This is a genomic window from Collimonas sp. NPDC087041, from assembly GCF_044745265.1.
Classification (GTDB): Bacteria; Pseudomonadota; Gammaproteobacteria; order Burkholderiales; family Burkholderiaceae_D; genus Collimonas.
On record NZ_JBIUZX010000001.1, the window covers coordinates 1 to 57,671 of the forward strand.

The window sequence follows — 57,671 nt, forward strand, 5'->3', positions numbered from 1 at the left end:
CGGTTAGGGGCGTTATTGATTTCTTGCTTCAACTGACGTACGCGGATCGCCACCCGCAAATAACCACCCGCATAACCTTGCTTCTGGATAGCTTCAAACATGACCTTTGCCGTGCGCCGGTCTCGTTTGGCCCGATGGCTGTCGACTTGTACCCATTGCCGCAACTGCTCGGTGTACGAATCGACAATGCTTCGGCTTATCCGCTCCGGATATTTCGGTTCAATCTTCTCCGAGTCCCGAAGCCATTGCCGTACTGTATTGCGGGACAAATTGCATCGTCTGGCGATCTCTCGTATCGAGAGCTTCTCGCGGATATACATCCGCCTGATCTTGGCTAACATTCCCACTGTGATCACTCCTGGCCTCCCTGCTCAATGTTTGAGCAGGTCATTCAAGCACGTGGGTCAAATTTCAACGATATTTAATGCCTCAAGTGGGTCAATTCTGGACGATCGTCAACAGTCAGACGCTTAATCTGACGGATCTGGAGCAGGGCGTCGACCAAATCAATCGCCTGCGTCGCAACAAGGCGGAAATGCAGATCCAGCCGGGGACTACACCGGGGAGTTCGATCGTCGCACTGAACAATCCGCCGGGCGATCGCTTCTGGTACAACGTCGGCGTCGATAACTATGGCAGCAATCAAACGGGCTTAGTGCGCACCAACCTGAGCGCCGAAGCGGACAATCTGCTCGGCTTGCAGGAACTGTTCTCGATCAGCTATAGCGGCAGCCTGGATACGAATGCCTTGGTCGGCTCTTTCACGCTGCCGATCGGTTACAGCACCTTCAGCTATACCGGGGCGATTTCCGAATATCAGAACCTGGTGGGCAATACGGCGCTCCTGTATGGCAACACCACCAGCCACACCTTCGGCTGGAACTATGTGCTCTCTCGTAGCCAGGCGGTTAAAAATGCTCTGGATGTCACCTTGTCGCGACGCAAGGTCGAGCGCAATGTCAATGACCTGGATCTCGATCCGCAGCGCCTGACGGTCTTACGCGTTGCTGCTAACACCTTGCACCGCTTTGCCTTTAATGAACAGCAGGCCAGTTGGACGCTGGATGTCGGTCTGTCGCAGGGCTTGCACGCCTTGGATGCCAGCTCGGATGCGCCGGGGATTGGCAGTGGCGATGCACATAGCCAGTTCACCAAACTCGACACCACGGCCACCCTGTCGCTACCCATAGGAAAAATCGGTGCCACCGCATGGAACTGGCGGGCGCAATTGAATGCGCAGTGGAGCAAGCAGGCGCTGTTCGGTTCAGAACAGATTTTTGCAGGTGGTATGTCGTCGGTACGCGGCTTTCAGGATAACAGTGGCAGCAGTGGCGACCGCGGCTTAACGTTGCGTAATGACGTGGCCTGGGTCAATGCACCTGAGTTCGCCGGTGTTCATGTTGAACCCTATGTCTTTCTGGATATGGGGCGTACCGAACTGATCGCGCAAGGGGCTTGGCAGCAGTTGGTCGGCACCGGCTTTGGGGCGCGGCTACAAGCCATGATCGGCAAACAACGTTTTACGGGCGAAGTGCTGTTGGCGCGCGCCTTGATGCAGCCGGATAGTTCGCCCCCCAAAAGCACGTTATTGCTGGCGAGTTTGAACTGGTCATATTGATTTTTGTAATTCACCGCACAGAGGAACAATCATGTCTTATGCATCTACTTATCGTCAAATTCAACCCTTGCTAGTAGCGTGCAGTCTAGCGGCCGCCGTCATTGCACCAGGGGCGTATGCGCAAACGCCCGCTGCGCCGGTGAGTGCCCCAGCACCAGCAAGTAATTTTGGACCTGGCGTGATCGCCAAAGTCAACAATGTCGCCATCACCGAGGCGCAGCTGCAGCGCGCCATCCAGCAATCCGGTTTGCCGGACAGTCCGAACCTACGCGTCGCATTAAAAAATCAACTCATATCGCGCGAGCTGTTTCGCCAGGACGCAGAGAAGACGCACGCCTACGACAACCGTCCCGAAGTGAAGCAAGCGATGCAAGAAGCCAAGGACGCGGCCATCACCCAACTGTATCTTCGCGATGTCATCAAGCCTGCGCCGGTCACCGAGGAGCAGGTCAAGGCGCAGTTCGACACGATCGTGGCCAGCCTGGGCGACAAGGAATACAAATCGCGTCTGATTCAAGTGGGCGACGCAGCTTCTGCGGCCGATGTACTGGCCAAGCTGAAGGCAGGGGCCGATTTCGCGCAGTTGGCACAGCAAGTTAGCCTGGCGCAGAACAAGGCGCGAGGTGGTGAGCTGGACTGGATCAGTTTCAAGACACCGGCACAAGAGGGGCATACCCAAAATCTGCCGTTACCAATCGCGCAGGCGCTTGTCGCTTTGCCGGCAGGCGGCGTGACGTCGACGCCGGTGAACTGGAACAACGCCTACTTCATTCTCAAGTTGGACCAGGTTCGCCCAACGCAAGTGCCGAAGTATGAGGCTGTGAAGGCTGTGTTACGCCAGCAGCAGGAATCGGCCGCCCTGGAAAAAGCGACGCTTGCTGTCGTCGGTAATTTGGTCAAGCAGGCCAAGATCGAACAGTGATGGGGGAGTTGGTTGCATGACTGTGATGAAGAAAGACGATCCAACTGGCCTACGTGGAGTGAATGGTTTTTCTGATGACGCCTATCGGCGGGCCGCTAAGGAGGAGCTGGCCGGCGACTCAGAGCGGCGTTCGCGTGGAACCATTCGCATCGTTGCCGTGGCGATCGTGCTGTCGACGCTGTTGACTTACGGGTTTTTGTATTTCATTTTGCCGCCAGTTGCGTCGCACCAAGTAAAGGCGAAGTAATTCGCGCTGTGCCATTTCTTAACAAGTAGTGACAATCAATTGTAGTGGTCGCCGCGCAACGAATTGCAAACGATTGAAAAATTGGTGATTAATGGTCGCATCGCGCTCGTGTTGCCAGGTGGTGCTTTGTAGAATGACTTTTCGCCAAAAATGATATTGCGCAATACCGGCTGCAAGAGAGCTCATTTTGAAAATCTATTTCACCCTGCTGGCCTTGTCGTGCATCCCGCTGCTGCGCTTGTTGGCGCTTGAAATGTATCAGTGGTGCTGCGCGTCGCTGAAAGACTTGGTTCACAAGCAGAAAATTCAACACTAACGGTTTCTCATGATGGAGATACCGGAGCTGCACAGATGGTGTTGATGGGCAGTTGTCTTTGCCGCACAAGCACGGGCTCAATAAGATTGCCCCAATAAAAATAAGTCAGGAACTAGTATGAATCGCTCGCTTCGTCAATTGTTGTCTCGTCTGGATCAGTCGCGCATGTCCAATGCATTGCGCCTTGAGTTGCCAGTCGATCGAACGGAAACGACGGGGGAGAACTTCCTTGGCTTATCGCAGAACGGCGCACCACAAATACGGTTATGGCAGCGTGCAGTTGCGGCGACATTAGCGACGACCTTATGGCTGGCGCCGCTGCAGGTGAGCTGGCATAACGCCACGCAATCAGCGGCACAATTGGCCGTCAGCGAAGAGACGCAGCGGGCCAGAAATTCGGCAGTCGATTGGCAATTCTTTGCCGGCCAGTTAAAACAAGGCGTGCTGCAAGCCCAGCAAAGCGGCAATTGGGTACCGTTGCAAGCGCAACTGGAAGAACGTATTCCTGGGATTACCCGCGTGCTATTGGCCAACGTAAAGGCTGCTTTGCCGTCGGTGCAATTGGGCCTACGTAGCGCTGTGGCAGGGCCGATTACCGATCCCAACGCACCGATTCGTTTCCAGCCGCAGATCACCAGCACTACGGGCCCCAATGGCGCTGTGCCGGTAGTTAACATCACGCAACCTAACGGTGCGGGTCAGTCGTTGAATCAGTACAGTTCGTTCAACGTCGATGCCGTTGGCTTGATTTTAAATAACAGCCTGACGTCGGGCGGAAGTTTAACGGGCGGTAATGTCTCGGCTAATCCTCTACTGAACGGCCGCACCGCAACCCAGATTATTAACCAGGTCACGAGCCAAGGGAGCCCGAGTAATATTTTTGGCACGATTGAGGTGTTTGGTGCACCTGCCTCGGTGATCGTCATTAATCCAAATGGTGTGAACTGTACCGGATGCGGTGTGACGAACGCGCCTCATTTTACGCTGACCACCGGCACCCCGCAGTTTCTCACCGGCCCTGGCGGTACCGTCACCTCGTTCGACAATGCTAGCGCATTGGCCTACAACGTGCAAGGCGGCCATATCCAGATCGAAGGTCTGCCTGGCGCCAATGGCACACCGGGCGCCGGCATCGAAGGAACCGTCGGGGTGATTGATTTGATCGGCGGCAGCATTGGTGTCAACGCACCGCTGTACGCAGGTCAGCAAGTCAATCTGATCAGCGGTCAGCAAGTGGTAGCGCAAGCGCAACCAGGGCAGGGCAGAGCCGGTAGTGACTATCAGGTCAGCAGCAACGGCCCCAACACGGCGGCCAGCAACACGTCCGCACAAAACAGTTACCAGATTGACGCGACGGCTTTCGGTGCCATTTCGGCAGGTCAAATTAAAATTATCGGCACTAGCCAGGGACTCGGGGTGCGCAACGACGGGACCCTGACATCGAGCGTTGGGGCAACCTCCATCGATGCCAATGGGGACGTGCGTGTCGGCGCGACTTATGGCCAGACGACGGTCGGTATTACTTCCACCGGCAACGTCACAGCCAATGGCGACAGCGTCGGAGAGCAGGGGCTCTCTATTGCCGCGAACGGCAATTTGCAAGTCAACGGCAATATGCAGTCCCAACAAAGCGTTAATCTGCAAGCCGGTGGCGGTATTTCCGGCACGGGCGGCGCAGTGGCCAACGCGATCACCGCGACTGCTGGCAATTCGCTGAGTCTGGGCGGCGCCATCCAGGCAACCACTTCTTTGAACCTGACCGCGCAGGGCCATGACGGCACTGGCGACATTACCTTAGGCGGTAGTGTCACTGCCCCGAGCGTGACGGCAATCAATGCGGCGCGGGACATTACCATCGATGGCAGTATGACCAGCACCGGGGCACTGACGCTGGCGGCAACGCGCAATCTGACCGTCAACGGCACGGCTGGATCGGTGGGTGACTTGAGCCTGCAGGCAAAGCAGGGCGGCGTCACCACGACCGGTAACGTGATTAGCACAACGGGTAATGTCGGTATTGTTGCCAACACGGATGCCAATCTGGGCGGCCTGGTGTATGCCGCGCAGAATGCGCAATTGCAAAGCCAGCAGGGTAGCGTCACCGTCGATGGCACGGTCGGTGCACAAGGGACTTTGCAAGTGAGCGCCGCGCAGAATGTGACTCTGGGCGGAACGACTCAGGCCGGTGGCAACACAACGATTACGGCGACGTCGGGTGACGTCAATATAGCGGGAGACCTCACCGGTCATGGCGCGGGCACGGTGACGGCAGGCGGCAATATTGCCGGTGCGGGCAATACCCAGTTCACGAATAACGCATCTCTGACTGCGGGTAGCAATATCGGTTTGGCCGGCACCGTGGGTGTTGGCGGCAATTTGAACGCCATCGCCAAGAACAATCTGGCATTGGGCGCCACGACAGTGATTGGCAATGCGACATTGGCGGCCACGCAGGGGAATCTGAATCTGAATGGCGCGACGACCACGGGCGGCAATATCTTGGCCAATGCAGGAACGGACCTGGTTGCTGCCGGCGCTGTCAACGGCCTGCAAAATATCACCCTCAATGCCGGGCGCAATCTGACGACGGAAGGCACTGTCGGCGCCAGCAACAATCTGACTGCGACAGCGGGTCAAGCGCTGGCATTAAATGGCGTCACCACCAGCCTAGGTAATGCGACCTTAACCGGTTCGAGTATTGCCACAGGCGGCGACTTGAATGTGGCCGGCACGTTACAGGCCACCGCACAAAACAGTCTGAATCTGACAGGCGGTTTGCTAACGGTCGGCAAGGATGCGAATCTGACTGGTGCGGATATCACTGTAGGTGGAACCGCCAGCGCCACCAGCATCACTGCTGCCAATCCGAACCCGGTGAACGCCATCGGCGGCAATCTGACAGCAACAGCGACCAATAGTGTGACGACGAATAACGTCGGTGTCGTCAAGGGTAATGCAACCTTGAACGGCGCTAATAGTGTGACAAACAACGGCAACTGGTTAGCAGCAGGCGACCTCAATATCACCACCCAGCAGGCCACCAACAGCGCCGGCGCAGCCCTGCAATCGTTGGGTACGACCACCATCAATGCTGCGAATCTGACGAACGCAGGCTCGGTGTATGGCGTCAATACAAATGTCAATGCCAGCAACAGTGTCGTCAATACCAACGGCGCCCTGCTGGCTAGAGACAATCTGAATGTCGTCACCAATACCTTTGCGGCCAATCAAGGCGGCTTATTGTTTGCAGGCGACACCAGCACGCCGTCGACGGCGCCAGCTGGTTCGGGCAACGTCAGTCTGACCGTCAACGGCCCAGCTGGCAGTTTCGACAATACGAATGGGCAGATCCTAGCGGCCAATAATGTCACCTTGAACCTGCCGAATCAAACCATTGATCCGAGTGCGGCGAGCTTTGGTAATGTCGATCTGAACGGTACGCTGACCTTGATTGCGAATGCGATCAATGTGAACGGCAATTGGAATTTGCCTGGATCGGGTCTGAATCTCCAGGCCAGCAACGGCTTTACGAATACCGGCACGATCCAAAAATCGGGCAACATCTCCATTAGTGGTGCGTCATTTACGAATAGCGGAAATGTCATCGCCGGTGGCGATGTCTCCTTGAACGGGGTGGTGACGAACCAGGCCGGTGGAGTGATTCACGCGGATCAGGATGTCAATCTGGCTGGCACGGTGGCCAATGCCGGCACGATTGAGGCGGTGCGGGATGTCAATGTGTCGGGCGCCAGCTATGACAATACAGGAGGCACCACGACAGCGAACCGCGATTTCAATGCGACGCTGTCAGGGACATTGACGAATGTCGGCAGCACCATTACGGCTGGCAATAACGTCAATATTACTGCAGCCTCAGTCAATAATAATCGCGCTGCGCCGATCTACCTGCAAAACACCACGACCACGGTGATCGATCCTGCCTTGCTGGGGCAGGCGGTGGTAGGTATCCAGGAAATACAGAGCGGTGGTGGCTGCACAGGGCAGAGCACGTGCCCGCCGGTGACTTATACGCCACAGAATGTGACCTTGGATCAGTTGAATCCGGATTATGCAGCGGGCACACTCACGGCGGTCAAAGCCACGGAATTCTATGGGCAGTCGGACACGAATGGCAGCTTACCTTCCGGTACGGTGTGGCATTTCGCGGGCGATAATCCGATTACGCAGAGTACACCAACAACCGTAGTATTAAATTTGCCGACGGTGCAAACAACAACCCAAAGCCAGGCCAACGGTCAGCAGGGATTGATCACTGCCGGCAATCAAACCAGCATCACTGCCAACAGCCTGTCCAATCAGGGCAGCACCATTAGTGGCAACAATGTGGTGCTCAATGTACAGAGCCTCGATAACGGTCGTTCTGCGTCTGTTGTGACGTCTTTGAGCACCTCGACGGTGGATCAGACGGCCTTAAACAATTTAATTGCGCAGATCACGGCCCTGGGTGTTACCGCACTGGGGCAACCAATTCTCAATCAGTGCGAAAATCCAAGCGATGGCAGTTGCTCGGGTACGCTCGAACCGACTCTTCTGACACCTTCAGCGCCAGGCACCAGTGTCGCGCCGACGACGGGTGGTACGACCACCGCGCTTGGAGTACGTGGTCAGATCGTGGCCAATCAGGATGTGAGTATCAGCGGCGGCAATCTGGTCAATGCCGGCAATATCGTGGCAGGTCGCGATGTGACGTTCAATGTGGCCAGTTTGACGAATCAGGGCGAGACCAGCTACAACGTCAACACCCAGGGCAGTCTTGTGGTGGCCAATAGCAATGGCTTGACGACCAGCGACAATTTTAATCCGCTATCCCAGACGATCGCCATCACCCAGGACCCGGCGACGATCGTCGCCGGCCGCAATCTTGCCATTACCGCAGGCAGTGTCACCAACAACAATGCGAATCTGGCGGCGGTGGGCAATGTCACCATTACCAGCCCAGGAGCGGTCAACAATCAGTCTGGGACGATCCAGGCGACCAACGGTGATGTCAGCATCAATGCTGGGCAATTGAATAATGTTCGTAGTGGCGGCACAGTGGGCTTGCAATCGCGGCAAACCACGTTTGCCGGTCAGACCGTGCAGGACTTGAATCAAGACTTCTTTGGGGTGACGCAACAAGCGGAAACCTCGCTGGCATCGGTCATTACCAGCGGCGGCAACGTCAATATCAATGCTGCGACCTTGAATAACAACGGCAGCCTCATTAACGCCGGCCAGAATGCCAATATCACGGTCACCAGCAGTTTGAACAATGCACCTGACGTGCTGGCCGTGACGAGCTATCACAGTCATGTCGAAAACGTTTGTGGTGTCTTGGGATGCGACCATGTGCGCGAGAACGATCCGGTCAACAACAATACACCGAATGAATCGAACAGTATTATTCAGGCGGTGGGTAGTCTGAATGTCAACGGCCAGAATGGGCAGTATGCCGCACTACAAAACTCTGGCACGCTCAGCGCCTATCAGGTCAATCTGACCGGTAGTAGCATCACCAATGGTTTTACCAATCCGCAGATCGTCACCCCTGCCGGCACTTCCCCACAAAACGTGGTGCCGTTGGGACCGATTGGCACACCAACGGCGGCGACGGCTGCACAAAATGGTGCGAACCAGGCCGCTGGGCAGAGTGGTGCTGCGATTGTTGGGAATGGAAGCGGCCCGCAGGCGCCGACCGGTGGCGCCATCGGTAGTCAAGGTTATACGACTGCGTCAACAGAGACAGTGGCTAACGGGGCTTTCCACTTTACGGCGGGAACACCCGCGGGACAAAGCGGCTTGCCGATGCAGAGTAGTAGCAATGCACCGCAATACGTCGTCACCAGTCCTGCCAGCAGTGTCTTGGGTGGCTTGACGCCGCAAGTGCTATTGAACAGTTTGCCGGCGGCATTGCAGCCCAATGGCAATGTGCCGTTCTACTACGATCCCTATACGGAAGACCAGCAGTTGCAGCAAGCGGCGTTGGCGCAGACGGGTAACGCCAGCTTTATTAGTGGCTTGACGCCGGATGCGCAGACCCAAATGAGCATCACTGATCAAGAGAAGGCTGTGCTGTACAGCAATGCAATCAGCTATGCGACACAGAACAATATTCAGGTGGGACAAGCTTTATCGCAGCAGCAGATCAATGCCTTGACGGCGCCGATGCTGTGGTACGTCGAAGAAACCGTGCCGGATCCGAGTTGCAAGGCCACTGGCACCTTCCAATGCGGGACCATCAATGCGTTGATGCCGCAGGTATATCTGCCACAGGCCACGCCTAGCGCGTTGACGGGCGGCGTCATTCAGGGCAATCAGGTGACGTTGACGGCCACCGGTACGGGGACCGCCCAAGATCCGAACGGGACTGTCACCAACACGGGTTATATCAGCGCCCAGCAGTTGATCATCAATGCGGGTGAGCTCGACAACGAAGCGCGATCGGCCAATATTGGTGTGCAAACCATTAGCGCCGGTGCGCAAGGCTACACAAAATTGACCGGCACCGAGGTTCAGCCGGGTGGTTTCTTGTCGGCGGCAAACTATCAATTGAATGTTGATCGCGTCAACAGCATCAGCGGCCAGTTCCAGCAGCTCAATGCGGATGGCACGGTGAATCAGGCTGGCAGCCAGGCGTTGCTCGATAACCTGCAACAGCAGCTTGGCGGTGATTTTACGCAAAGCACAGCGCAGAACGATATTACCCAGACTTGGGTGCAGACCAAGAAATCCGATCCGGCCACGGAAATCGTGATGGCTGTCGCTGCAGTGGCGTTAAGCATTGTGACTGCTGGCGCCGCGGCCGCAGCGATAGGAGCGATGGAAGAAGCTGCTGCGACCACCATGCTGGAAGCAGTTGCCGATGGCGCGACTTTCGCGGAAGCATCAGCTGCTGGCGGCATCATGGCAAGTTCAAGTTTTGCGGTCGGCGGCTTTGCAAATGCGGCGATTGCCGGGGCGGTCGGAGCGATGTCTAGCAGTGCATTCACGCAACTGGCGACGACCGGCAACCTCAGCATCGGACAAATCTTCAAGGCTGGTGCGGTTGGCGGCCTGACAGCTGGGTTGACTACTGGGGTTACCTACGACAATGGCAGTGTGGGGATTGCCAGCGAGGCCAACGACCCCAATAGCCTTGCCAACCTGGCGGGCGCGCAAAGCGTCGGGAATGGTTTGACAGGCAACACAGTCACCCAAGCCGGCGACTCGACAGCGGCGACATTGGGAACGCGTGTCGGAGCAGTCCTGGCCGATAGTACGATTAGTGCTGGGGTGCAGACCCTTATTGATGGCGGCAGCTTTGGTAATGCCCTGAAAAATAGTTTGGTGCAGGCAGGTGCTGCAGCGGGTGCTTACGCGATCGGGAATGAAGCGGCTGAAGATGGCTCCTTGATTGCACCGGGTACACCTGGCTATGTACTTGCACACGGCCTTTTAGGATGTGCGGCATCGGCAGCTGGAGGGACTGGATGTGCCAGTGGCGCGATTGGCGGGGCCACCAGCGCAGCGGTTACACCGTTTTTATTAGCGGCCATGGACCCGAATGCCACGGCGCTTAGCCCCGAACAGACGGCTGCACTGACGGCTTTGTCTATGTTGGCTGGTGGTGGCGTTGCAGCACTTGCCGGGCAAAACGCGACAACGGCAGCGCAGTTCGCCGAGAATGAAACGCTGAACAATGACCTGGCTTCGCTTTTGCATATCCAGTCTGCGGTAACAGGTGCAAAAAATGCTGCATCGTGGATGGGGACAGCGACTTCAGCTTTTTTGTCGTCGCTATACGGCTCCGTCAAAGAAACAGCGCTCATGGTCTATGACGGCGCGTATCAGCTAGGCGGCCCGGGTAGTCTTGGACCCCAAAGCGGTGTGAACCAGTCGTTGGCACAGAATGGTGCAGTAGCTACAGGACAGGCTATTGTTTCAAACCTCAAGAACACGGCGATTGGTGTGAGCCAGGGGGATCCAACGGCGATCGGTTCGACTGCCGCTACTGTCGTTACAATAGTAGCAGGCGGCTTGGCAGGCGGTGAGGCTGATGTAGTTGAGGTTGGGGCAAATAGCGGGAATTTAGTAAAAATTGGCGCGACCACTGACGGTGAGATAAGCGCAGCGACCAATACCGGTACAAATGGAGCTTATGCGCAGAAAAGTACGACCGGAAGTGGCACTGGCACTTATACAGATGCAAGTGGTAATGCCGTAGCCACAAATAGCACTTTGCCATCCAATACCAGTGTGTCCGGCGGCAGCGCCTCTACAAGCGGTAGTGGGGCGACTGTCGGGGCAAATAGTGCAGGAACTGCTGGGGATGTTGCTGCAAGTGGGACAGGTTCTACGGGCCCATTGTTTAGAGGCACAAGTCCTGGATATCCTGGTAATCCGGTTTTGCAAGAGCTTGGTATAACGCCGACATCAACAGACCCAGGTGTTGCAACTGTTTTTGCGACAGGTAGTGCGACTACATACGGAAACGGTGTCGTTCATATTGCAACCAGCAGTGATTTGGCAGGCGTAAATATATTGCCAGCTGCAAACACAAGTTCGTCATTTGTTGGAATAGAGGCGGAGGTTGCAGTTGGAGTTCCTCCGACGCAGTTTGCCGATACCGCGTCTGTCACAATTACCGCCGCGCAAGCACGAGGAATTTTGGCTGACATGGGAATTAACGTTCCTGCTTATGTGCCTATTGGTGACGTGACGAATACGCTTCAGAGCATTCCCAAATTGACGCCAGCCCAGACTCAGCAGTTTATTAACGCAGCAAAAAATCTCGCAGGTGGAAAATGATAGAGCTAATTGTTGAATTTGATCCGATTCTTGAGCGTGAAGACTATTGGCGTATTGAGGTTCGGTGTGCAACCGATATCAAAAAAGGTGATCGCTTCATTACAGTTGTTCCCTACACCACGAAGCTCATAGAAAATAATACTAAATGCTTGCAAAATGAAGGCACTCCTTTTGGAGTTGATCTTGTTGTAGATCGAATCCGCTCATATGAAAAAGAGTGGGATATTTTGTATGCAGGCATGACTGCGATGATATTTTTTAACGGTGATGCGTCAAAAATAAAAGCTAGAGCTTATTTACGAGATATTCTGCAGTAGATAGAAAAATTCTAAAAATATTGGCTTTACGCGGAGCACAGCGCAAAACGATATTACCCAGACTTGGGTGCAGACCAAGAAATCAGATCCGGCCACGGAAATCGTGATGGCTGTCGCTGCAGTGGCGTTAAGCATTGTGACCGCTGGCGCCGCGGCCGCAGCGATAGGAGCGATGGAAGAAGCTGCTGCGACCACCATGCTGGAAGCAGTTGCCGATGGCGCGACTTTCGCGGAAGCATCAGCTGCTGGCGGCATCATGGCAAGTTCAAGTTTTGCGGTCGGCGGCTTTGCAAATGCGGCGATTGCCGGGGCGGTCGGAGCGATGTCTAGCAGTGCATTCACGCAACTGGCGACGACCGGCAACCTCAGCATCGGACAAATCTTCAAGGCTGGTGCGGTTGGCGGCCTGACAGCTGGATTGACTAACGGGGTTACCTACGACAATGGCAGTCTGGGGATTGCCAGCGAGGCCAACGACCCCAATAGCCTTGCCAACCTGGCGGGCGCGCAAAGCGTCGGGAATGGCTTAACAGGTAGTACCGTCACCCAAGCCGGCGACTCGACGGCGGCGACATTGGGAACCCGGATTGGGGCAGCTGTGGCCGATAGTACGATTAGTGCTGGGGTGCAGACCCTTATTGATGGCGGCAGCTTTGGGAATGCGCTCAAGAATAGTTTGGTTGGCTCGGCAGCAGCGGCAGGTGCGTATGCGATTGGTAACGAAGCGGCTCTAGATGGTTCTCCGATGTCAGTAGGTAGCCCTGGCTACATACTTGCGCACGGTCTTCTGGGTTGTGCTGCTTCGGCAGCACAAGGTACCGGATGCGCTAGTGGTGCGATTGGTGGTGCAAGTGGTGCGCTGATTAATCCAATGATCGACAGTACCGGCACTATTCCAGCTGCTGCGCTAATTGCGTTGACTTCGCTGGCTGGTGGCAGCATAGCCAGCGCACTTGGTTACTCCCCGCAAGGAGCAATGACAGCGGCTCAAAATGAAACTCAGAATAATTGGCTCAATCATATTGTCTGGGTACCAGGAGGGAATTCAGAGGCGGTCCAGCTGACGGAAGATCAAAAGAATTGTTCTCCATCGAACGCCGGGGCTTGTTCTGATGTACAAGCTACGCAAAATGCATCGGCAGCACGAGATGTTGCTTTGGCGAGCGCATGCGCAGCACCTTCCTCCGCAAGTTGCCTGCTTCAGACGGCGCTTGCATCTATGACCGGCAATACGGTTAAATACATAAACGGAACTGCTGTTGCGACGCCTACGCCTCCGCAAATCGATACGCCGCTAAGTCCCGGCGCGGCGGCTCTGGACAATATGCTGGGTAGTCCGTTTGCAGGTATTCTTGGAGGCTTGTCGTATGGGTTAGGGGGCTCAAATACCGATGCCTATTATTCCTCCCAATTAGGCGTTTCCTTGGAAGGGATCGCGGCCGGCGTGGCAGGGATTGAGTTGCCCAAAGCACCTAGTCTCGTTCCTACAAATAATGTAGGAGCGGCATCAAGTGTAGCAGCAGAAGCTGCTGCTGAAGCTGAGGCATTAATCGCAAGTGGTTCCAAAAACCCCGCAGTTTCGGTAGCAGGAGACCCTGTACTCGGCATTCAAACGACCGCATTTACCAATATCATAGCCAAAGTGCCAACATTTGATGGGGTTACAATGTCAGCTGATAATTCTACTTTTACTATTACGGACCCAGTAAAATTTATGAATGGTATCGTAAATGCATATAATGATGCTGGTCAGACGTTGAATCCTCTAACAAAACAATATATTCAAAATTATATTTCCAGCCAAAATTCGTTCCCTGTGCAAGCGGGAATCCCTGGATTACATGCTGAAGTGCAGTCTTTAAATAGTCTTTATAATTCTGTGCCAGATCCTAATGTTATTAATCCAAATGACATTGTTATAGCAACAAATAAAATAGGGAAAAGTAGCTCTACTGGGCAGCAAGGTGGTGCATTTCAAGCCTGTACGAATTGCAGTGGAGTTATTCCATCTTCAGTCAATGTGATTACTGGACGAAAATAATATGAATCGTATATTGTTTAGCGCAATGGAAAAAAGAGAAGGTAAATATATTTATAAAAATAAGATTTTTTCTGGCTTAGGTTTTTCAGTGGACTCGCAGGAAAAGGTTTCTGCTTTTGTAGTGAAAGAAGGTGTTATTTTAAATTCATATCATTCAATTTGCGCGCCAGATAATCAAGAGTATATGCAAGTTAATTTAACCGGACAATTATCTGATTACGTATTGCCTGAATATTTTGGTAAACCGTATAGTGGGATCGGATATGAGTTTACGGGAGATATCTGCGATAGAGAAATTTTTCTCAAAAATGGCGTGACATATTCAGAGGTCCATTGGGATAAAAATGGTGAAATGATGTATTTTGATGTGCCGAATGAATCATTTGGAGAAGTGTATGAATGGTATCCAGGTGGAATTTTAAAAACAATCAAAATATCCACAAATGATAAATTTTCTGGTGCTATTAATTTTTCAGAAGATGGAAAATTAAATTACTTAAGTTCACGTGGTGGTTTATTGGAAAATTTAGAATATATATACAATAAAGCGAAATTTTTTCCTTTTAAAAAAATATCGGATATTGAGAAATTAGAAGGTTCGAAGGAGGTTTCTTTTTTCGGGGAAGATGTTAGTAGTGAATTTCTATGCCATATAATTTCTGCTGGGGTACTTGCCAATACATTGGCTTTAAGATTGGTTAATACGGATATAAAGAATTTTAATTTAAAAAAAATTCCATTACTTCAGAAAATAAATATCGATAATGAGAAAATAAAAAAAGAAGATATCGATGTTTTTAAGAATGCTTTTTATCAAAATTATCTTGAAGTTAATAATGTCGATTTAAGTATTTTTTTAAATGGTGTAAAGATTTTATGATTCTTGCAGTAGATGTTGCTTATTTTGAAAATGTGGCAATTGCTGGGGGAGTTTTTTTCGAATCATGGGATAGTGAAAAAATATTATACGAATCAGTTTGTAGAGTGGATGGCGTTGCTAGTTATATTCCGGGAAATTTTTTCCTTCGAGAACTACCATGTATAAAAAAATTGCTTGAGAAAAATAGTATAAAAATTGATTGTATTGTGATTGATGGTTATGTGACACTTGGCGTCGATCAGTTGCCAGGGCTTGGAATGAAGTTATGGGAAGATATTGGTGGGAAAATTCCAATAATTGGAGTTGCTAAGACAGGATTCTTTGGTACGCCTGAAAATACTAAAATTTATCGTGGCAATAGCTCGAAACCTCTTTTTATTACCACTGTCGGAATAAAATTGGATGATGCTAAATATAATATTTTAAAAATGAAAGGAAAGTTCAGAATTCCCGATTTTCTTAAGGCTGTTGACCATTTGAGTAGGAAGGCAATTAGCCAAGGTGGAATAAACTCGATTTAGTAAAATCTATTTTATTAAATTTTTCAGGACTTAGGAATATGAATAAAACTGAATTGATCGAAGCTATTGTTACCGACTCCGATATCTCCAAGGCTGTGGCACAGCGAGTTTTGGATTCTGTCGTAGGCCATGTGATCAAGGCCATTACTAAGGGCGATACCGTTCAATTGGTTGGATTTGGATCGTTCTCTTCAGGCAAACGCGCTGCACGCGTTGGCCGCAATCCTCGTACCGGTGAAGAAATCAAGATTGCTGCTGCGAAAACCGTCAAATTTTCGGCAGGTAAAGCATTCAAAGATGCTGTAAATAAAAAGAAGAAATGATTTAGTTCGGTAAGCGACGGTGAGAGGTTGCACCGTCGCTTGTACTGAAAATGCGGCTTGTGAGCTTCTTAACGCACGGAGAGCACAAGGTATTTCGGGAATTGTAATTCAAGAATATATTATTCAAACGGCAACAAGTAAAATGATGAATTTTAGAGAGTGCTCGTTGTGAATGATGGTGGCCAAACGCAAAAAAGCCCACCGTTTAGATGGGCTTCGTTGTTAAATCGTGATTCTCGTTGTTAATTTCACGATATGAAATTCAAGCAATCGTCTAACTGTTTGATTTCATTGAATTTTTTGGGGTGGCTGACGGGACTCGAACCCGCGACAACAGGAATCACAATCCTGGACGCTCCGGATTGATGGAATAAAGATTAGCCTGCCTTCTCTGTTTTTGCAAAGATGTGATCGAGTTTGCATCTGATCGGCCTATATTATTCGAGAATTTCCCTCGAGGCCCCTATGAAATCGTGGGTTTTTCTGTGGGTTTTTCAAGGGTATATGAGGGGGAATGCGGGGGTATCCTGTCCTATGACACCTCCGCAAAAGCGCATGAAATAGATGCCGTAAATTGGTTCGAGTCCAATCGTGCCTACCAGTATTCTCAAGTTTGTGGGAATGCTGGGATAAATTGGGGTTAGACCCGAATTTATTTTATGAAAATCGTTAGCAGCAAATCATGAATGGAAGCGCAGTATGGCTTCCATTTTTGCTTTCCGTCTCCCGCGTTCGCGGAATCGGTTCACCTCAATAAGATCCCTAAGAAACTACGTCTTTTCGGCCGCCGTTCGCTTTATTAAGAGGATTGCATCCAAGGATTTGCCCCAGCTTTTCCCCGGAGTGGGGTATTCTGTTTTTTTCTTGAGGGAGAGTACGTCATGACACGTCGCATACACTGGGTGTTTCTGGTCCTGATGACCTGTTTTTTCATGTCAGGCCAAGCCTGGGCACATGCTCATCTGAAAGCTGCACAACCTGCTGACAAGGCCGTAGTTTCCTCTATCTCGGATATTGAGCTTACCTTCTCCGAAGGTCTTAGCCTGAAATTTAGCGGAATCAAGGTGACTGGTCCAGGCAAGCAAGAGGTTGCGCTTGGTGAAGCCATGCTGATGGATGAAGGAAAAACGTTAATGATTCCGGTGTCGAGCAAGTTGCAGCCCGGCTCCTATACGGTTGATTGGCATGCACTGTCGGTCGACGGCCACAAGACAAACGGCTCCTATAGCTTTGTCGTTTCGCCTTGAGTTCACCGCAGTTCTGGCTTTTTCTCTGTCGCTTTGTATTCGATGGAGCGACAATGCTCCTCTGGGGATCCGCCATCTTTCTTTGCACCTTGGTTCCGCATGGTCTGAGATGGCAATTGTGGGCGCGTGCGGCTGTATTGAGGCGTAGTGCGGTCTTCTCTCTTACTCTCGCATCGCTTCTTTCCTTGCCCGTGCATACGGCCATCATCGGTGATGGCTGGAGGGATGCGGTGCGCTTCGACATGCTGTACAGCGTCGCAACTGAGACGACGATAGGGACAGCATGGTTGTGTCAAATGGCAGGGATCGCCTTGCTTATGTGCCTGATTAGGGCATCCGAATCGCTCGTTATCCAGGGGACAGCGCTCACTGGCGCATTACTGCTTGCAAGCCTTGCCATTACCGGCCATGCCGCGATGGGAGAGGGTATCTATAATCGCCTGCACCAAGCCAATGACATCATTCATCTTCTGACGGCGGGTGCCTGGCTAGGCGCGCTGCCGATTGTGTTGATGCTGCTTCCTTGCCTAACGATTCCTGGCACGGCTTCTGATGCAAAAAAAGCACTAATGCGTTTTTCAACCGGTGGACATGTCGTTGTGGTGACGGTGATGTTGACTGGTATTGTCAGCACCTTGCTTATCCTTGATGGGCTGCCGCTTGATTGGGCTTACCCCTATCAACGTTTATTGGCGAGCAAAATTCTGATAGTGGTTGGAATGGCGCTTCTGGCCATTTTCAATCGTTATGTCCTTGTGCCGAGAATGCGCCGTTCGACTTCTGCGATGCGATATTTTTATTGGGTAACGCTGATAGAAATAGTCTTGTCGTTTACCGCGCTCCTGCTAGTTGCTTGGCTCGGCATGCTGGATCCAAACTGATGTTCGGCATCGGTATATGTGGGCTGATCCGGATCAACTCGACCAATTGTAGGCTTCAGGAGGCGATCATATCTGCTGTTGCAAGCTGATCGTACTGGCGCTATATTACGCATGTCGGAAAAGGCCGACTTGGTTTGGTAAGCCCAAGTCCTTCCAGAAACAGAAGCTCTGTCCTTGCCTCGTGCATGAGTCCCGCGACGAACATCGGATGCTGTCCAAGCGTCCTTCGTTCGTCCGTGTGGTTCTCAACAACGATGAACTGCTCCGGTCGAACGACCTACAAAGGAGTAGTTTATGCATGATGTAGTTATTGCCGGCGCCGGCCCGGTTGGTTTGTTTCTCGCCTGCGAGCTGCGCCTCGCTGATCTTTCGGTGCTGGTGCTGGAGCAAGCCGAAGACCCCCATTCTCCCTTGAAGCAGCTCCCGTTCGGGATGCGCGGCCTTTCTGTTCCCACCATCGAAGCTTTCTACCGGCGCGGGTTGCTGGACGATCTCGCAGCATCGCAACACGCAAAAAATGCATTGGGCCGTAGCAGCGCTTCGACTCCGCATTGGATGCAACTGCCGCGCCGCTCGGGCGGCCATTTTGCCGGCATCCAGTTCTACGAAGACAATATCGACACCGCGAAGTGGCCATATCGCCTGCAAAATCCGGCAAGCGCCGGCATGGCAATCGCCATGGAGGACATTGAATCGGTCCTGGCCGTGCGCGCAAGCGCGATGGGAGTCGAGATCCGGCGCGGCTGCGGTGTCGAAGGCTTCGAGCAGTCGGATGACGGCGTCACCATCCGCGCCGGTAACGAAACGTTTCGTGGGCGCTGGCTGGTCGGATGTGATGGCGGCCGCAGCATCGTGCGCAAGGCTGGCGGCTTTGAATTCGTCGGCACTGAGCCCGAGTTCACCGGCTATTCCGTTGAGGTCGAGATGGCTGATCCGGATAAGCTCGTTCCTGGTCGCCATTACACGCCTACCGGCATGTATACCTATCAACCGCCCGGCACTGTCGCGATGGTCGATTTTGATGGCGGCGCATTCCATCGTACCCAACCGATTACGCTGGAGCATGTGCAATCGGTGTTGCGGCATATTTCCGGTACCGATGTGACCGTGACGGCTCTCAAGCTTGCGGCCACCTGGACCGATCGCGCTTTTCAGGCGACGGCATATCGTAACGGACGAGTGCTGCTTGCCGGCGATGCCGCACACGTTCATTCCCCTCTGGGTGGACAAGGCTTGAATCTCGGGTTTGGTGATGCGATGAATCTTGGCTGGAAGCTTGCGGCGACTATCCGTGGCGATGCGCCTGATGGTTTGCTCGATAGCTATTACGTCGAACGGCATCCGCTCGGATCGCAGATACTTGACTGGTCTCGCGCCCAGGTCGCAATCATGCGGCCGAGCCGGAGTTCACGCGCGCTCGAAGCCATCATGCGTGATCTCATCGAGACACGCGACGGCGCAACATATTTCGCCGAGCGCGTCTGGGGCGTGTCCCTGCGCTACGACCTGGGCGGCAGTCACCCGTTGGTCGGTCGCAGCGCTCCCGATTTCGAGCTGGTCGACGGCACAAAACTTGGCGATCACCTCAGAAACGGCAAAGGCCTTTTGTTGGACTTTGATCCTGTCAGACCACTTCAAGCGCTGGCAGAGCACTGGGTTGGTCGGGTGGTGTATCTCGCAAGTGATGCCAAGGAAAAGCTTGGCCTGAGCGCCGTGCTGCTGCGTCCCGATGGCTTCATCGCTTGGGCCAGCGACGCAGTGCCTGACCAGGCAGAAGTCATGCAAGCTGCGTCACGATGGTTTAAAGCTTCATCCCGATCGCCAGCCGGTTAAAGGCATTCATCAACGCCGCTGCCAATGTCAGATCGGAAATCTCGGTATCGGAGAAGTGCGCTTTCAACGGTTCGTATAACTCGTCTGGCGCACCTTTCTCGCTCACATAGGTGAGCGTTTCAGCCCACGCCAGGGCGGCGCGCTCGCGCTCGTTAAACAACTCGCTGATGCGCCAGCCTGCGAGGCAATCCAGCTTTTCTTGCGGCACCTTGGATTCGCGCAGGGTCTGCGAATGCTTGCCGAGGCAGAAAGAACAGCCGTTGATCTGCGAGATACGCAGATACACCAGCTCAAGCAGCGGCAAGCCTAGCGGACTCGCGGCCAGCGCCGTGTTGGTGGCGAGCAGGCCGTGGTAAGCTGCAGGCGAGAGGGAAGGGAACGGTAGTCTGAGTTGGCTCATGGTGAAACTCCTATGTAAAAAATGATCAAGCGTAAGCGGGGTTGTTGAACAGCGCTTCCAGTGACAGTCGAGCGCGGGCCTGTTCGAGCGCTGCACTGACGGCCTCTTCACCGAACACCAAACCTTGAAGATAGGTGAAGTGCAAGTTGAACAGTCCGAGGGTGTTAAGCGCGTGGCTCAGGTAGGCAGTGAGAAAATCCGGTTGCCTTGCCCGCTCGCCCTGGTGAAAACCGCCGGAACCGACCAGCACATGCACGGGGCGGTCCTTCAGCAGACCAGACTTGCCGTCGGGGCTTGAACTGAATGTCCGGTGAATGCGCAGCACGTAGTCGATCCACAACTTGAGCGCAGCGGGCAGCGTAAAGTTGTGCATCGGGGTGGCAATGAGCAGGATATCGCTACGTTCCAACTCGCCGATCAGCGCTTCGGAGACCCCGAATTCTGGCGCATCGAACGGCGTGGCAGAGGTCAGGGCACGGGCGTAATCCATACCGAGCGGTGGCAGCGGATGCGCGCCCAGGTCTCGTTCGATGAGTTCGAGCTCGGGATGGCGGTGTCGCAGGGATGCCAGCAACTCTAGCGCCAACTGGTTTGCATGGGAAACTTGCCCATTCGGGCTGGCATTGATCAGCAGCGCATTCTTCATGCCAGACTCCCGGCCCGAAGATTTTGCGTGAAGTGCATGCCGCGGGCCAGCAGCCCCTGGCGAAAATAGAAGCGTTGCGCCAACGGCATATGCAGCCCGGTGTCCAGTACGAAGTGATCGCAACTGCGCCGCACGGCTTCCTCGCGCACAGCGGCCAATAGCTTCGCTCCCACACCGCTGCGCTGAAGGTTGGGACTGACCACCAGATCATCGACGTAGATGAAACGCCCGTACAGCAGGTTTTCCAGCTCGCGGTAACCGGCCAGGCCGACCACGTGCTCACCGTCCCAAGCGGCCAGTAAACGGTAACCCTGCCCGGTCTGCCGAGCCAGTTGCGCCACATAGGTGGCAGGGTTGTCGACATGCGGCCGCAAGACGCGCATCAGGTCGAAGCTGGCTTGAAAGGCCTGCTTGTCTTCGAGGTGTTGAAGTGTGTAACTCATGTCTGTCGTCCATCGTCCGTTGTAGAGATGGCTCATCTTAGAGCTGGAATGGCTTAAACTATAGAGCCGAAAAATGCATAAACGACTAGGCCATGATTTCTCCCTTTGAGCTGGACCGCAAGCAGTCAGCGCCGATGTATCGCCAGCTTTATCAGCGCTTTCGTGAATCCATTGCCGATGGCCGCTTACGGCCGGGAGATCGGGTGCCTGCAGTGCGTGCGTTGGCAGCGGAGCTCAACCTGGCGCGTGGCACGGTGGACGCAGCCTATCAGTTACTGATTGGCGAAGGCTACTTGACGACGCGCGGGGCAGCCGGGACAGTTGTTACACCGCAATTGGCGCCCGTTTCTTCGTCCGTACTTCACGCGCCAGCTGTTTCGGCGACCTACCAAACCACCCATTCCGGAACGCTACCGCTAGCACTGCAGATGGGCCTGCCCGCGCTGGATGCCTTTCCCCGTAAGCTCTGGACAAGACTGGCTGGCCGTCAGCTGCGGCAGGCCGGCCTCGAGGGGCTCGTCTACCCGGACCCGCGAGGCCATGCCCTCTTGCGCGCGGCGATTGCGACCTACCTGGGGATTTCGCGAGGTATTACTTGCCGCCCGGAGCAGGTTTTCGTGTGTGCCGGCTATCGCGCTTGCCTGGACCTGATTAGCCACACGCTGATGCAAGAGGGTGATACCTGCTGGCTGGAAGAGCCCGGCTACTTCATGGCCAGGAACGCCTTACTGGAAGCCGGTGCACAGCTGGTGCCGGTGCCGGTGGATGAGCAGGGCATGGACGTCGCGCAGGGCATCGCCCGCTGCCCGGATGCCCGCTTTGCAGTGGTCACGCCGACCCACCAGAGCCCGCTGGGCGTATCGTTGTCATTGCCGCGTCGGTTGGCTCTACTGGACTGGGCCAATCGCCAGGGCAGCTGGATCATCGAGGACGATTACGACAGCGAGTATCGCTATCAGGGTAAGCCCTTGCCAGCCCTCAAGAGTCTCGACCAGCAGGGTCGCGTGCTCTATACCGGGACCTTCAGCAAGGTGTTGTTTCCAGGCCTGCGCCTGGCCTATCTGGTGGTGCCGGCCGAACAGAGCGACGCCTTCACCCGTCAGGCGGATCGTCTGCATAACCACTGCCCGTACCTACTTCAGGCGACCGTCGCCGCCTTCCTCAACGAGGGTCACTTCGCGCGGCATTTAAACAAGATGCGAAACCTCTACGCGCGCCGCCGTCAATGGCTGGTCGATGCGCTGCACCAGCAATTCGGCGAACGCCTGCTGATCAACCCCCAAGCAGGCGGCATGCATCTGGTGGCAGGCCTTCGCGAAGGTGATGATGTCGAGCTCGCTCAACGCGCCAGGACTGTTGGCATCGCCGTCGAGCCGCTGTCGCAGTGGTACCTGGAAGCCAAGCCCAGGCATGGCTTGGTGATTGGATTCACGAACATAGAAAGTGCCGAACAGGCGTCGGCGGTGGCGCTTCGATTGGCTCAAATCATTTAAGGTCGTGGATGCCCAAAACGATATGACTAATCTGGCCGGCTCCAATGTGCAGATGGGGCATCGTTGCGAAGGTCCCCACGTTGATATTGAACGTAAGAACTTGCAGTGGCAGCAACCATCAGGATGATTGCTATTACGTTCCAAAGTGCCGATTTCATGTCTGCCACTCCGTGTCCTGTCGGAAGTCCCATGTTACGCCTTCCCGACTTTAACGGTGACTACCAAATAAAGGGCAGCAGCCGGTAAGGCACCTTTTCGCAATAGTCTGCATATCCGGCCAAGTTCTTTCGCAGGAATTTTTCTTCATCCAGAAGCCGCCATACCAGTACCGGCATGACAAACACGAGCATCAACAAGCCCCACCATGCGCCAAGCGCGAGCGGGATGCCTGCGAGCAGCGGCAGCGCTCCGGCGTACATGGGATGTCTCACCAGCGCGTACGGTCCGGTCGAGATGACCTGTTGACCCTCGGCGATTTGAATTGTCGAGGCGGCGTAGGTGTTGGCCTTGAGCACGACGAAGAATGCGAGGAAGCTGACGATGATGAATGCATCTCCCGCCAGGGAGATATAGGCCGGTACTGGAGACCAGCCGAAGCGGTGATCCAACGCTGGAAAAACCAGCATTGCAACGAAGCCCGTTAGCGCAATAAAGATGACGATCTTTTGAGTCGGCTCTTTTTCTGCTCGCGGCCCGGCGTTCATGCGTCGTTCGAGCAGTTTGGGATCGTGGATGGCAAGGTAGGCGGTGATTGATGCTGAGGCGCCGACAAAGACGAGCATGAACAACCATCCTTGCCAATAGTCGAACGTCCCGGCCGGAATAAAAAGCAGGGCAGCCAAGGCGATGGTGCCAAGAAGACTTGATCGAAGTGCTCGACTGTTCAGGCTGTTCATGCCGCAATCCATGTCGGTAGTGTCGCGTTGTGTCAGCTTACTACATACGGATTTAAGCGTTGCTCGGGCGGCGTTTCGTGTTTCCGGTCTGTCAGGTCAGCGATGCTATTGATGTCTCACTGAGGCATCGACATCAAATGCTGGGCGAGCGCTTGAAAGGCCGGCAGCGTGGTCGGATCGTTGGCGGCGTTGCCGGCTTGCGGATGCGAGGCGTAGCGCACGATGACCATCTCGGCTTTGGGATCGATGTAGATGCTTTGGCCATGCACGCCGCGCGCGGCGAAGGCGCCGTCGGCATTGTGGGTGACCCACCACATGTCGCGATAGCTCCAGCCTTGCAGGAGTTTGTAACCGGCCTTGGCGAAGGCGGTCTTGTCGCCGCCGCGGCGAATGTCGTCGACTGCTGCCTTCGGCACGATTTGCTGGCCGTTGAAGCGGCCGCCGTTGCGTAGCATCTCGCCAAAGCGCGCCAGGTCGCGCAGGCCGGTATTCAGGCCGCCGCCGGCAAATGGCGTGCCGATCGAGTCCACCGTCATGTATGCGTCCTGTTCTGCGCCGAGGCGGCTCCAGATGCGTTCAGACAGCAACTCGGCGACGTTGCGCCCGGTTGCGCGCGCGATGACCCAGCCCAGTACGTCGGTATTGACGGTCTTGTAGCCGAAAGCGTCGCCGTGCTGTCCTTGCGGCTGCACGGTCTGGAGAAATTCGTAATAGCTGCGCGGGCCGCTGTAGTCCTTGGGTTTGGGGAGTGGACTGCCGGCTTGGGCGTGGGCCCAGACTTCGGCGTTCGGGTCTGCGTAGTCTTCGCTGTATTTGAGTGCGGTCGTCATGTCCAGCACCTGGCGCACGGTGGCATCGCCGAATGCGGATTTGGCCAGTTCCGGTACGTAATCGGCCACGTGCTTGGCGGGATCGAGGCTGCCGTCCGCCACCAGCATCGCGCCCAGCGTGCCGATCACCGATTTTGTGACCGACATTGCCGCGTGTTGGCCGTTTTCTTTCAGCGAACCGAAGTAGCGTTCATAGACGATGCGGCCGCGATGCAGGACGACGATGCCGTCGGTGTAATTGGCTGCCAACGACTGTTCCCAATTCATTGGCGTGGTGGCGCCGATGGGCGTGAAACGTATCGCATCGATGTCGCTCCGCAGCGCGCGTGGCAGCGCTACCGGATCGCCCAGTCCACGCGAGACGTTGATCGTAGGCATGAGCTGGCGGAAGTTCGATACGCTCCAACGCAGGGCAGGAAAACGGAAGTAGCTGCCATCGTCAAAGCGCAGTGTGCGATCCGCGGGCGGCGGCGAGCCGACCATCCACCCCAGTTTGACCGGGTCGCTGGCTGCGGCGTCAAGGGCAGAAGGGGCGGCGCTATCTGTAGCCTGCGCATTGCTTACTGCGGCACTCAGCGCGAGCGCCAGGCTTGTAGCGACAAATGTCGAGCAGGTCGCGGATAGATATTTCATGGCTTGGAACCCCTAAAAAGCAGGAAAATTCACGGATCATTGGCATTTACTTTACAGCAATTGTCGAATTTGCACGTAGATGATCTTCCTGTCGAGCGGGGTGTTTCGCGCAGATCGCTCGTAAATGCCTTTGCTACTGGTCGAGTTTTACGCACATGGGCTGCGCCGGCATGAGCTTTGGACTCACGCCCATTTCCTGCACGGGTTTTCCTGCCAGCGCGTTGAGCGCTTGCTGCAGTTGCCAATCCTTGTTGCTGCCAAATTCCTTTTGCGGCAACGGTGCACTCTTGGCCGTATCCAGCTTGGCTTGGGCGCGCTGGTCACGCAGGCGCTGACGTTCTTTGCGCACGTCGGCAAAGGGATCGGGCGACAGCTTGCTGGCATAAGCCGGGCGCGGAATGTCTACCTCGCGGTAACCCAGCAGGATGCCGCTCATGTCGGCGTTTTTACGCTGCGGTACGATCCAGTCGGGCACCACGCCATAACCTTCCATCGGACAGCCGTTCGGACGCAAGTTACGTGCATTGGTCCACACCAGGTAGGTGTCGTCGCGCGTGGCGGTACCGGTTTGCGCCATGCCCTTGCCATAGGTTGGCATGCCCAGCAGTTTGGCGCGGCCTAGATCTTTCAGCGCGGCGGCGGTGGCCTCCGCCGCCGAGGCGCTTTGACCGTCGACCAGTACGATGAGCGGCACCTTGCGCCACCAGTCGTCCGCTTGCAGCGGTGCGAGCGGATCCTGGCCGCGCATCACCGGCAGTTCGTAATCGGGCCAATTGGTGGTGATGCGATGCTGTACCTTGTCATCGCGTTGCAGCGTGACCATGGCTGTCTTGTCGCGCCCTGTGAATAGCGCCGTGATGCCGATCGCGGCGTTGAGCGCGCCGCCGCCGTTGATGCGCAAATCGAGGATGACAGCCTTGATGGGCGCTCCTTTTTTGCGCTCCGCCTGCACTGTATCGATATAGTCGCCGATGGAGGGTTCGGGGAAACTGGCGAGCCGGGTGTACAGCACGTCGCCGTCGAGACGTTTGGCAGTTGCCGGGCGTGGCTTGATGATGGCGCGCACCAGCGTGAGCTCCAGCCGTTGCTGCGGTTTGCCGCGCAGTAGCGTGATCTTGAGCGGCGCTCCAACTTCGCCTTTGGCGTACTTGGCAATCTCGGTGTTATCGACGCCGATCAGGCTGTTGTCGTCCATGGCGATCACCTGGTCGCCGCTGCGCACTCCGGCCTGCGCCGCGGGCGCGTCTGGCACGACGTCGATAATATGCAAGCCGTCGGGCCTGGTCTCAAAAATGATACCGATGCCCGGCGCGCCATTACGCACGCGTTCGTCTTCCTTGGCGCGTTCTTGCTGCTCTTTCGCATTGCGAAAATTGGCATAAGGCAGTGTTCTGACGCCCAGGCGTATGGTTTCATCGAGAAAGGCGGGTACGTCAATTTCGGTGATGTGGTCTTTCTTGAGCACATCCACCACTGATTTGAGTTCGCAGATTTGCGGCTCCCAGTCAGGAGGACATGGCGAACTCTCGGCCGCGTTGGCCGAACTGCAGAGACTGGAGGCAATGAGTACGAGCGGCGCTAACAGTTTTACCGGCGTGGACCAATGATCGATCATGACTTCCCCTTGCAGATTGACGTGCAACTCTATCAGTCTCCTGGCGCGGCGAACAATAGTTTTACGTCTGACAGGATGTTGTCAGCGCGAGTTTCGCACATGGTAGGATTGTTCCTCATGTGAAGGAGATGTACTGTGAGTGAAGAAAAGAGCTATCCGTACAAGGGGCAAGCGGTGATTCCGCGGCTGGAAAAGCAGGGCAACGGAAAGTACGCCGCATGCTTTACGATTCATGCCGGTAAAGACAGCGCCGGCGAAATTCGCTACACGCGCGACGTGCCGACCATCGAATTCGATTCCGAAGACGAGGCGCTTGGCTACATCCTGGATTTTTCGGGTGACTGGATTGACCAAAATCCTGTTTAGGAACGTTGTTCAGCTTGTTTGATATTAGTGTGCGGTTTATTGCGAAACTCAAATCATGCCTCTACACATAGGTATCGTTGCCTGTTCAGCCGAAGGCGCAGCATTGTGCTATCGGACCATCTGCGCCGAGGGCGCGCAATTTTTCGGCGCGCACGGGCATCCGGAAATTTCGATGCATACGCCATCGCTTTCCGATTACATGGATTGCATCTACCGCGACGATTGGCCAGGTGTGGGCGAGTTGATGCTTGCGTCGGCCGAAAAACTTGCGAAAATCGGCGCCGATTTCCTGATTTGTCCGGATAACACCATCCACCAGGCGCTGCCTTACATTGCGTCGCGCTCCCCGTTGCCTTGGTTGCACATCGCCGAAGTTGTCGCGGCGCACGCGGCGCAGCGCGGGTACAAACGCCTTGGTTTGACCGGAACGCGTTATCTGGTCGACAGCGAGACGTATCCGGAGAAACTGGCAGCGCTCGGCCTGGAGTACGTGCGGCCGGATGTCGCTGATCGGGACGGGATCAACCGCATCATCATGGATGAGTTGGTCTACGGCGAATTCAAGCCCGAAGCGGTGGCTTACTTCCAGCAAGTGATCGGGCGATTGAAGGATGCAGGCTGCGATGCCGTGGTGCTCGGCTGTACCGAGATACCGTTGATCATCAACGAAGCGAATTCGCCGCTGGCGACGCTCGACTCCACGCGTTTGCTGGCCCGGGCTGCCTTGCGGCGAGCCGGAGCTTGACCCATTCAATCAATAGTCAACAAAGGACAGACCATGCAGATGACGGATATACCGTTCGGCACGACGGATTGGGCAACGATCGAACGCACCGAGCACAAGGGGGAGAGCGGCATTGCCTACTGGCAGACCCGGCATTTCGGCGCCATTCGGGTAAGAGTTGTCGAGTACACGCCCGGTTATCTGGCAGATCATTGGTGCAGCAAAGGACATATCCTGTTTTGCACCGAGGGCGAACTGCACACTGAACTGGAAGATGGCCGCAAGTTTGTGCTCAAACCTGGCATGAGCTATCAGGTCGCCGACGGAGCTGAGCCGCATCGATCGTTTACTGCGAGCGGGGCAAAGTTGTTTGTAGTGGATTAGGGCTGAAAAATTTATCTTGAGCTAATTTTTCAGCAGGACTATGCTGATGTCGCTGCTTCTTCAATTCGACGATTTCTTGTTCGGGAGATCACAATGAACGCCAGGCTGATGCAATTTCTGCGGGATGAGGACGGCATTACTGCAATCGAATACGGCATCATCGGAGGGCTGATTGTGGTGGCGCTGTTTGTGGCAGTCGGATTCCTGACCGGATCTGATAACACCAGCGGTTTGAAGGGGATATACAACGCCCTCGGGACGAAGCTGACGAGCGTCGGCACAGCGGTTGGTTCATGAGCGCGCGGTGGTGGCGCGCGCTGAACTTTCAACGGTCAACGCAACGCGCTTTACGCCTAATCTTCGGATTGCGTCCGTAACCATCTCATGCGTGATCCCCTTTCCTTGAACGTTACAGTTTTGGGATGCGGATACGACTCACCATCAAGGCTCCCGACGCAGCAAACATCAAGACCAAAGGATGGAATTGAAAGCCTGCGACATACACCACGCCAAACCATAATTGCTCGCCCAATGCGCCATGCCATGCGGCGGCAGCGAGCACCATCACCAGCGCCAGCGATGTCGGGATTGGCGTGCCTTCAAAGTATTTCACCTTGTCGCCGCCATCGGACAATTTCTCGGAAGTGACGTTATAGCGCGCCAGGCGCGACACGCCGCAGGCGACAAAAAACACCAGGATGATCCGATCCACCAGGCCCTGCATGCCGCAGCCGTAGGCGATGATGGCAGGCGCCACGCCGAATGAAATGACGTCGGCCAGCGAATCCAGTTCGCGCCCCATGGCCGAACTTTGTGCGCGCCAGCGCGCAATACGGCCGTCGAGCACATCAAATATCAGCGCGATTGGAATCAAGCCGCATGCCAGGAAAATATGCAGCACTTCGCGCGTTTGCAGATAGGTCATCACGGAAAACAAGGAGCCGACGCCGCAAAAGGCGTTACTGAGCGTGAACCAATCGGCGAGGTGGAACTCGCGAATCATCGAAAAAGGCTTGGGTTTGGTCATTGAATCAATCCGGGGATTTTTGAATAAATAAGGTGAAAAAAGCGAAATACAGTGGCCGAATTTATCACATCACGTAAGGGCAGCGGCAAACAAGGTGTCGATGGAACGTAGTTTTTCGGTGGCGTTCTTGCACTCTAAGGTGGGCAGTCTTCGTTCAATACCTTGAAGCGCTGCGCAAGATAATCGATCAAGGTACGGACCGACGGCAACAGGCCGCGCCGCGATGGAAATACGGCATGGATGATTTCCGGTCGCGGTTGCCAGTCCGGCAGCAAGCGTATCAGCCGGCCTTGGGTGAGTTGATCCTGGATCATCATGGTCGGCAACTGCACGATGCCGACACCGGCCACGGCGGCATCGCGCAAGCCGATCATGTCGCCGGTGACGAAGCGCGGAGTGTGCGGCAGCATGGCCTGCGCACCATTCGGTCCGTACAGATTCCAGGCATGGCTTTGTTGCGGAGTGCCCAGTGCCAGGCTCGGCCAATCCGCCAGGTCGGCCGGCGTCTGCGGCTGGTCGCGTCCGGAAAGGAGAAGCGGACTGGCGACCAGGCATTGGCCGCGCTCGGCCAGCACGCGCATGACTAGCTCGCTGTCTGGCAGTGGCGGTGGTCGCACGCGGATGGCGATGTCATATCCTTCGCCGACCAGGTCGACACGGCGATTGCTGGCTTCCAGCTGCACGTTGACATGCGGATAGTCGACCATGAAATCGGCCAGCATCGTGCTGACGTTCGCGTGCAGCAGCGCAATCGGACAACTGATGCGGACGATGCCGCGCGGCTCTGCGCGGGTGACCTCAATCGCTTCTTGCGCGGCGTCGGCCTCCACCAGCATGGCCTTGCAGTGCTCGTAATAAGTCTGTCCAACCTCGGTCACGGAGAAATGCCTGGTAGTACGTTGCAACAGCCGTACTCCGAGCCGCTCTTCCAGCAATGCAATGCGCCGGCTCAACTTGGATTTGGGCATGCCGAGCGCGCGTCCTGCGGGCGCAAAACCACCTTGATCGACCACCTGGACGTAATAGTAGAGATCGTTCAAATCCTGCATGGCAACTCCTATCGTTCACAAAATAGAACGCTGAATGCCAATTTTACTATCTACCGGGCTTATTGTTCCTGTCGTATTCTTATTCCTGCAGCATATTTCGAATTTTTGGCAAGGAGAAGGAAATGAAAAGAGTTCTTGGCGTCTACAGTGCACCCCGTCCACATTGGGTTGGCGACGGCTTTCCGGTTCGCTCGATGTTTTCTTATCAAAGCCACGGCAAGCAACTCAGCCCATTCCTGTTGCTTGACTACGCCGGTCCGGCCGAGTTTGGCCCTGCCGACCAGCCACGCGGCGTCGGCCAGCACCCGCACCGCGGCTTCGAAACCGTGACGATCGTCTATAAAGGCGAGGTCGCGCATCGCGACTCGACCGGGCAGGGCGGCGTGATCGGCCCAGGTGATGTGCAATGGATGACGGCAGGCGGCGGCATCTTGCACGAAGAGTTTCACTCCGAGCAGTTCACGCGTAGCGGCGGCGCTTTGGAAATGGTGCAGCTGTGGGTCAACCTGCCGGCCAAGGACAAGATGGCGGCGCCGGGTTACCAAGCGATTCGTGATCACGATATCCCGATCGTAGCGTTGCCCGACGGAGCAGGTTCGGTACGGGTGATCGCCGGTAATTTCGACGGTCATGCAGGACCGGCACACACCTTCAGCGCCATGAACGTTTGGGACCTGCGTCTGAACCAGGGCGGTATTGCCGATTTGGCGCTGCCGCAAGGCTGGACTGGCGCTGTCGTGGTGTTGCGCGGCACGGTATTGGTCAACGGCGAAACCGTCGCACGCGATGCGCAAATGGTTGTGCTGGATCGGGATGGCAGCAAGGTGTCGATCGAGGCTAATAATGATGCTGTGTTGCTGCTGCTCAGCGGCGACCCGATTGACGAACCGATCGTCGGTCACGGTCCGTTCGTGATGAACAGCAAGGAGGAAATTGCCCAGGCCATATCGGATTTCAATAACGGACGTTTCGCACAAGCTGTTCATCAGGAGTGACGGCAGTTTCCGCGCTAGCGGATAGGATGATGTTGACCGGCCGCAAAAGGGCCGGACAGCATCGTCTATTTTTATTTCTCCGGCACGATTGCATCGGTGGTTGTGCCGGCGCCAGGGAATAAATGCAGTTGCGCGTATTGCAGCAGCATGATGGTCTTGCCATCCGCAATCCGGCCATCGGCGACCATTTGCAACGCCTGCTCCAACGCCAGTTCCAGCACTTCGATATCTTCCCCTTCCTCTGCCAGGCCACCGCCGTCGCCCGCGCGCAATTTCGGCTCGTATTCAGCCACGAAAAAGTACAGTTTTTCCGTCACCGAACCTGGGCTCATGAAGGCTTCGAATATCTTGCGCACATCGGTCACGCGATAGCCGGTTTCTTCTTCAGCCTCGGCCTTGATGCGCTCCTCAGGGCTGGCCTGGTCCAGCAATCCGGCTGCGGTTTCAATCAAGAATCCGTCGTGTCCGTTGCCATAGGTCGGGAAGCGGAATTGCCGAATCAGGATCACGCTGCGGCGTTCTCGGTTGTAGAGCAAGACTGTGGCGCCATTGCCGCGATCATAGGTTTCGCGCGTCAAGGTTTGCCAGGCGCCGTCTCTGCGCTGGTAGTCGAACGTGGTTTTCTTCAGCAGGTACCAGTCATCTGACAATATCTCGACGTTATGAATTCTGACTCGCGCATCTTGCATCGTAGGTCTCCGGGGATTGCTCTGGTGGGATTGTGTTTTTTTACTTTATCATGCAATATCGTGAAATATCAAGAAAAAACATGCAAAAAGGAATGCTCATGCTGACTCGGCAACGCAAGCAACATTTGTTGGAAATCCTGCAGCAAGACGGCCAGATCGTCGCCAAATCGCTCAGCGAACAGCTCGGTTTGTCGGAGGACACGATCCGGCGCGATCTCCGTCAACTTGCTGAAGAGGGATTACTGCAACGCGTGCACGGCGGCGCATTGCCGATTTCTCCGGCGATCGGCACGTTCGCCGAACGGCAGCAGATTTCCAGCGACGCCAAGCCAGCCATCGGGCGCGCCGCTGCGGCCATGATCCAGCCGGGGCAGGTGGTGTTCGTCGATGGCGGCACCACTGCCGTGCAACTGGTGCGGCATCTGCCGCAGACGCTGAAGGCAACGATAGTCACGCACAGTCCGTCTATCGCTGTGGAGCTGGTGGAGCATCCGCATGTCGAGGTGATCATGCTCGGCGGCCGCCTGTTCAAACATTCCATCGTCGGCGTCGGTGCGGCAACAATCGAAGCGATCGGGCGCATCCGCGCCGACCTGTATTTCATGGGAGTGTGCAGTTTGCATCCGGACGCAGGCATCAGCACCGGAGATTTTGAAGAGGCATGCGTCAAGCGCGCGCTGAGCGAAGCGGCGCTGCAGACGGTGGTGCTGGCGTCGCCGGAAAAACTGGATACGGCATCGCCTTACCAGATCGCAGCGTTGAGCCAGGTGAGCGGAATTGTAGTCAACGCCGAGGTTGCGGAAACACTGATTGCGCCGTATCGAAAAATGGGAATAGCGATCACGCTCGCGTAGCCGGTTGCGCGCTATCTTGATTAGGAAAATTTGGTAGTTGTTGCCTGGTGGAATTTCCGAGGCGGCACTAATAGATCCACCATCATATGTCCGCTTTTTTCATTTGAATAGCGGGTCGTAGGGTATTTGCAACAACACAATTAAATGATGTCAAATATCGATTCTGTCGCGCGGAAAGATTTAATATCAAATCGTCTCCTGACAAAAGAGGTGCTGACATGGGATGGCTCAACAGATTGGCGACGAAGTATATTTTGACGCCGGAAAAATTGGCTGAAAATGAATTGCGCGATACGCGCCTTGCATTGTTCCAGGCGGAAAGGCAGTTGCTGGAAGCGGAGATGCGGGTTGATTACCATCGCAATGTGCTGGCCTTCCTGGAGGCTATTTCGGCGGATGGTGTAGAGAGTGTCGCAGAGAGTCAAAGGCCACAGTTTCCTTCGGCGATACAGCACTCGTTGCGTCCTGCTCCTGACCTGGCGACTTACCGCGGAGCCGCTTGAATTTTCGCGGCAGATTCACCGCGAAAATGCCGCAATAAAAAAGCCCGCAGACCGGACCCGGCTGCGAGCTTTGCTGAATCTTTCAGTGATGCCTGAACTCCGCAGCGAGCAAATCAATGCCGCTTGCCCAGGCTTTCCCAATCGTCGATTAGGTTGCTTCCTGAATGTTCGAAGCCTGTTTGCCCTTGGGGCCTTCCGTGACTTCGAATTTGACTTTTTGACCTTCCTTGAGAGTCTTGAAACCACCCATCTGGATTGCGGAAAAATGGGCGAACAAATCTTCACTACCGTCATCCGGAGTAATGAAGCCGAAGCCTTTGGAATCGTTGAACCATTTGACGGTACCTGTTGCCATGATGTTCTTTCAAATAAATGCACATTGAACTAGCCGTAGAAGCGAGAAGCTTAGATCGCGAATCCACTTGCTTACCTTGTTACTGCGAGCCATCCAGGCAGATGTTAAAGCCTGGCGTCGTGCTGGTTGGCGACCCATTCAACCACTCACCAGTTTAGACAATCCACAGATTTACACTAGTGCCAAATCTGACAGGGTCAGTTTATTTGCTTGATTTTGGGATAGAAACAACGCTATGGGTGCTGAGTTAGCGCTAACAATGCGTGATTGGTTTCGCGCTGCTGGTTGTGGCGGCTTTTAAACCGATTGCAAGGAGGAGGCGGACAGCCATTGAGGAATGAATTGCGGCTGTCGCATTGTCGATATGGGCAATCTGCCCGACTGCAGGAAGTTGCTGCAACAGGCCAACTGACCGTTGGCCTGCGTGGAATCAACGTCGATATCCGTCGTAATGGCCGCGGTCATGGTAACGGCGGTCATCGCGGCGATTATCATATCTTCCGTGGTCACCGCCGCGCTGCCAGCCGCCGCGGCGCAGTTCCCAGCCGCGTGGGCCTTGGCGCCATTCAGGGCGGCTGTACATATAGCCGCTGCGAGCACGTTCCCAATGGCCGCCGGCCCAGACGTGACGACCGCCGGCCCAGTTCCAGTAACCTGGAGCCCAGACATAGCCATAGCGCGGCGGTGGCATTGGTTCATATCGTGGAGGTGGTGGCGGTACGCCAATTGAGATGCTCACGCCGACTTGCGCCATGGCTTGGGTTGGAGCGAAGACTGCAGCGGCGCTGGCGGCGATGAGTACAGCCGCGCAGAAAATACGTTTCATATTCTTTTCTCAGTGTTGTTTGATTGGTGGCATGAACTATACATGGCATTGCCATTGTGCCAAACCAAGATGCAATCAATTACATTTTTGTGGAGATGCTTACTAATTGTGGGCTGCGGCGCGCGCGTATGTTGATTGCGCCTTAGGCAAATTAGCAACACCGCAGGTTGCGCTGCCGCTATATTGGCAGGATTTCTGGTATTATTGGTCGCATCCTGTTGCCGCCATTCCTGGTTGGTCGACGATAACCAAAATCAACATCTGTAAGAGCGAGAAAGGCATCCCGGTTATGACACCGCGAACTACCACCACAATCTGTGAGCGACACTAGTCGAGGCCTTTTTCTACCTGCATGATGAAAAAAGCGCGGCTGGTCCGCGTTTTTTTTCGTCCGCGTTTTTGTAAAGCATAGTTAACTTAATTCAATCCGGTGTCGTCCCGAGCGACCGCCGATATGGGGCTCAAAATGATAGCAGTCAAACTTCCAGATGGTTCACAGCGTCAATTCGAAGCGCCGCTGACAGTGGCGCAGGTCGCCGCAAGCATCGGCGCCGGCCTGGCCAAGGCGGCCCTGGCCGGCAAGGTCGATGGCAAGCTGGTCGATACTTCCTACTTGATCGACAAGGATGTCGAGTTGGCGATCGTGACCGACAAGGATGCGGACGGCCTGGAAGTGATCCGTCACTCGACCGCCCACTTGCTGGCATATGCGGTCAAGGAACTGTTTCCCGATGCGCAGGTGACGATCGGTCCGGTGATTGAAAACGGCTTTTACTACGATTTTTCCTACAAGCGTCCTTTCACTCCGGAAGACTTGCTGGAAATCGAAAAGAAGATGGCTGAGCTGGCCAAGAAGGATGAGCCCGTCACACGTAAAGTAGTGGCGCGCGACGAAGCGATTGCCTATTTTGAATCGATCGGCGAAGCCTACAAGGCGGAGCTGATCGGCTCGATTCCGCAAGACCAGGAAGTCTCGCTCTACACAGAAGGCAAATTCACCGACTTGTGCCGCGGCCCGCACGTGCCGTCGACTGGCAAGCTGAAAGTGTTCAAGCTGATGAAGCTGGCCGGCGCCTACTGGCGTGGCGACGCCAAGAATGAAATGCTGCAGCGCGTGTACGGCACTGCCTGGGCCAAGAAGGACGAGCAAGAAGCTTATCTGCACATGCTGGAAGAAGCGGAAAAACGCGATCACCGCAAGCTGGGTCGTGCGCTGGATCTGTTCCACTTCCAGGACGAAGCGCCGGGTTTGATTTTCTGGCATGCCAAGGGCTGGACGATTTGGCAGCAGGTCGAGCAGTTCATGCGCCGCGTCTATAACGACAATGGGTATCAGGAAGTCAAGGCGCCACAGATTCTCGATCGTTCCTTGTGGGAAAAGACTGGTCACTGGGAAAACTATCGCGAAAGCATGTTCACCACTGAATCGGAAAACCGCAGCTATGCGCTGAAGCCGATGAATTGCCCTGGCCATATCCAGATTTTCAATTCCAGCCTGCACAGCTATCGCGACCTGCCTTTGCGTTTCGGTGAATTCGGCCAATGCCACCGCAACGAGCCATCCGGCGCATTGCACGGCATGATGCGGGTGCGTGGCTTTACCCAGGATGACGGCCATATTTTCTGTACAGAAGAGCAAATTCAGGAAGAGGTTGCCATCTTCGACAAGCTGGTGCGCAAGGTCTATCTCGATTTCGGCTTTACCGAAGTGGCGGTCAAGCTGGCACTGCGTCCTGAAAAGCGGGTTGGCGAGGAAGAGGTTTGGGACAAGGCGGAAAATGCCTTGCGCGAAGCCATCCGTGCCTCCGGCGCCGAGTGGGAAGAGTTGCCGGGCGAGGGCGCCTTCTATGGTCCGAAAATCGAGTACCACCTGAAGGATTCGATCGGCCGCTCCTGGCAGTGCGGTACCATGCAAGTCGACTTTTCGATGCCGGGCCGCCTCGGTTCGGAATACGTGACTGAAGATAATGGCCGTAAAGTACCGGTCATGCTGCATCGTGCTATTGTCGGTTCGCTGGAGCGTTTTATCGGCATGTTGATCGAAAATCACGCCGGCGCGATGCCTTTGTGGCTTGCTCCTGTGCAAGTTGTTATTTTGAATATTTCCGACGCGCAAGCCGAATATGTTCAAAATGTTGCACAAACGCTGAAGAAACAAGGGTTTAGAGTAGAGACCGATTTGCGTAATGAGAAGATTACCTATAAAATACGGCAGCATTCTTTGCAGAAGCCGCCTTATATACTGGTTGTCGGTGATAAAGAGCGTGATGCAAACACAGTGGCCGTGCGAGCGCGGGGCAATGTCGATCTGGGTGTAATGCCTATCGATGTACTGGTTGAGCGCCTCAAGAACGAGGTTGAAACCAAAGCCTGAACGGGGAGACCCGGAGCGCAAGAGCACGGCTTAATTATTTGATTTTTAAAGGAAACTGCAATAGCTACGGACAAGTCACATCGCATCAACGGCGAAATTACTGCGCCAGAATTGCGCTTATCCGGTGTCGAGAATGAAGCACTCGGTATCGTCAGTCTGGCTGAGGCCTTCCGCTTGGCGGAAGAGGCAAACGTCGATCTGGTGGAAATCGCACCGACGGCCCAGCCACCGGTAGCCCGCTTGATGGACTACGGCAAGTTCAAGTACCAGGAGCAGAAGAAGGCGCACGAAGCCAAATTGAAGCAGAAGGTCATTCTGGTCAAGGAAGTCAAATTCCGTCCAGGTACCGATGATGGTGATTACAACATCAAGCTGCGCAATTTGACTCGTTTCCTGGACGAAGACGGCGACAAGGTCAAGATCACGCTGCGTTTCCGCGGTCGTGAAATGGCTCACCAAGACATCGGTATGCGCATGTTGGAACGTCTGAAAGCAGATCTGGAGCCGTACGGACAGGTCGAGCAGTGGCCGAAGATGGAAGGGCGCCAGATGATCATGATCATTGGGCCTAAGAAGAAGAAATAATAATTTGGGGACAGAGTTTAAGAGCCACCGCAGCGTGGCGAATTACTCTGTCCTCAACTGATCAAGTTTTGTGGTGGATGCCAGGTTACCTTGGCAAAACATCCAAAAAGCAGCAGGCCAGATCCCGCTGCGAAATCCAGCTGTGGTTGTTGTGCAGTTGGGTTTAAACAAGTGAGAGCAGGCATCCAAGCGCAACGAATTGTTGCCACCTGCAATCATGTTAAAAAAGGAGCTGTCCCTAGAGGACAGATAGTGTCATGCCTAAAATGAAAACGAAGAGCAGCGCCAAAAAGCGCTTCCGCGTCCGTCCGGGTGGTACTGTTAAACGCGGTCAAGCGTTCAAACGTCACATCCTGACCAAGAAAACTACCAAGAACAAACGTCAATTGCGCGGTTCCGTCGGTGTCCATGAAACAAACATGGCTTCCGTTACCCGCATGATGCCAACCGCTTAACCTCACACTATTAAGGAGTTACTATGCCTAGAGTAAAACGTGGGGTTACAGCTCGTGCCCGTCATAAAAAAGTTCTCGCCCTTGCCAAGGGTTACCGCGGTCGCCGCAGTAAAGTCTACCGTGTTGCCAAGCAAGCAGTCATGCGCGCTGGTCAATACGCATACCGTGACCGTCGTAACAAGAAGCGCGTATTCCGTGCATTGTGGATCGCCCGTATCAACGCTGCTTCCCGTGAGCATGGCGTGACATACAGCGTATTCATGAACGGCCTGAAGCGTGCTTCGATCGAGCTGGACCGTAAGGTTCTGGCTGACATGGCAGTGATGGACAAGCCAGCGTTTGCTGCGATTGTCAATCAAGTCAAGGCCAAAATCGCTGCGTAAGTTATTTGCGTAGTTTTGCCAACGCCGCGTATTTCCGCGGCCTGGCAATCCCGAGCGGGGCAGAGGTCAACACCTTGTGCCCCGTTTCTGTTTTTAATATTCTGTTTTATTTAGTCATTTGGGGACAGAGCCGCACAGACCGTGTAATTCGCCACGCTTCGCTGGCTTTTAAACTCTATTCTCAGTACTAAAAAACTAGCAGGAAAACTGCATGAACTCCCTAGAACAACTAGTAACGCAAGCCCAAGCCGATTTTGCTGCCGCAGTTGATGCCGCCGCACTGGAAAATGCGAAAGCCAAATATCTGGGCAAGACCGGCCAGATCACCGAGCAAATGAAGGGATTGGGCAAGCTGGCTGCGGATGAGCGCAAGACGCAGGGCGCAGTCATCAATCAAGCCAAGGAACAGATCGAAGCCGCGCTGAATGCGCGCCGTGACGCCTTGGCCAATGCGCAGATGCAAGAGCGCTTGAACGCAGAAGCGATCGATGTCACCTTGCCGGGCCGCGGCCGCAGCGTCGGCGGCATCCATCCGGTGATGCGCTCATGGCAGCGTATCGAAGAAATTTTCCGCTCGATCGGTTTCGATGTGGCCGATGGCCCTGAAATCGAAACCGACTGGACCAACTTTACCGCACTGAACAGCCCGGAAAATCATCCGGCGCGTTCGATGCAGGATACGTTCTACATCGACGGCAAGGATAGCGAAGGCAAGCAACTGCTGCTGCGTACCCACACCAGCCCGATGCAAGTCCGTTACGCGCGCATGAACAAGCCGCCGATCAAGGTGATCGCGCCGGGCCGCACTTATCGCGTCGACAGCGATGCCACGCACTCGCCGATGTTCCACCAGGTCGAAGGCCTGTGGATTGCCGAGGACATCAGTTTCGCCGACCTCAAGGGCGTCTACCTGAATTTCGTCAAGGCGTTCTTTGAAACCGACGATCTGCAAGTGCGCTTCCGTCCTTCGTACTTCCCGTTCACCGAGCCATCGGCCGAGATCGACATTGCCTTCGGCAGCGGTCCGCTGAAAGGCCGCTGGCTGGAAGTGTCGGGCGCCGGCCAGGTGCATCCGAACGTGGTGCGCAACATGGGCCTCGATCCCGAGCAGTTCATCGGTTTCGCGTTCGGCTCCGGTATCGAACGCTTGACCATGCTGCGTTATGGCATCAACGATCTGCGCCTGTTCTACGAAGGCGATCTGCGCTTCCTGAAACAATTTAACTAAACTGTCGCCGTTCAGCATCAACAGGAGCATCGACGTCGTCATCCCCGCGTCTGCGGGAGTGGCACAGAAGGTGTAGCTCTCTGCGGGTGCTGAATGGTCACCTAAAATCCTGATACAGGTTTTTGAAGGTTTTACCTATGCAATTCTCTGAAAACTGGCTGCGTTCCATGGTCGATCCGAAGATGACTTCGGACGAATTGTCCCATTTGCTGACGATGTCGGGTCTTGAAGTGGAAGAGGTCGAGCCGGTTGCGCCGCCTTTTACCAATATCGTGGTCGGCCTGGTGGTCGAGACCGCCAAGCATCCGAATGCCGATCGCCTGAATGTCTGTCAGGTTGATGTCGGCGCCGGCGCTTTGCTGAATATCGTTTGCGGTGCGCCGAATGTGCGCCCGGGCCTGAAAGTGCCTTGCGCAATGGTCGGTGCAGTGTTGCCGCCGGGCGCAGACGGCAAGCCGTTCGAGATCAAGCTCGGCCAATTGCGTGGTGTTGAATCGCAAGGGATGTTGTGCTCCGCGCGTGAATTGAAATTGTCGGAAGACCATGGCGGTTTGCTGGAATTGCCAGAAGATGCGCCGGTCGGCCAGAATTTCCGCGACTACTACCAACTGAATGACCTCAAGTTCACCATCAAGCTGACGCCAAACAAGGCTGACTGCCTGTCGGTGCTGGGTGTCGCACGTGAAGTTTCAGCTTTGACTGGTACGCCGTTGAAGCAACCGACATTCAAGAAAGTCGGCGCCACGATCGACGAGAAATTGCCGGTCAAGATTTCGGCACCGGACCTGTGCGGCCGTTTTTCCGGCCGCGTGATCCGCGGCTTGAACGCCAAGGCTGCGACACCGCAATGGATGAAGCAGCGCCTGGAGCGCAGCGGCCAGCGGCCGATTTCGGCGCTGGTGGATATTTCCAACTACGTGATGCTGGAATTGGGTCGTCCGACCCACGTGTTCGATCTCGATAAAATCCATGGCAGCCTTGATGTACGTTGGGGCAAGCCGGGCGAATCGCTGAAACTGTTGAACGGTAATACAGTTGCTGTCGACGATTGGATCGGCGTGATTTCCGATGAGCGCCAGATCGAATCGCTGGCCGGCATCATGGGCGGCGACGCCACCGCAGTGTCGCTGGAGACGCAGAACATCTATCTGGAAGCAGCGTTTTGGTGGCCGCAAGCGATCCAGGGCCGCGCCCGTCGCTTCAATTTCTCGACTGATGCCGGACATCGTTTCGAACGCGGCGTCGATTTCGCGACCACGGTCGAGCACATCGAACGCATCACCGCATTGCTGCTGGAAATTTGCGGTACGCCGGAAACCAAGGTCGGTCCGATTGACGATCAAAGCGTCAACCTGCCGAAGCGCGATCCGGTCAGCGTACGCACCGCGCGCGCCATCAAGGTTATCGGCGTGCCATTGTCGGACAGCCAGATCGCCGATATCTTCACGCGCCTGGGCCTGGCCTTCACGCAAGAGAATGGCGTGTTTTCGGTGACGCCGCCTTCCTACCGTTTCGATATCGAAATCGAAGAAGACCTGATCGAGGAAATCGCTCGCGTCTATGGCTTTGAAAATATCCCGGCATTGCCGCCGGTGGCGCCGAACGCGATGTATATCGCGCCGGAACAGCAGCGTTCGTTGTTCACGATTCGCCGCCAGCTGGCCGATCTGGATTATCAGGAAGTGATCAACTTCAGCTTTGTCGAAGAAGCCTGGGAAGCCGATTTCGCCGGCAACCTGCAGCCGATCAAGCTGCTCAACCCGATCGCCAGCCAGATGAGCGTGATGCGTTCGTCGCTGATCGGCAGCCTGGTAGCCAACGTCAAATACAACCTCAATCGCAAGCTGAACCGGGTACGGATTTTTGAAACCGGTGCGGTCTATTCGCGTAATCCGGAAGTGCAGAACGGTCCGCTGGCAGTGGCTGGTTTCGAGCAGCCGAAGCGCGTGGCCGTGCTGGCCTATGGTCCGCAAGCGGAAGAGCAGTGGGGCCAGGCCAGCCGCAATGTCGATTTCTTCGACGTCAAGGCAGATCTGGAAGCGCTGTTTGCACCGGCTGTGCTGCGTTTCGCCAAGCTGGAACATCCGGCCTTGCACCCTGGACGTTCGGCGCAAGTGCTGTTGGGCGACCAGGTAGTCGGCTTTATCGGCGAACTGCATCCACGCCTGCAGCAGAAATATGACCTGCCGTTGGCGCCGGTCCTGTTTGAAGTCGATGCGCTGGCGTTGCAGCAACGGCAAGTGCCTGCTTATGTCGAAATTTCCAAGTTCCCGGCGGTGGTGCGCGACCTGGCGGTAGTGGTCAAACAAGCGGTCAATGCACAGGATTTACTGGATGTTTTTGCTGCTGAGCAGCAACGGAATCCAGCGTGCCGAATTCTGCAAGCCATTGTTTTATTTGATGAATATCATGGCAAGGGACTGGAAAATGACGAAAAAAGTCTTGCTTTCCGTTTTACCTTGCAAGATACTGAAAACACCCTTCAAGATGACACAGTGGACGCCGCCATGTCAGCTTTAATCGCTGCTGTCAGCAAGGTGCCAACAGCAAAATTGCGAGCTTGATCTGCATTTGAGCAGCGCTAATTGATGATAAAAACCTGCAGCAAAATGCCGGTGCGCGGTGCGCTCCGGCAGCAGCAATTCCAAAAAGACAGGGGCGTAGCCACAGAATGAACAATATGCAGACTGTAGAATTTGAATCCGTTCTGGACGCCGACCTGAACCGGGCCATGCGTGAAGCGCAGGCCCGTTCGCAGGCAGAAAAGAATTTACCGACCTTGACCAAGGCGGAACTGGCTGAACTCCTGTTTGAACAGGTCGGCCTCAACAAGCGCGAAGCGAAAGACATGGTCGAGACGTTTTTCGACGAAATCCGTAACGCGCTGGAGCGTGGTGAATCGGTGAAGTTGTCCGGTTTCGGCAACTTCCAGTTGCGCGACAAGCCGCAGCGCCCGGGCCGCAATCCGAAGACCGGGGAAGAAATTCCGATTACCGCTCGTCGCGTGGTCACTTTCCACGCCAGTCAAAAACTCAAAGGCATGGTCGATGCTGCCAGTATGCAGCCGATCCAACAATTTACTGCCGCCCTTCAAGCTAATTCATGAACGATCGCATTAGTAAGTCTGAACTGGTCGTATTGCCGCCGATTCCGGCCAAGCGCTATTTCACCATCGGCGAAGTCAGCGAACTGTGTGGCGTCAAGCCGCACGTGCTGCGTTATTGGGAGCAGGAGTTCACGCAACTCAAGCCCGTCAAGCGCCGCGGCAACCGTCGCTATTACCAGCATCATGAAGTGCTGCTGATTCGCCGCATCCGCGAGCTGCTGTACGAGCACGGCTTCACCATCAGCGGCGCACGCAACAAACTCGATGGCCGCCTTGGCGCGGAGATTGAAGCTGCGCCGGAGTCCAGGAAAAATGAAGTCAACCTGGTTGAAGTGCGGCACGAGCTGGAGCAAATACTGGAGCTGCTGAAACCCAAGGCAGAGCAAGCGCAAGCTGTTGAATAGATGCTGAACAAGCAGGGGGAGAGAAATCTCCCCTTTTTTTATTTGAAATACCGAACGCTGTCAGTCTCGTTCGTTGCCATTCTCTTTCTTGTCGATCCGGTTGAAGACAGCACCACAAGGAATTGGCAATTTGGCAGGCTGCGGCAGCTTTTGAATTTTGTCACACAAAAAATTACCTATGCTTAACGACCCACGCTTCCCCAATCTTTTCATCCTTAACCATCCTTTGATCCAGCACAAGCTGACGCACATGCGGAGCAAGGAAACATCGACGCGTACGTTCCGCCAGTTGTTGCGTGAGATCACGCTGCTGATGGGCTATGAAATCACGCGCGACCTGCCGTTGACCACGCAGTTGATCGAGACGCCGATGCAAAGCATGGACGCTCCGGTGATTGCGGGACGCAAGCTGGCGGTGGTGCCGGTGCTGCGGGCGGGGATCGGCATGAGCGATGGTTTGCTGGATCTGGTGCCATCGGCACGGGTTGGGCACATTGGGGTGTATCGTGATCCGGATACGCATCAGCCGGTGGAGTATCTGGTGCGTTTGCCGGATCTGGCGGAGCGGATTTTTATCGTCTGCGATCCGATGGTGGCGACTGGTAATTCTGCGGTGCATGCGGTGGATGTGCTGAAGAAGCGTGGCGTTAGCGACGAGCAGATCATTTTCCTGGCGCTGGTGGCTGCGCCGGAGGGTGTGCAGGTGTTCCAGGATGCGCATCCTGGGGTCAAGTTGTATGTGGCTAGCCTGGATTCGCATCTCGATGAGCATGCGTACATTGTGCCGGGCCTGGGTGATGCTGGGGATCGTATTTTCGGGACAAAGTAATTTTTTGCGGTAGCGAGATGGCGGCGTAGGGTACATGAACTTGTATTCAACAACGTTCGATGTCATCTGCAACGAAGTTAAATGGGGTCAGAGTTTTTTTTCGGCGGAGTTTTGCCGAAAATTACTCTGACCCCTTTTAACGGGCCACGGAGTGAGTGCGGTGGCGCATCTGCAGTGAACAGTTGTCGTTACCTAATGCGGTTACCACTCAGTGGGAGCTTGCCGGGGGTAGCCCGGCAGCTAGTCACTTTTCTTGCTTCGCCAAGAAAAGTAACCAAAAGAAGGCGATCGCACAGCCGTTGCCCGCCGCTGGCGGGTCCCCAAATGAGCCGCGCGCCAGTCGGATGGGACACAAACTCGCTTCGCTCAAACATGTGTCCCATAATTCCCGACTGTCACCCGTCCCATTTGGCAACGTCAGCATGCGAAAAGTCAAAAGCAACGGCAACTTCAAAAGCAACGTCAAAAGCCAATTCAAAAGCAACATCAAAACCAACAGCAACATCAAAACCAACAGCAACATCAAAACCAACAGCAACATCAAAACCAACCCATCGCAGTTAAATGGGGTCAGAGTTTTTTTTCGCGGTCTTTTGCGAAAATTACTCTGACCCCATTTAACGGACCACGGAGTACATCAGATTGTGGTCGATACCTTGCCTGCAGCAACCTTAAGCCAACATTTTCAACACCAGCTCAGCCACTGCAACTGAAGACGCCGGATTTTGTCCGGTAATCAGGTTGCCATCAACTACCGCATAACTGCCCCAATCCGCGCCTTTGCTGTAATTGCCGCCCAGTCGCTTCAATTCAGCTTCCACCAGGAACGGCACGATGTCGGTCAGTTGTACCGCGGCTTCTTCGCTGTCTGAGAAACCGGTGACCTTTTTTCCTTTGACCAGCGGTGTGCCGTCAGTTGCGCGCACGTGGCGCAATACGCCTGGGGCGTGGCATACGGCGGATACTGGTTTGCCTGCGGCGTACATGGCCTCGATCAGTGCGATCGAATCCTTGTCTTCCGCCAGGTCCCAAAGTGGGCCGTGTCCGCCAGGGTAAAACACGGCGTCGTAATCTTTCGCCTGTACTGTCGACAGCTTGATGGTTGAGGCCAGTGCGGCTTGCGCAGCGCTGTCTTTGCGGAAGCGCTCGGTGGCTTCGGTCTGGGCGTCGGGTTCGTCGCTCTTCGGGTCGAGCGGCGGTTGGCCGCCTTGCGGAGAGGCTAAGGTCAGTTTGGCGCCGGCGTCCAGGAAAGCATAATAGGGGGCGGCGAATTCTTCCAGCCAGAAGCCGGTTTTCTTGCCTGTGTTGCCCAGTTTGTCGTGCGAGGTTAGTACCAATAATATGTTCATGCGGATTCCTTTTGGTTTAGCGATAAGCGATGCCAAGATCGTTCATTCTTCGCCGGCGCGTATCACCAGCTTGCCGAAATTTTTGCCTTCCAGCAGACCGATAAAGGCTTGCGGTGCATTCTCAAGGCCGTCGACCACATCTTCCCGGTATTTGAATTTACCGGCGGCGACCCAGCTGCCCATCTCTTTGAAAAATTCCATGTAGCGCGGTTGATAGTCAAAGATGATGAAGCCTTGCATCTTGATGCGGCGTACCAGCAATCTGCCCATCAATCCCGGCAGATGGTCGGGACCTTCCGGTTTGCCGGTAGCGTTGTAGTTGGCGATCAGGCCGCACACAGGCACCCGGGCGTGCAGGTTTAGCAAGGGCAATACGGCGTCGAATACGGCGCCGCCGACGTTTTCAAAATACACGTCGATACCCTTGTCGCACGCGGCGGCGAGCCGTTGTGGGAAGTCTGCGGCGCGGTGGTCGATGCAGGCATCGAAACCCAATTCCGCCACCGCATATTTGCATTTGTCGGCGCCGCCGGCGATACCGACTACACGACAACCCTTGAGCTTGGCAATCTGACCGACCACCGAGCCGACTGCGCCGGTGGCGGCTGCCACCACCACGGTTTCACCGGCCTTGGGCTGGCCGATGTCGAGCAAGCCCATGTAGGCAGTGAAGCCGGGCATGCCGAGCAAGCCCAGCGCGTAGGATGGTTTGCCCAGTTTGGGATCAAGCTTGGTCAGATCTTTGCCGTCGGACAGCGCGTAGTCTTGCCAGCCGCTGTAGCTCAACACCAGGTCGCCGGCCTTGTAGGCCGGATTTTCCGATGCCTCTACCCGCGCTACCGTGCCGCCGACCATGACTCCGCCAACTTCAACCGGGGCCGCATACGAAGGCGCATCGCTCATGCGGCCGCGCATATACGGATCGAGCGAGAGATAAACCGTGCGCAGCAATACCTGGCCGGCAGTCGGCACAGGTACTGGACTTTGGTCGAGCTTGAAGTTCTCGGCAGTCGGCGCGCCGTTCGGGCGGGAGGCCAGCAGGATACGGCGGTTGATGGTTTTGCTTTGTGACATGTTCGCTACTCCTTGAGTGAGACGAAAGCCGGCATTGCTTTGCCGGCGCGGACAGAATCGGTGAAGCGTCAGCTTTACAGCGCCGCTTCCAGGATCTTGCGGCTGACTGCGAGGGTGTGGTCCTGGTGCTCGCCGAGCCGGGTCATGCCGTGTTGTTCGAGTTGCACCAGCACTGTTTCGACTGCAGGTTGGCCTAGCTCATAGTCCGACAAGCGGGTCTTGATGCCCATGCTCTCAAAGAAGTCACGGGTGCGTTCGATGGCAAGGTCGATGCGCGCATCTTCGCTGCCTTCGGTAATTTGCCAGACCCGTTCCGCGTATTGCAGCAGTTTGGCACGTTTGCTCTCACGGCGTACGGATAGCAAGGATGGCAAGACGATCGCCAGGGTGCGCGCATGGTCGATATCGTATTGCGCAGTCAGTTCATGGCCCAACATGTGTGTGGCCCAGTCCTGCGGCACGCCGGCGCCAATCAGGCCGTTCAGCGCCAGGGTGGCAACCCACATCAGGTTGGCGCGGGCATCATAGTCGTTCGGTTCGGCCAGTACGCGTGGCCCGATTTCGATCAGGCTCAGCAACAAGCCTTCGGCGAAGCGATCCTGGACCATGCCTTGCACCGGATAGGTCAGGTACTGCTCAACCGTATGGACGAACGCATCGACCACGCCGTTGGCGATCTGGCGCGTTGGCAGCGTGAACGTCTTGCTTGGGTCGAGGATCGAAAATTGCGGGAACACCAGCGGGCTATGGAAGGCCAGCTTGGCCTGGATTGACTTGCGGGTGACGACGCCGCCGTTATTCATTTCCGAACCGGTCGCCGGCAAGGTCAGCACGCTGCCGAAGGGCAGGGCGCTCGTGATATTGGCACCGCGCTTGACCGCGATGTCCCACGCTTCACCTTCAAAATTTGCGGCTGCGGCGACAAACTTGGTGCCGTCGATTACCGAGCCGCCACCGACTGCCAGCAGAAAATCAATGTTCTTGCTGCGCACTTGCTCAACCGCTTGCATCAATGTTTCGTAGCTTGGATTCGGCTCGATGCCGGCAAACTCATGGATTTCACGCTTGCCGAGTGCCGCTTTGACTTCATCGAGCGTGCCGGTTTTTTTTGCGCTGGCGCCGCCGAATAGAATCAGTACGCGTGCAGTTGGCGGCACCAGATGGTCGAGTTTGGCGATGGTGTCGCGGCCGAAGACGATTTTGGTTGGATTGTAGAATTCAAAGTTCAGCATGAGATTTCCTTTGGCAAGTAGACCGCTCAACTAGTTCGAGCGGTAAAAAATGGATGCGCTTGCAAGTACGCAGGCGCGTGTGATGATGTCTGGATGAGTCAGGGTAAAGCCAGTACGTCCAGGGTAGTTTCCATGGCGCTGTCGAGTGGGCTGCTATCGCGCTGCAGCTTGGCCAGCAGGCTTGCACCTAACCATAGCTGATAAAGCATCTGCGCGGTTTTTTGGGGTTCGAGTTCCTGTCGCAGGGATGCGTCGGCGATACCTTCCGCGATACAGCCGGCAATGCGCGCCATGACTTGTTGCGTGCCGTGGCACAAGACCTCGCGCATGTCGTCCGATAGGTCGGCTACTTCCGCGCTGAGTTTGACTACCAGGCACTTGTCCATGGCTTCGGCGCCGGCTTGGGTCTCGCGCCAGTTGCTCCAGTAACGCAGCAACCGCTCCCGTGCCGGGTCGCGGGCCTGTTGATCCGGTTGGGCTGGAATCTGCAAGACCTGTTCCAGCGCCTGCAGATAGTCTTCGACATATTGCTCCACCAACGCCCGGCCGTATTGTTCTTTCGAGCCGAAATAGTGATAGAACGAGCCCTTTGGTATTGCCGCAGCGCTCAGAATTTCACTTAGCCCGACTGCCGAGAAGCCTTTGACCGCGATGATTTTCTGTCCTGCATCGAGGATATGGCGCTTGGTGGTGTCGTAGTTGGTTCGCATGATGTGGCTATTGTAAATCAAAATTAGACCGGTCGTCTAATTTATTTAAAACTGACGATATCGCATGAAATTCGAGTAAAAATGGTTTGATTCGATACTTTGGTGTTATCCAGTCATGCTTTACCGACGACTATTCATGTTTACGCATATCCGCTATGCTGGTGCTACTTATTATGCAATTTTCATATATATCCGAAAGTTGACATTCCCTCACATTTTCTAGCGCGCCCATGACATCCCGTACCAACCACCACCTAGATACCTACTTGCTGCGTGTTCTGCACACTTTGCTGGTGGAAAAAAGCGTATCGCGCACCGCGATCAAGCTGGGACAGTCGCAGCCAACCATCAGTAATACGCTCAAACGTCTGCGCGAATTGACCGGCGACGCGATCCTGGTGCGCGGCAAGACCGGCATGGTGCCGACCGAACGCGGTCAGGAGTTGCTGGCGTTGGCCAAGCAGGGGTTGGAAGTGATTGAGAAAATCGCAGCGCCGGTGGCCGCGTTCGAGGCCGACAGCACGGCGCGGGTGTTCCATATCGGCACGCCGGACTATCTCAACGTATTGCTTATCCCCTCCATCATCGAGCAGCTGCGTCGTCGCGCGCCTGGCGCCAGCCTGATGGTGCATGCGCTGGATGCCAATTTGGATTATGCGAATGCATTGGAAACCGGCCGCTTCGACCTAGTGATCGGCAACTGGCCCGATCCGCCTGAGCACTTGCACCTGGCGCAATTGTTTGATGACGACGTGGTGTGCATGATGCATCGCGATCATCCGGTGGCAAAGAAGGGATTGACCCTCAAGTATTACCTGGAGATGCCACACCTGGCGCCGACGCCATACATTGAAGGGCATCGCAGTGGCATTGATGCGGCGCTGGCCGAGCAGGGTTTGAAGCGCAACGTGCAGGTGACGATTCCATATTTTGCGCTGGTGCCGCACGTACTGGCGAAATCGGACCTGATCTTCACTACCGGCCGGCAGTTTGCTGAACATATCACTGAAGAGTGGCCGATCGGCGTGTTTCCACTACCTTTCGACATGCCGAAAATGCGCTTCTACATGCTGTGGCATGCGCGCTCGCACGTGGCGCCGGATGTGGTCTGGCTGCGCCGCCTGATTGCCGAAGTATCGGCCGGCCTTGGCATGTCGACCGGCCGCTGACGTCGCGTCGGGGGACGCCAGGCCGGTACCGATGATCATTGGATGATACCGATGCCGACCTGGCGGAAGTACAAAAAACTACATCACTTTTCGCTGTAATCAACCGTCGGCCGCTGGCGCGATGTGCGCGAAGTCGCCCGCATGTATTGCGGCGGCCACGAGGTGACATCCTTCAGCGCTTCGGCTGCATGCAACGGCCAGTAAGGATCGCGCAACAGTTCGCGCGCCAGCAGGACCAGGTCGGCCTGTTCTGTACGCAGCACGTGCTCGGCCTGGATGGCATCGGTAATCATGCCGACCGCACCACTTGGAATACCTGCTTCGTTGCGGACACGTGCAGCAAACTGGGTTTGATAACCAGGTCCGACCGGAATGTCGGCAGCGATATTGCCGCCGCTCGACACGTCAACCAGATCGACGCCAGCCTTGCTCAACAAGCGGCTCAGCGCGACGGTTTCATCCGCATTCCAGCCGCCTTCGATCCAGTCTGTCGCCGATACCCGCACCAGCAACGGCAATTCTTCCGGCCAGACCTTGCGCACTGCGGCTACTACTTCCAATACCAGGCGCGCGCGATTCTCAAACGATCCGCCATATTGGTCGGTGCGGTGATTGCTGATCGGCGACAGGAACTGGTGTAACAGATAGCCATGCGCGGCGTGGATTTCTATGACCTTGAAGCCGGCTTTGTGGGCGCGCACAGCTGCATCGGCAAAGGCCTTGACCACGTTGTTGATGCCGTCCGCAGTCAATGCAGTGGGCATGGTGTAGGTGGCGTCAAATGGAATTGCCGACGGGCCTTCAGTTTCCCAGCCACCTTGTTCCGGTTCGACACGGCCCTGTTTTTCTTCCCATGGGCGCCAGACACTGGCCTTGCGGCCGGCATGGGCCAACTGGATGCCGGCGACTGCGCCTTGCTGTTCGATGAAATGCGTGATGCGGCGCAACGGCGCGATGTGTTCATCTTTCCAGATGCCGAGATCCTGCGGCGAAATGCGGCCTTGCGGCAAGACCGCGCTGGCTTCAAAAATCACCAGGCCGGCGCCGCCGACCGCACGGCCGCCGAGGTGGACCAGATGCCAGTCATTGGCGAAACCGTCCTGCGCCGAGTATTGGCACATTGGTGCAACGGCGATGCGGTTAGCCAGCGTCACGCTGCGCAAGGTAAGGGGTGAAAATAATTTGCTCATGTCGATTTCCTTTTTGCCGATGCGTCGCCGGGGAAGCTTACATTTCCCGGCGACCGCATGGGGTGGTTAAGATTCTGTGTTGATGTTGAACTGCAACGCGGCCAGGCTGGCGTACAGCCCATTCTTTGCCACCAGTTCAGTGTGCGTGCCGGATTCGACGACGTGCCCGTGCTCCAGCACGATGATGCGGTCGGCGCGCTGGACGGTCGCCAGGCGATGCGCGATGACCAGCGTGGTGCGGCCGACCATCGCCGCTTCCAGCGCGCCTTGTACTGCGCGTTCCGATTCGGCGTCGAGGGCGCTGGTGGCTTCGTCCAGCAGCAACAGCGGCGGGTTCTTCAGCAGTGCGCGCGCAATTGCAATGCGTTGCCGTTGACCGCCCGAGAGGCGCACGCCGCGTTCGCCCAGGAACGATTGATAGCCTTCTGGCAGGCGCACGATGAATTCATCGGCAGCGGCCATTTTTGCGGCGGCGATCACTTCAGCGTCACTGGCGTCGACTCGGCCGTAGCGGATGTTTTCCATTGCATTGGCGGAGAATATGACTGTGTCCTGAGGAACGATGCCGATCGCGCCGCGCAGGGTATGCAAATCCAGATATTTGATATCGACGCCGTCGAGCTTGATGCTGCCTTGCTGTGGATCATAGAAGCGCAACAGCAGCTGGAACAGGGTGGTCTTGCCGGCCCCTGACGGACCAACCACGGCGACCGTTTCGCCAGGTCGGATATCCAGCGACAAGCCATGCAGCGCGGCGCTTTCCGGCCGCGATGGATAGCGGAAGCCGATGTTTTCCAGCGTCAGCGCCGCACCTTGCGCGGTGCGCGGCGGCAGGGTGTCCGGCAGCAGCACCGATTGCACTGGCGATTGCGCCGACAACAATTCCAACAGTCTTTCCGTAGCACCGGCCGCGCGCTGGGCGTCGCCCATCACTTCAGCCAAAGCGCCGATGGAGCCTGCCAGCAGTGCCGCATACAGGATGAACTGGCCGAGTTCGCCGCCGCTCATGCGGCCCTGGACCACGGCATGCGCACCGAGCCACAACACGAACACGATGGCGCCGAATACCAGCAGGATCACCATCATGGTCAGCACCGAACGGGCGCGGATGCGTTCCATCGCCGTGCCGAATGCATTTTCCACCGAAACGCTGAAACGTTGCGCTTCGATATTCTCGTGCGTGAACGCTTGCACGGTCGGCATTGCATTGAGGATTTCACCAGCCATCGCCGAGGCGTCGGCAACCCGGTCCTGCGAGGCGCGCGAGAGTTTGCGCACACGGCGGCCGTAAAACACGATCGGCAGCACCACCAGCGCCAGCATGACGATGATGATCGAACTTAGCTTGACGCTGGTGATGAACAGCATCGCCAGGCCGCCGATGAACAGCAAGCCATTGCGTAGCGCCATCGAGATGCTGGTGCCGACCAGCGCCTGGATCAGCGTGGTGTCGGTAGTAATGCGCGACAGTACTTCGCCAGTCTTGGTGGTTTCAAAGAATTGCGGGCTTTGCGTCACCACATGCGAATACACGGCGCTGCGCAAGTCGGCGGTGACGCGTTCGCCGAGCCACGACACCATATAGAAGCGCGCCGCAGTCGCCACACCCAATATGCAGGCAACGCCGAACAGGGCCAGGAAATACAGATCAATGTGACTGGCTCCCTGGATGCCGCCGGTGCTGAAGCCGAGGTCGATCATTTGCCGGAATGCGTACGGGATCGCCAGGGTGGCGCCGGCCGCAATCAGCAGGGCTATGCTGGCCATTACGAACTGGCGCTTGTACGGGGCCAGGAAAGGAAGCAATCCGACGAGTGCGCCCAAACTGCGCTTTTGAGGTTCTTTGGAAGATAGGGTTGTCATGTTGCTTCGGTTGGCGTGCTGATCGTTGGATGTTTTCGCGCTGGTCGATTGATATTTCAATCGGCAGTGCGTAAATTATGTTTTTGATAATTCTATACGTATTTGCATTGCAATGCGGTAAGAGCTGCGTTGCCATCCGCATACTTCCGGCATGAAGCTACAACCATTTATCGAATATCGATATACTTTGTCCATCGCATGGCGGCCGACAGAAGCTTGCTAGTGTAGTGGATGTTGCGTCAAGACGCAGGATCTCAATGGGAGTGAAGTGGATTCAAGCAATCAAATGATTTCTAATTCTTACGACCCTGGGAGAATCCTTTGGCTCAATTGCAGCAACCGGCGCATCCGGAAAACTGCGTAGCAGAAGACGAGATTCAACATCAACTGGTCGCAGGCCTGCTGGCGACACACGCATATACCTCCCCAAAATATCTCTACGACGTGCTCGGCTCGCGCCTGTTTGCGGCGATCTGCGAGTTGCCGGAATATTATCCGACCCGCACCGAGGCTGCGATCTTCAAAAAACATGCAAGCCAAATCGCCGCCGCAGTTGGGCGCGATGCGATCCTGATCGATCTGGGGGCCGGCAATTGTTCGAAGGCGGCACGCTTGTTTCCTGCATTGCAGCCGAGGCAGTATGTGCCGATCGATATCTCCGTGCAGTTCCTGCAAGAATCGGTCAACGCACTACGGCAACAGTTTCCGCAGATCGAGATGACTTGCCTCGGCATGGATTTCTCCGCCGAACTCGAGCTGCCGTCTTCCGTGGCCGAACAGCGTCGCCAGTTTTTCTATCCTGGCTCGTCAATTGGCAATTTCTCCCCACTGGAAGCGCTGATGTTCCTGCGCCGCATCCGCAAAGCGATGCACGGCGGCGATAGCCACAGCGGTTTGCTGATCGGGGTGGACCTGATCAAGGATCATGCGATCCTGAATGCGGCCTACGACGATTCGCTGGGTGTCACCGCGGCCTTCAACCTGAACCTGCTACATCACGTGAACCGCTTGCTGGATGCCGATTTCCGACCGTCCGACTGGCGTCATCGCGGCTTCTACAATGCCGACCAGCATCGCATCGAGATGCACCTGGAAGCGCGCGACGATGTCATCGTGCATTGGCAGAACGGCGGCATCCGGCGCTTTGCACGGGGTGAACGGATCCATACCGAAAGCAGCTACAAATATACGGAGCAGGGCTTCATCGAATTGCTGCACCAGGCCGGATTCGGTCAGGTGCAAACCTGGCGCGATCCTCGTAAATGGTTCATGGTGTGCCACGCGCAGGCGGCATGACCTGATAATGACAATGCCGACAGCACAGACGACAATAGCAAGGACGGACAACCCGATGCGTAAGCTAGCCCGCCTCTTTTCCACCGTGCGCGACGAAACCGTGCGGCTGGTGCAACCGCTGTCGGACGAGGATTGCTGCGTGCAATCGATGCCCGATGCGAGCCCCGCCAAATGGCACCTGGCGCACACCACCTGGTTTTTCGAGACTTTCATCCTGGAGCGTTTCGAAGCCAATTTCCAGCCGTTTCATCCGGCTTTCCGCGTGCTGTTCAATTCCTATTACGAAGGCGTCGGCGAGCAGCATCCCAGGGCGCAGCGTGGCCTGATCACGCGGCCATCGCTGGCCGAAGTGCAGGCTTATCGGCAGAATGTCGATCAACGTGTGCAGGATTTGCTAGCCCAGTCAGCTGCGGCCGAAGACAGTGCTCCAGGCGAGTTGTACGTACTGGTGGAGCTCGGGTTGCAGCACGAGCAGCAGCACCAGGAACTGCTGCTGACGGATATCAAGCACCTGCTGTCGATGAATCCGTTGAAACCGCCATACCTGGCGTCCAACGCAATATCGGATGCGCGCGAGATTAACGGAGCAGCGTCAGCCGTGCGCTGGCAGCAATTCGATGCCGGGATCATCGAGATCGGGCATGCAGGCCCGGGATTTTTTTTCGATAATGAGACACCGCGCCACCGGCAATTTGTCGAACCGTTCTCGATGGCCTCGCGACTGGTCAGCAATGGCGAATTCCTGGCATTCATCGAAGATGGCGGCTACCAGAATCCGTTGCTGTGGCTGTCAGCCGGTTGGGATTGGGTGACGCAGCAGAAATTGACGCATCCGCTGTACTGGCAAAAGGCGCATGCGCAATTCGATTCGTCGTGGCGCGAATTCACCTTGCATGGATTGCAGCCGCTGGTTTTGCACGAGGCGGTCACGCATCTTTCCTACTTCGAGGCCGAGGCCTATGCCCGTTGGGCGCAGGCGCGTTTGCCGAGCGAGGCCGAGTGGGAGTGTGCTGCAGCGACCTTGGGACAGGATTATTTCGGCGTAGCCTGGCAATGGACCAGCAGCAGCTATGCGCCGTATCCCGGCTACATGGCGCTGCCGGGCGCGGTCGGCGAATACAACGGCAAGTTCATGGTGAACCAGTATGTGTTGCGCGGTTCCTCATCGGCCACTCCGGGTGGGCATGCGCGCCTGACTTATCGCAATTTCTTTCCAGCCACCGCGCGCTGGCAATTCAGTGGAATCCGATTGGCGCGCTCAGGCAATTAAGCTGATCTCAAGCGCCCGGTTGTACCTTCGCCAGTTGTTCGATCAGGAAATCGACGAACACACGCACTGCCGGCAGCAATCCGCGTTGCGTCGGATACACCACTTGCACATGCCCGGCTGGCATCGACCAGTCTGGCAGCACCCGTATCAGCGTTCCTTGCGCTAACTCTTCACTGCAATATTCTGTCGGCAGCATCGTCAGCCCGAGGTTGCGCAAAGCGGCACGCTTGCGCAGCGGAAAGTCTTCCACTGCCAGGCGCGGCTGCGCCACCAGTTCATAACGTTCTCGCTCCGGGCCGTCGAGCAGCAGATGGACGCGCCGGTCTTGTTCTGCAGCACCCAGGAAGGGCAACTTGACCAGGTCGCGCGGGTGTTGCGGGATCGGGTATCGGGCCATGAGTTCAGGGCTGGCAACCAGGCATCCGGATGCGGCGCGCAATCGTCTGGTGGCGAGGTTAGGGTCTTCATCGTCGGTAGCCCTGACTCGCACCGCAACGTCCACGCCTTCTTCCAGCAGATTGACGCGGCGATTGGTAAACATCAGATCGATGTTGACCTTCGGGTAGCGCTCCAGGAATGCCGGCAGCGCTGCAGTAACTTCCGATTGCGCAATCGCCACTACGCAACTGACGCGGACGGTGCCGCTCGGCTCCGCCAGGGAGCTCGTGACGGCCAGCTCTGCTGCTTCGGCCGCGGCAATCACCACCTGGCAATGCTGGTAGTAGCGGTTGCCGAGATCGGTTAGCGAAATGCCGCGCGTATTGCGCTGTAGTAAACGTGCGCCAAGCCGGGTTTCCAGCTCTGAGATACGGCGCGACAGGCGCGACTTGGGAATCCCCAGGCTGCGTCCGGCGGCAGTAAAGCCGCCTTGCTGCACCACGCTAGCAAAGAAATACAGATCGTTCAGGTCTTGCATGGCTGCTTTCCAGTGTTCTATGTATGGAACAATATATCTTATTTTTGATGTCTAGTTCTATTTTCGGTGAATGGGTATGATCGCTTCAATGGTTCACGAACCAGTTACCTCAAACTCTGTTGGCATCGATGGATACGGATCGCTATGGATTTTGAGCAATATCTCAATTTATCGAACGGACACATCATGAAACTCTTACATATTGATTCAAGCATTCTCGGCGACGCTTCGGCCTCCCGCCAATTGACCCGTGAAGTCGTGGCAACCCTGCAAGCCGCGGATGCCGACCTGCAACTGACCTATCGCGACCTGAGCAAGGACGTCACTGCCCACCTGAGCGGCGGCACTTTCGCTGCCAAAGGCACGCCGGCGGAAGAGCGCAACCTGGCGCAAAAGCTGGAAGTGGAACTGAGCGAAACGATCCTCAACGAATTCATGGCCTCCGACGTGATCGTGATCGGTGCACCGATGTACAATTTTTCAGTGCCGACCCAGCTCAAGTTCTGGATCGACCAGATCAGCGTCGCCGGCGTGACTTTCCGTTATAGCGAAAAGGGCCCAGAAGGCCTGGCCAAAGGCAAGCGCGTAATCATCGTCTCGACCAGCGGCGGCAAGCATGCCGGTGGCGCGACTGGCGTTGGTCACGAAGACTACCTGAAACTGGTATTCGGTTTCCTCGGCATTACTGACATTGAGATCGTTCGCGCAGAAGGCCTGAACTACGGTCCTGACGCCAAGGACGCCGGCTTTGCCGCCGCCCGTGCAAGCATCGTCAACCTGACGAGCGCATTGGCAGCAGCTTGATTCCAGTCAAGTCAGAACGAAAAAAAACCGCTACCAGGTAGCGGTTTTTTTTCGTCTGCATGTATTCGGTAATCGCAGAAAGTGTAGCGCGCTGGCGCCGGCTGATTGCTGGCGCCCGGCAACGCTGATGCAGGCCGGCTGTACGGTAATACTGGGCTGCATGGAGTCGTCGCCGCGTGATCGCCACGGCCACGACTGCAAAGCTTTGATCCTTTAGGCTGCTGCGGCGCTGCTGGCGATTTCCTGGTTGGCTGCCTCGCCGGCGATTTCAATCTGACGGTTCACTGCGCTCAGGATTGCCTTGAATGAAGCGGTCAGTGTATTGGCATCGATGCCGACGCCGAATCCGGTTGGCGCATCGTTGAGGCGCAATTCGATATAGCTTGCGGCTTGCGCATCGGCGCCGGCGCTGATTGCGTGCTCATGGAAATCCATCAGCTTGATATCCAGGCCCAGCGCATTGACGAAGGCGTCGATCGGGCCGTTGCCATGGCCGTTCAGCGTATGCGGCTGACCGTCGCGCTGGATATCGATTTCGATCTTCACAGGTTGCGCCTGGTTCGAATCTTCACTCATGCGATGGCCGCGATAGACGTATGGCGATTGCTTGTCGAGATATTCCTGCTTGAAGATGTGATAGATGTCGCTGGCGGCGATTTCCTTGCCGGTGGCATCGGCGGCTTTCTGGATCGCGCGGCTGAATTCGATCTGCAGGCGGCGCGGCATGGCCAAACCGTATTCCTGTTCCAGCAGATACGCCATGCCGCCCTTGC

Annotated in this window: 55 protein-coding genes (1 of these 55 running past the window's edge); 35 read left to right on the plus strand and 20 right to left on the minus strand. The window is 55.7% G+C overall.

The window, feature by feature from the left end:
• Positions 1-341 (minus strand): helix-turn-helix domain-containing protein (locus ACIPF8_RS00005; protein ID WP_400416258.1); only part of this gene is annotated, 341 nt, incomplete at its 3' end.
• 83 nt (positions 342-424) lie between these two features.
• Here ACIPF8_RS00005 and ACIPF8_RS00010 point away from each other — a divergent pair.
• From ACIPF8_RS00010 to ACIPF8_RS00070, 13 genes are all read left to right on the plus strand, one after another.
• Positions 425-1,618, plus strand: coding sequence for a ShlB/FhaC/HecB family hemolysin secretion/activation protein (locus tag ACIPF8_RS00010; RefSeq protein ID WP_400416260.1), 1,194 nt, complete (start codon positions 425-427; stop codon positions 1,616-1,618).
• 178 nt (positions 1,619-1,796) lie between these two features.
• Positions 1,797-2,540 (plus strand): peptidyl-prolyl cis-trans isomerase, encoded by a 744-nt coding sequence (locus tag ACIPF8_RS00015; protein WP_400416262.1) that lies wholly within the window; start codon positions 1,797-1,799, stop codon positions 2,538-2,540.
• A 16-nt stretch (positions 2,541-2,556) separates the two neighbouring features.
• Positions 2,557-2,787, plus strand: coding sequence for a hypothetical protein (locus ACIPF8_RS00020; protein WP_400416265.1), 231 nt, complete (start codon positions 2,557-2,559; stop codon positions 2,785-2,787).
• Positions 2,788-2,974: 187 nt separating this feature from the next.
• A complete protein-coding gene (locus ACIPF8_RS00025; protein WP_400416267.1) occupies positions 2,975-3,103 on the plus strand; it encodes a hypothetical protein in 129 nt (42 codons plus the stop codon).
• 117 nt (positions 3,104-3,220) lie between these two features.
• Positions 3,221-11,890, plus strand: coding sequence for a beta strand repeat-containing protein (locus ACIPF8_RS00030; protein WP_400416268.1), 8,670 nt, complete (start codon positions 3,221-3,223; stop codon positions 11,888-11,890).
• Entirely contained in the window at positions 11,887-12,207 is a 321-nt protein-coding gene (locus tag ACIPF8_RS00035) for a hypothetical protein (protein ID WP_400416270.1), read from the plus strand. The genes ACIPF8_RS00030 and ACIPF8_RS00035 overlap by 4 nt, the downstream gene beginning before the upstream one ends.
• Positions 12,208-12,274: 67 nt before the next feature.
• Entirely contained in the window at positions 12,275-14,248 is a 1,974-nt protein-coding gene (locus tag ACIPF8_RS00040; RefSeq protein ID WP_400416273.1) for a DUF637 domain-containing protein, read from the plus strand.
• Between the two features lies 1 nt (position 14,249).
• The gene (locus ACIPF8_RS00045) at positions 14,250-15,128 is read left to right on the plus strand and encodes a hypothetical protein (RefSeq protein ID WP_400416275.1); all 879 of its coding nucleotides are present in this window, start codon (positions 14,250-14,252) and stop codon (positions 15,126-15,128) included.
• Positions 15,125-15,649, plus strand: coding sequence for an endonuclease V (locus ACIPF8_RS00050; RefSeq protein ID WP_400416278.1), 525 nt, complete (start codon positions 15,125-15,127; stop codon positions 15,647-15,649). The genes ACIPF8_RS00045 and ACIPF8_RS00050 overlap by 4 nt, the downstream gene beginning before the upstream one ends.
• Before the next feature lie 38 nt (positions 15,650-15,687).
• Positions 15,688-15,972: an HU family DNA-binding protein gene (locus ACIPF8_RS00055; RefSeq protein WP_400416280.1), complete on the plus strand. Its 285-nt coding sequence runs from the start codon at positions 15,688-15,690 to the stop codon at positions 15,970-15,972.
• An 881-nt stretch (positions 15,973-16,853) separates the two neighbouring features.
• Entirely contained in the window at positions 16,854-17,219 is a 366-nt protein-coding gene (copC, locus tag ACIPF8_RS00060) for a copper homeostasis periplasmic binding protein CopC (protein ID WP_400416282.1), read from the plus strand.
• A complete protein-coding gene (gene copD / locus ACIPF8_RS00065; protein WP_400416284.1) occupies positions 17,216-18,100 on the plus strand; it encodes a copper homeostasis membrane protein CopD in 885 nt (294 codons plus the stop codon). The genes copC and copD overlap by 4 nt, the downstream gene beginning before the upstream one ends.
• Before the next feature lie 294 nt (positions 18,101-18,394).
• Positions 18,395-19,933, plus strand: a complete 1,539-nt coding sequence (locus ACIPF8_RS00070) for an FAD-dependent monooxygenase (protein ID WP_400416287.1) — start codon at positions 18,395-18,397, stop codon at positions 19,931-19,933.
• Here the strand turns inward: ACIPF8_RS00070 and ACIPF8_RS00075 are convergent.
• The 3 genes from ACIPF8_RS00075 to ACIPF8_RS00085 are packed head-to-tail and all read right to left on the minus strand — an operon-like array spanning position 19,902 to position 21,422.
• Positions 19,902-20,333: a carboxymuconolactone decarboxylase family protein gene (locus ACIPF8_RS00075; RefSeq protein WP_400416289.1), complete on the minus strand. Its 432-nt coding sequence runs from the start codon at positions 20,331-20,333 to the stop codon at positions 19,902-19,904. The genes ACIPF8_RS00070 and ACIPF8_RS00075 overlap by 32 nt on opposite strands.
• Before the next feature lie 25 nt (positions 20,334-20,358).
• The gene (locus ACIPF8_RS00080) at positions 20,359-20,979 is read right to left on the minus strand and encodes an FMN-dependent NADH-azoreductase (protein ID WP_400416291.1); all 621 of its coding nucleotides are present in this window, start codon (positions 20,977-20,979) and stop codon (positions 20,359-20,361) included.
• Entirely contained in the window at positions 20,976-21,422 is a 447-nt protein-coding gene (locus ACIPF8_RS00085) for a GNAT family N-acetyltransferase (RefSeq protein ID WP_400416293.1), read from the minus strand. The genes ACIPF8_RS00080 and ACIPF8_RS00085 overlap by 4 nt, the downstream gene beginning before the upstream one ends.
• 92 nt (positions 21,423-21,514) lie before the next feature.
• Here ACIPF8_RS00085 and ACIPF8_RS00090 point away from each other — a divergent pair, with 92 nt between their 5' ends.
• Positions 21,515-22,915 carry a PLP-dependent aminotransferase family protein gene (locus ACIPF8_RS00090; protein WP_400416295.1) on the plus strand — a complete coding sequence of 467 codons (1,401 nt, stop codon included), beginning with the start codon at positions 21,515-21,517 and terminating at the stop codon, positions 22,913-22,915.
• 218 nt (positions 22,916-23,133) lie between these two features.
• Here ACIPF8_RS00090 and ACIPF8_RS00095 read toward each other — a convergent pair whose 3' ends face one another.
• The 3 genes from ACIPF8_RS00095 to ACIPF8_RS00105 all read right to left on the minus strand — a co-directional run bounded on the left by ACIPF8_RS00095 (position 23,134) and on the right by ACIPF8_RS00105 (position 26,889).
• Positions 23,134-23,811, minus strand: coding sequence for a methyltransferase family protein (locus ACIPF8_RS00095; RefSeq protein WP_400416297.1), 678 nt, complete (start codon positions 23,809-23,811; stop codon positions 23,134-23,136).
• A gap of 116 nt (positions 23,812-23,927) precedes the next feature.
• Entirely contained in the window at positions 23,928-25,274 is a 1,347-nt protein-coding gene (locus ACIPF8_RS00100) for a serine hydrolase domain-containing protein (protein ID WP_400416299.1), read from the minus strand.
• 133 nt (positions 25,275-25,407) lie between these two features.
• The gene (locus ACIPF8_RS00105) at positions 25,408-26,889 is read right to left on the minus strand and encodes a S41 family peptidase (RefSeq protein WP_400416301.1); all 1,482 of its coding nucleotides are present in this window, start codon (positions 26,887-26,889) and stop codon (positions 25,408-25,410) included.
• Between the two features lie 135 nt (positions 26,890-27,024).
• On the opposite strand from ACIPF8_RS00105, the gene ACIPF8_RS00110 reads away from it, so the two are divergent.
• From ACIPF8_RS00110 to ACIPF8_RS00125, 4 genes are all read left to right on the plus strand, one after another.
• Positions 27,025-27,255, plus strand: coding sequence for a hypothetical protein (locus ACIPF8_RS00110; RefSeq protein ID WP_400416303.1), 231 nt, complete (start codon positions 27,025-27,027; stop codon positions 27,253-27,255).
• Positions 27,256-27,310: 55 nt separating this feature from the next.
• Complete coding sequence (locus ACIPF8_RS00115; protein ID WP_400416305.1) at positions 27,311-28,000, plus strand: aspartate/glutamate racemase family protein; 690 nt, start codon at positions 27,311-27,313, stop codon at positions 27,998-28,000.
• A 33-nt stretch (positions 28,001-28,033) separates the two neighbouring features.
• Entirely contained in the window at positions 28,034-28,363 is a 330-nt protein-coding gene (locus ACIPF8_RS00120; RefSeq protein WP_400416307.1) for a DHCW motif cupin fold protein, read from the plus strand.
• A gap of 93 nt (positions 28,364-28,456) precedes the next feature.
• Positions 28,457-28,660, plus strand: a complete 204-nt coding sequence (locus ACIPF8_RS00125; RefSeq protein ID WP_400416309.1) for a Flp family type IVb pilin — start codon at positions 28,457-28,459, stop codon at positions 28,658-28,660.
• Between the two features lie 112 nt (positions 28,661-28,772).
• On the opposite strand, the gene pssA is transcribed toward ACIPF8_RS00125, so the two are convergent.
• Both pssA and ACIPF8_RS00135 read right to left on the minus strand, forming a co-directional pair.
• Complete coding sequence (gene pssA, locus ACIPF8_RS00130; RefSeq protein ID WP_400416311.1) at positions 28,773-29,390, minus strand: CDP-diacylglycerol--serine O-phosphatidyltransferase; 618 nt, start codon at positions 29,388-29,390, stop codon at positions 28,773-28,775.
• Positions 29,391-29,524: 134 nt separating this feature from the next.
• Positions 29,525-30,439 carry a LysR family transcriptional regulator gene (locus tag ACIPF8_RS00135; protein WP_400416313.1) on the minus strand — a complete coding sequence of 305 codons (915 nt, stop codon included), beginning with the start codon at positions 30,437-30,439 and terminating at the stop codon, positions 29,525-29,527.
• 122 nt (positions 30,440-30,561) lie between these two features.
• Between ACIPF8_RS00135 and ACIPF8_RS00140 the strand changes: the two genes are divergently transcribed.
• Positions 30,562-31,434 carry a pirin family protein gene (locus ACIPF8_RS00140; RefSeq protein ID WP_400416315.1) on the plus strand — a complete coding sequence of 291 codons (873 nt, stop codon included), beginning with the start codon at positions 30,562-30,564 and terminating at the stop codon, positions 31,432-31,434.
• A gap of 71 nt (positions 31,435-31,505) precedes the next feature.
• On the opposite strand, the gene ACIPF8_RS00145 is transcribed toward ACIPF8_RS00140, so the two are convergent.
• The gene (locus tag ACIPF8_RS00145; RefSeq protein ID WP_400416316.1) at positions 31,506-32,123 is read right to left on the minus strand and encodes an NUDIX domain-containing protein; all 618 of its coding nucleotides are present in this window, start codon (positions 32,121-32,123) and stop codon (positions 31,506-31,508) included.
• Positions 32,124-32,221: 98 nt separating this feature from the next.
• Here ACIPF8_RS00145 and ACIPF8_RS00150 point away from each other — a divergent pair, with 98 nt between their 5' ends.
• On the plus strand, positions 32,222-32,977 hold the full coding sequence (locus tag ACIPF8_RS00150; RefSeq protein WP_400416317.1) for a DeoR/GlpR family DNA-binding transcription regulator: 756 nt from the start codon (positions 32,222-32,224) through the stop codon (positions 32,975-32,977).
• Positions 32,978-33,195: 218 nt separating this feature from the next.
• On the plus strand, positions 33,196-33,480 hold the full coding sequence (locus tag ACIPF8_RS00155; RefSeq protein WP_400416319.1) for a hypothetical protein: 285 nt from the start codon (positions 33,196-33,198) through the stop codon (positions 33,478-33,480).
• Between the two features lie 148 nt (positions 33,481-33,628).
• On the opposite strand, the gene ACIPF8_RS00160 is transcribed toward ACIPF8_RS00155, so the two are convergent.
• A complete protein-coding gene (locus ACIPF8_RS00160) occupies positions 33,629-33,835 on the minus strand; it encodes a cold-shock protein (protein ID WP_400416321.1) in 207 nt (68 codons plus the stop codon).
• Positions 33,836-34,265: 430 nt separating this feature from the next.
• A complete protein-coding gene (locus ACIPF8_RS00165; protein ID WP_400416323.1) occupies positions 34,266-34,661 on the minus strand; it encodes a hypothetical protein in 396 nt (131 codons plus the stop codon).
• A 466-nt stretch (positions 34,662-35,127) separates the two neighbouring features.
• On the opposite strand from ACIPF8_RS00165, the gene thrS reads away from it, so the two are divergent.
• The 10 genes from thrS to ACIPF8_RS00215 all read left to right on the plus strand — a co-directional run bounded on the left by thrS (position 35,128) and on the right by ACIPF8_RS00215 (position 44,636).
• Complete coding sequence (gene thrS / locus ACIPF8_RS00170; RefSeq protein WP_400416324.1) at positions 35,128-37,035, plus strand: threonine--tRNA ligase; 1,908 nt, start codon at positions 35,128-35,130, stop codon at positions 37,033-37,035.
• A gap of 60 nt (positions 37,036-37,095) precedes the next feature.
• A complete protein-coding gene (gene infC, locus ACIPF8_RS00175) occupies positions 37,096-37,620 on the plus strand; it encodes a translation initiation factor IF-3 (RefSeq protein ID WP_081992442.1) in 525 nt (174 codons plus the stop codon).
• Between the two features lie 257 nt (positions 37,621-37,877).
• Positions 37,878-38,075, plus strand: a complete 198-nt coding sequence (gene rpmI / locus ACIPF8_RS00180) for a 50S ribosomal protein L35 (protein ID WP_061533856.1) — start codon at positions 37,878-37,880, stop codon at positions 38,073-38,075.
• 23 nt (positions 38,076-38,098) lie between these two features.
• Positions 38,099-38,458, plus strand: a complete 360-nt coding sequence (gene rplT, locus ACIPF8_RS00185; RefSeq protein WP_061533855.1) for a 50S ribosomal protein L20 — start codon at positions 38,099-38,101, stop codon at positions 38,456-38,458.
• Between the two features lie 211 nt (positions 38,459-38,669).
• Positions 38,670-39,686 (plus strand): phenylalanine--tRNA ligase subunit alpha, encoded by a 1,017-nt coding sequence (pheS, locus tag ACIPF8_RS00190; protein WP_061537297.1) that lies wholly within the window; start codon positions 38,670-38,672, stop codon positions 39,684-39,686.
• Positions 39,687-39,823: 137 nt separating this feature from the next.
• Positions 39,824-42,250, plus strand: a complete 2,427-nt coding sequence (gene pheT / locus ACIPF8_RS00195) for a phenylalanine--tRNA ligase subunit beta (RefSeq protein ID WP_400416327.1) — start codon at positions 39,824-39,826, stop codon at positions 42,248-42,250.
• Positions 42,251-42,357: 107 nt separating this feature from the next.
• On the plus strand, positions 42,358-42,792 hold the full coding sequence (locus ACIPF8_RS00200; protein ID WP_400416329.1) for an integration host factor subunit alpha: 435 nt from the start codon (positions 42,358-42,360) through the stop codon (positions 42,790-42,792).
• On the plus strand, positions 42,789-43,196 hold the full coding sequence (locus ACIPF8_RS00205) for a MerR family transcriptional regulator (protein ID WP_400416331.1): 408 nt from the start codon (positions 42,789-42,791) through the stop codon (positions 43,194-43,196). The genes ACIPF8_RS00200 and ACIPF8_RS00205 overlap by 4 nt, the downstream gene beginning before the upstream one ends.
• Positions 43,197-43,374: 178 nt before the next feature.
• Entirely contained in the window at positions 43,375-44,025 is a 651-nt protein-coding gene (gene upp / locus ACIPF8_RS00210; protein WP_400416333.1) for a uracil phosphoribosyltransferase, read from the plus strand.
• 182 nt (positions 44,026-44,207) lie between these two features.
• Positions 44,208-44,636, plus strand: a complete 429-nt coding sequence (locus ACIPF8_RS00215) for a hypothetical protein (RefSeq protein ID WP_400416335.1) — start codon at positions 44,208-44,210, stop codon at positions 44,634-44,636.
• 60 nt (positions 44,637-44,696) lie between these two features.
• Here the strand turns inward: ACIPF8_RS00215 and ACIPF8_RS00220 are convergent, their stop codons facing one another.
• The 4 genes from ACIPF8_RS00220 to ACIPF8_RS00235 all read right to left on the minus strand — a co-directional run bounded on the left by ACIPF8_RS00220 (position 44,697) and on the right by ACIPF8_RS00235 (position 48,390).
• Positions 44,697-45,374: a type 1 glutamine amidotransferase domain-containing protein gene (locus tag ACIPF8_RS00220; protein WP_400416338.1), complete on the minus strand. Its 678-nt coding sequence runs from the start codon at positions 45,372-45,374 to the stop codon at positions 44,697-44,699.
• A gap of 42 nt (positions 45,375-45,416) precedes the next feature.
• Positions 45,417-46,448, minus strand: a complete 1,032-nt coding sequence (locus ACIPF8_RS00225; protein ID WP_400416340.1) for an NADP-dependent oxidoreductase — start codon at positions 46,446-46,448, stop codon at positions 45,417-45,419.
• 74 nt (positions 46,449-46,522) lie between these two features.
• Positions 46,523-47,680 (minus strand): iron-containing alcohol dehydrogenase, encoded by a 1,158-nt coding sequence (locus ACIPF8_RS00230; RefSeq protein WP_400416342.1) that lies wholly within the window; start codon positions 47,678-47,680, stop codon positions 46,523-46,525.
• A gap of 98 nt (positions 47,681-47,778) precedes the next feature.
• Positions 47,779-48,390, minus strand: coding sequence for a TetR/AcrR family transcriptional regulator (locus ACIPF8_RS00235; protein ID WP_400416344.1), 612 nt, complete (start codon positions 48,388-48,390; stop codon positions 47,779-47,781).
• Positions 48,391-48,620: 230 nt separating this feature from the next.
• On the opposite strand from ACIPF8_RS00235, the gene ACIPF8_RS00240 reads away from it, so the two are divergent.
• Positions 48,621-49,559: a LysR family transcriptional regulator gene (locus ACIPF8_RS00240; protein ID WP_061533848.1), complete on the plus strand. Its 939-nt coding sequence runs from the start codon at positions 48,621-48,623 to the stop codon at positions 49,557-49,559.
• Positions 49,560-49,642: 83 nt separating this feature from the next.
• Here ACIPF8_RS00240 and ACIPF8_RS00245 read toward each other — a convergent pair whose 3' ends face one another.
• Together ACIPF8_RS00245 and ACIPF8_RS00250 are read right to left on the minus strand one after the other, a co-directional pair.
• Positions 49,643-50,749, minus strand: coding sequence for an NADH:flavin oxidoreductase/NADH oxidase (locus ACIPF8_RS00245; RefSeq protein ID WP_400416346.1), 1,107 nt, complete (start codon positions 50,747-50,749; stop codon positions 49,643-49,645).
• 66 nt (positions 50,750-50,815) lie between these two features.
• Positions 50,816-52,612: an ABC transporter transmembrane domain-containing protein gene (locus tag ACIPF8_RS00250; protein ID WP_400416347.1), complete on the minus strand. Its 1,797-nt coding sequence runs from the start codon at positions 52,610-52,612 to the stop codon at positions 50,816-50,818.
• Positions 52,613-52,942: 330 nt separating this feature from the next.
• On the opposite strand from ACIPF8_RS00250, the gene egtD reads away from it, so the two are divergent.
• Together egtD and egtB are read left to right on the plus strand one after the other, a co-directional pair.
• Positions 52,943-53,908, plus strand: coding sequence for an L-histidine N(alpha)-methyltransferase (gene egtD, locus ACIPF8_RS00255; RefSeq protein ID WP_400416999.1), 966 nt, complete (start codon positions 52,943-52,945; stop codon positions 53,906-53,908).
• Between the two features lie 55 nt (positions 53,909-53,963).
• Positions 53,964-55,178: an ergothioneine biosynthesis protein EgtB gene (egtB, locus tag ACIPF8_RS00260; protein WP_400416350.1), complete on the plus strand. Its 1,215-nt coding sequence runs from the start codon at positions 53,964-53,966 to the stop codon at positions 55,176-55,178.
• Positions 55,179-55,185: 7 nt separating this feature from the next.
• Here the strand turns inward: egtB and ACIPF8_RS00265 are convergent, their stop codons facing one another.
• Positions 55,186-56,094, minus strand: coding sequence for a LysR substrate-binding domain-containing protein (locus ACIPF8_RS00265; protein ID WP_400416353.1), 909 nt, complete (start codon positions 56,092-56,094; stop codon positions 55,186-55,188).
• A gap of 186 nt (positions 56,095-56,280) precedes the next feature.
• Between ACIPF8_RS00265 and ACIPF8_RS00270 the strand changes: the two genes are divergently transcribed.
• A complete protein-coding gene (locus tag ACIPF8_RS00270) occupies positions 56,281-56,898 on the plus strand; it encodes an FMN-dependent NADH-azoreductase (RefSeq protein WP_400416355.1) in 618 nt (205 codons plus the stop codon).
• Positions 56,899-57,111: 213 nt separating this feature from the next.
• Here the strand turns inward: ACIPF8_RS00270 and leuA are convergent, their stop codons facing one another.
• A protein-coding gene (gene leuA, locus ACIPF8_RS00275) for a 2-isopropylmalate synthase (protein WP_400416357.1) crosses the window boundary here: on the minus strand, positions 57,112-57,671 show its final stretch. It continues 1,147 nt past the right edge of the window; 560 of the gene's 1,707 nt are visible here — the last part of the coding sequence; its start codon lies off the right edge, out of view; the stop codon is at positions 57,112-57,114.

Bases quoted from the DNA above. Each gene is read 5' to 3' on its own strand.
- ACIPF8_RS00010 (WP_400416260.1), top strand. From the start codon at position 425: ATGCCTCAAGTGGGTCAATTCTGGACGATCGTCAACAGTCAGACGCTT.
- ACIPF8_RS00020 (WP_400416265.1), top strand. From the start codon at position 2,557: ATGACTGTGATGAAGAAAGACGATCCAACTGGCCTACGTGGAGTGAAT.
- ACIPF8_RS00030 (WP_400416268.1), top strand. From the start codon at position 3,221: ATGAATCGCTCGCTTCGTCAATTGTTGTCTCGTCTGGATCAGTCGCGC.
- ACIPF8_RS00035 (WP_400416270.1), top strand. From the start codon at position 11,887: ATGATAGAGCTAATTGTTGAATTTGATCCGATTCTTGAGCGTGAAGAC.
- ACIPF8_RS00045 (WP_400416275.1), top strand. From the start codon at position 14,250: ATGAATCGTATATTGTTTAGCGCAATGGAAAAAAGAGAAGGTAAATAT.
- ACIPF8_RS00050 (WP_400416278.1), top strand. From the start codon at position 15,125: ATGATTCTTGCAGTAGATGTTGCTTATTTTGAAAATGTGGCAATTGCT.
- ACIPF8_RS00055 (WP_400416280.1), top strand. From the start codon at position 15,688: ATGAATAAAACTGAATTGATCGAAGCTATTGTTACCGACTCCGATATC.
- copC (WP_400416282.1), top strand. From the start codon at position 16,854: ATGACACGTCGCATACACTGGGTGTTTCTGGTCCTGATGACCTGTTTT.
- ACIPF8_RS00070 (WP_400416287.1), top strand. From the start codon at position 18,395: ATGCATGATGTAGTTATTGCCGGCGCCGGCCCGGTTGGTTTGTTTCTC.
- ACIPF8_RS00075 (WP_400416289.1), bottom strand. From the start codon at position 20,333: ATGAGCCAACTCAGACTACCGTTCCCTTCCCTCTCGCCTGCAGCTTAC.
- ACIPF8_RS00080 (WP_400416291.1), bottom strand. From the start codon at position 20,979: ATGAAGAATGCGCTGCTGATCAATGCCAGCCCGAATGGGCAAGTTTCC.
- ACIPF8_RS00085 (WP_400416293.1), bottom strand. From the start codon at position 21,422: ATGAGTTACACACTTCAACACCTCGAAGACAAGCAGGCCTTTCAAGCC.
- ACIPF8_RS00090 (WP_400416295.1), top strand. From the start codon at position 21,515: ATGATTTCTCCCTTTGAGCTGGACCGCAAGCAGTCAGCGCCGATGTAT.
- ACIPF8_RS00095 (WP_400416297.1), bottom strand. From the start codon at position 23,811: ATGAACAGCCTGAACAGTCGAGCACTTCGATCAAGTCTTCTTGGCACC.
- ACIPF8_RS00100 (WP_400416299.1), bottom strand. From the start codon at position 25,274: ATGAAATATCTATCCGCGACCTGCTCGACATTTGTCGCTACAAGCCTG.
- ACIPF8_RS00105 (WP_400416301.1), bottom strand. From the start codon at position 26,889: ATGATCGATCATTGGTCCACGCCGGTAAAACTGTTAGCGCCGCTCGTA.
- ACIPF8_RS00115 (WP_400416305.1), top strand. From the start codon at position 27,311: ATGCCTCTACACATAGGTATCGTTGCCTGTTCAGCCGAAGGCGCAGCA.
- ACIPF8_RS00120 (WP_400416307.1), top strand. From the start codon at position 28,034: ATGCAGATGACGGATATACCGTTCGGCACGACGGATTGGGCAACGATC.
- ACIPF8_RS00125 (WP_400416309.1), top strand. From the start codon at position 28,457: ATGAACGCCAGGCTGATGCAATTTCTGCGGGATGAGGACGGCATTACT.
- pssA (WP_400416311.1), bottom strand. From the start codon at position 29,390: ATGACCAAACCCAAGCCTTTTTCGATGATTCGCGAGTTCCACCTCGCC.
- ACIPF8_RS00135 (WP_400416313.1), bottom strand. From the start codon at position 30,439: ATGCAGGATTTGAACGATCTCTACTATTACGTCCAGGTGGTCGATCAA.
- ACIPF8_RS00140 (WP_400416315.1), top strand. From the start codon at position 30,562: ATGAAAAGAGTTCTTGGCGTCTACAGTGCACCCCGTCCACATTGGGTT.
- ACIPF8_RS00145 (WP_400416316.1), bottom strand. From the start codon at position 32,123: ATGCAAGATGCGCGAGTCAGAATTCATAACGTCGAGATATTGTCAGAT.
- ACIPF8_RS00150 (WP_400416317.1), top strand. From the start codon at position 32,222: ATGCTGACTCGGCAACGCAAGCAACATTTGTTGGAAATCCTGCAGCAA.
- ACIPF8_RS00155 (WP_400416319.1), top strand. From the start codon at position 33,196: ATGGGATGGCTCAACAGATTGGCGACGAAGTATATTTTGACGCCGGAA.
- ACIPF8_RS00160 (WP_400416321.1), bottom strand. From the start codon at position 33,835: ATGGCAACAGGTACCGTCAAATGGTTCAACGATTCCAAAGGCTTCGGC.
- ACIPF8_RS00165 (WP_400416323.1), bottom strand. From the start codon at position 34,661: ATGAAACGTATTTTCTGCGCGGCTGTACTCATCGCCGCCAGCGCCGCT.
- thrS (WP_400416324.1), top strand. From the start codon at position 35,128: ATGATAGCAGTCAAACTTCCAGATGGTTCACAGCGTCAATTCGAAGCG.
- rpmI (WP_061533856.1), top strand. From the start codon at position 37,878: ATGCCTAAAATGAAAACGAAGAGCAGCGCCAAAAAGCGCTTCCGCGTC.
- rplT (WP_061533855.1), top strand. From the start codon at position 38,099: ATGCCTAGAGTAAAACGTGGGGTTACAGCTCGTGCCCGTCATAAAAAA.
- pheS (WP_061537297.1), top strand. From the start codon at position 38,670: ATGAACTCCCTAGAACAACTAGTAACGCAAGCCCAAGCCGATTTTGCT.
- pheT (WP_400416327.1), top strand. From the start codon at position 39,824: ATGCAATTCTCTGAAAACTGGCTGCGTTCCATGGTCGATCCGAAGATG.
- ACIPF8_RS00200 (WP_400416329.1), top strand. From the start codon at position 42,358: ATGAACAATATGCAGACTGTAGAATTTGAATCCGTTCTGGACGCCGAC.
- ACIPF8_RS00205 (WP_400416331.1), top strand. From the start codon at position 42,789: ATGAACGATCGCATTAGTAAGTCTGAACTGGTCGTATTGCCGCCGATT.
- upp (WP_400416333.1), top strand. From the start codon at position 43,375: ATGCTTAACGACCCACGCTTCCCCAATCTTTTCATCCTTAACCATCCT.
- ACIPF8_RS00220 (WP_400416338.1), bottom strand. From the start codon at position 45,374: ATGAACATATTATTGGTACTAACCTCGCACGACAAACTGGGCAACACA.
- ACIPF8_RS00225 (WP_400416340.1), bottom strand. From the start codon at position 46,448: ATGTCACAAAGCAAAACCATCAACCGCCGTATCCTGCTGGCCTCCCGC.
- ACIPF8_RS00230 (WP_400416342.1), bottom strand. From the start codon at position 47,680: ATGCTGAACTTTGAATTCTACAATCCAACCAAAATCGTCTTCGGCCGC.
- ACIPF8_RS00235 (WP_400416344.1), bottom strand. From the start codon at position 48,390: ATGCGAACCAACTACGACACCACCAAGCGCCATATCCTCGATGCAGGA.
- ACIPF8_RS00240 (WP_061533848.1), top strand. From the start codon at position 48,621: ATGACATCCCGTACCAACCACCACCTAGATACCTACTTGCTGCGTGTT.
- ACIPF8_RS00245 (WP_400416346.1), bottom strand. From the start codon at position 50,749: ATGAGCAAATTATTTTCACCCCTTACCTTGCGCAGCGTGACGCTGGCT.
- ACIPF8_RS00250 (WP_400416347.1), bottom strand. From the start codon at position 52,612: ATGACAACCCTATCTTCCAAAGAACCTCAAAAGCGCAGTTTGGGCGCA.
- egtB (WP_400416350.1), top strand. From the start codon at position 53,964: ATGCGTAAGCTAGCCCGCCTCTTTTCCACCGTGCGCGACGAAACCGTG.
- ACIPF8_RS00265 (WP_400416353.1), bottom strand. From the start codon at position 56,094: ATGCAAGACCTGAACGATCTGTATTTCTTTGCTAGCGTGGTGCAGCAA.
- ACIPF8_RS00270 (WP_400416355.1), top strand. From the start codon at position 56,281: ATGAAACTCTTACATATTGATTCAAGCATTCTCGGCGACGCTTCGGCC.